Source organism: Rhodococcus rhodochrous (assembly GCF_014854695.1).
Classification (GTDB): domain Bacteria; phylum Actinomycetota; class Actinomycetes; order Mycobacteriales; family Mycobacteriaceae; genus Rhodococcus.
Map to the genome: position 1 here is coordinate 1372455 of NZ_CP027557.1, position 56966 is coordinate 1429420.

Consider the following 56966-nt stretch of genomic DNA (forward strand, 5'->3'; position numbering starts at 1 on the left):
CGGCGTCCTCGCTCACCGCGGCCAGCGACTGACGCAGCTGCTCCTCGTTGTCGCGCAGGGCTGCCAGCTGCGCCTCGGCACGGGCTGCGCGTTCGCCGTCGCGGGAGGCCCGCAACAGCCAGCCGAGCACCACCCCCAGACCGAGCGCGACGAGCAGGCCGAGTGCCGTGAGTGCTGTCATGTGGCGGATGATGCCTCATCGATACGACATCCACCCGACACCCGGGGATGTCGGTCCCCTCCTCTACCGTCTGTCCCATGCGGATCCTGCACACCTCCGACTGGCACATCGGCCGCACCTTCCACGGGGTCGACCTGCTCGCCGACCAGGCGCGTGCGCTGCGGACCATCGCCGATCTGGTGGCCGAACGCGGGATCGACGTGGTGGTCGTGCCGGGCGACGTGTACGACCGGTCGATCCCGAGTTCCGACGCGGTGGCCGTGTGCAACGCCGGTCTCGAGGCCATCCGTGAGGCAGGGGCGATCATCGTCGCCACCTCCGGCAACCACGACTCGCCGGTCCGTCTCGGCGCCGGTGCCGCCTTCGCCGCGCACGGTGGTCTGCACCTGATCACCCGCGTGTCGCAGATCGACAGCCCCGTCGTCCTGCACGACGAGCACGGCCCGGTCTGCTTCTACGGCATCCCGTATCTCGAGCCCGAGATCACCCGCGCCGAGCTCGGCGTCCCCGAGGCCCGCTCGCACCAGCAGATCCTCGACGCGGCGATGGAACGCGTGCGCGCCGATGCCGCGGGTCGCGACGGCCGCACCGTCGTCCTGGCCCACGCCTTCGTCGTCGGTGGCGAGCCCAGCGACTCCGAGCGGTCCATCTCCGTCGGCGGAGTCGAAACGGTGGCCGCGTCGTCGTTCGACGGTGCCGACTACGTCGCGCTGGGTCACCTGCACTCCCCGCAGACGGTGAGCGAGACGGTCCGGTACTCGGGATCGCCGTTGCCGTACTCCTTCGGCGAGCGCTCGCACCGCAAGGCGGTCTTCGTCGTCGACCTCGACGCCGCGGGTGCGGCGTCCGTCGAGCGCGTCGATCTCCCGGTGATCCGCGAATTGACCCGTCTCGAAGGCGAACTCGACGACCTGCTCGCCGATCCGGCCCATGCCGCCGTCGAGGAGCACTACGTCTCCGCGGTGCTGACCGACGCGACCCGCCCGCTCGACGCCATGCGTCGCCTGCAGGAGCGGTTCCCGTACGCCGTGCACGTCGAATGGCAGCGACCGGCCGGGTCCACGGAGGGCAGTTATCGCGACAAGGTGCGCGGTCGCAGCGATCGCGATGTCGCCGCGTCGTTCCTCACCGACGTGCGTTCCGAACCGTCCGAGCGCGAGCGCGGCTGGATCGACGAAGCGTTGAGGGAGGTCGACCGTCGTCGCGGTATCGGCGACGAGACCGACACACAGTGGCGGACGGACGTGCCCGCATGAGACTGCACCACCTCGAGATCACGGCCTTCGGTCCGTTCGCCGACACCGTCGAGATCGACTTCGACGAGCTCGGCGCCGACGGGCTGTTCCTGCTGCACGGCCAGACGGGCGCGGGCAAGACGTCGATCCTCGACGCGGTCGCGTTCGCGCTCTACGGCACCGTCCCCGGGGCTCGCTCCGAAGGGCGCCGGTTGCTGTCCGACCACGCGCGGGTGGGTGCCGTGCCGACGGTCCGGCTCGAGGCGACCATCGCGGGGCGCCGCCTGTCCATCGAACGCAGCCCCGAGTTCGAACGCCCGAAGAAGCGCGGCACCGGCACGATCAAACAGAATGCCAAGGCGAATCTCACGTGGCTCGACGGGTCGGGGGAGAACCTGTCGCGCGCCCAGGAGATCGGCGACGTCGTCAAGTCGCTGCTCGGGATGAGCGCCGAACAGTTCTTCCAGGTGGTACTCCTTCCACAGGGCGACTTCGCCCGGTTCCTGCGCGCGAACAGCGAAGAGCGCGGCAGGCTGCTCGAGCGTCTGTTCGACACCACCCGTTTCGGCGACCTCGAGCAGTGGTTCCGCGACCGCCGCGGTGCCGGAACGAAACTGCTTGCCGAGCAACAGAAGAAGGTCGAAGTCCTCGCGGCGAAGGTGGCTGCGTCCGCCGGGATCGAAGCGGGCGCCGATGCCGACCCGGTGGAGTGGGCGGGCCGCCTGCTCGCCGAGGCCGCGGAGAACCGCGACGACGCCGCCGCGGCCCTGTCGCGCGTCCGCGCCGTCGACGAGTCCAACCGGCGCAGGCTCGACGAGACCGTCGCTCTCGCCGACCGACTCCGCCGTCGCCGCGACGCCCTGAACGTCCTCGCCGAACTCGAGCAGACGCAGTCGCAGCGCGTCGCCCTGACGGCAGAACGTGACGCCGCGCATCGCGCGGTGAGCGTCGCGGTCGTCGATCGGGAGGCCGACCGTCTCGCACGCGAGGCCGATGCCGCCGCAGCGCGCGCCGAGACAGCCGCCGCGCCGCTTCGGAGCGACGACGAAGGACGCGATCTCCTCGACGCTGTCGGGCCGACGCCGTCCACCACCGACCGCGAGGTCATCCGTCCTCGATGCGAGGAATGGTCCTCGGAGGCAGCGCGTCTCGACGTGCTGCTCGATCGCCGACGTCGTCTCGCCGAGCTCGAGGCAGACCGCGAGAAGTTCGTCGGGCGCCACCGCGCTCTCACCGACGAGCGTCAGCAGGTGATCGACGAACGTGCCGCGCTGCCCGAGCGGTCGACCGCCGCCGCCGATGCGGTCGCCGAGGCCGAGCGCGCAGCCGCGATGCTCCCGGGCCTGTCCACCGCGCGCGACCGTGCCGCCGACGCACTTGACGCCGCCACCGAACTCGCTTCGCGCCGAACCGAACTCGAACGACTCGAAACCCGGGTGCTGCAACTGCACTCCGAATTCAACGACGCGCGCGACGCGCACCTCGACATCCGGCAGCGCCGGATCGACGGGATGGCCGCCGAACTCGCGGCACGTCTCACCGACGGCGAACCGTGCGCGGTCTGCGGGTCCACCGAGCATCCCGAGCCTGCCCGCCCGACGCCCGACACCGCGACGAAGGCCGACGAGGAACGCGCCCACGCCGCCGAGCAACGCGCCGCCGCCGCGCTGAGCGAAGCACGCGAGGCCGTCACCGAACTCTCCGGGATCGTGGCCGTCCTCCGGCAGCGTTGCGGCGATGCCGAACTCGCGGAGCTCACCACCGCCCACGCCGAGGCGGTCCGCGCCCACGACGAGGCCGCCACCGTCGCCGGTCGGCTCGACCACCTGCGCGCGGCGGTCGAGGATCTGCGCAAGCTCGACACGGTGCTGGCCGAACAGGAGAAGCGGCTCGACGCCGAACTGTCCGAGCTCGCCCGCGAGGACGCGGTCCGCGCAGCCGAGATCACGGAGATCCGCGAGCGCATCGTCGAGGCCGTCGGCGACCTCGACCTGCTCGCCCCGCGACGGAAGACGGTCGCGGCACTGTCCGCCGCGGCCACTGCACTGCTCGATGCTCGTACCGCAGCCCTCCAGGCGCGCACGGCCGCCGATGAACGCGCCGCCGACGCCCGCACCACAGCCGCCGAGGCAGGCTTCACCGACCTCGACAGTGCCCGCGCGGCCGTCCGGACGCCCGAGCGACTCGCCGAGATCGACCGCGTCCTGCGCGCCGCCGACGACGAACGCGCGGTGGCCACCTCCACGCTGAACGACCCGGCGATCGCGGCGCTCACCGGCGACGAGGTCGCCGACGTGACGGTCGCGCGCGCGGTGGTGGACGACGGTGCCGCCGCGGTCGAGGCGGCCCTGAGTGAGGCCCCTGAGGCCGAGCGCCGGCACCTCGACATCGAGAACTACACCCGCCGACTCGAGCGTGCCTGCGCCGAACTGGCCCCGCTGCTCGACGAACACGCCGAACTCGCCGCGCTCGCCGACGTCGTCGCGGGGATGGGGTCGAACGCCAAGAAGATGTCGTTGCGCTCGTACGTGCTCGCGGCGCGACTCGAGGAGGTTGCCGACGCCGCCTCCGAACGCCTGCGCAGAATGTCCGGCGGTCGCTACGAGTTCGTGCACTCCGACGCGGCCGAGAGCCGGGGTCGTCGTGGCGGTCTCGGTCTCGACATCCACGACGAGTACACCGGGGCTGTGCGATCGACGAAGACGCTGTCGGGCGGCGAGTCCTTCCAGGCGTCCCTCGCGCTCGCCCTCGGCCTCGCCGACGTCGTCGCCGCAGAGGCCGGTGGGCTCGTACTCGACACGATGTTCATCGACGAAGGGTTCGGTTCACTCGACGCCGACTCCCTCGAAGCCGTCATGGGTGTGCTCGACGAACTGCGCGCGGGAGGCCGTGTGGTGGGCGTGGTCAGTCACGTCGACGAGATGCGGCAGCGGATCCCGAGCAGGCTGCACGTCATCCGTGGCCGCTCGGGATCCACCGTCCGCGTCGCGAGCTGACCGCCCCTCAGTCCTCGGAGGCGGCGGGTGCCGGAGAGGCCGGCTTCGGATCGGGCACGGAGGTGTCGCCCGGAGCCGGGAGTGCCTTCGTCTCGTCGTCGTCGCCATCACTGGCGCGTTCGTCGATCTGTTCGCCGATGTAGCGGATGACCACCGCGGCCACCGCCGCGACCGGCACCGCCAGGAACGCACCGATGATCCCGAACAGTGACGATCCGGCCGTCACCGCGAGCAGCACCACGGCTGCGTGCAGGTTCATCGACCGCGACTGCAGCACCGGCTGCAGCACGTTCCCCTCGATCTGCTGCACCGCGATGATGAGGACCAGCACGATGATCGCGGTCGTGAAACCGTTGGCGACGAGTGCGACCAGCACCGCCAGCGCACCGGCGACGAACGCACCGACGATGGGAATGAATCCGCCGATGAAGGTCAGGATCGCCAGCACAGGTGCGAGCGGGACTCCGAGGATCAGCAGGCCGATACCGATGAACAGGGCGTCGATGAAGCTCACCAAGGCCTGCGTGCGGATGAACCCGCCCAGCGTGTCCCACATGCGGCCGAGTACCGCTTCGAGGTGACGTCCGGCGCGGCCACCGCTCACACGGTGTAGCCACGGCACGAAGCGCGGGCCGTCCTTGATGAAGAAGAAGGTCAGCACGAGGACCAGAGCGAGCGTGACGAGCAGCGAGCCCGCCGTGCTCACACCGGAGAAGACACCGCCCGCGATGGTGGCGGCACTGCCCTGCACCCGCTCGACCACCGCGTGGACGGCGTTGTCGAGTTGTTCGTCGCGCAGGTTGATCGGGGGTCCCTTCACCCATTCCTGCACGGTGTTGATGCCTTCGGTGGCCTTGTTGGCCAGGTCCGGCATCTGGGAGACCACCGACGGGACGATGCCGGCGATGATGCCGCCGACGATCGCGAAGAACATCACGAGGGTCAGGCCGGCCGCAGCAGCCGGAGGAACGCCGCGTTTGGTCATGAAGCGGGTGGGCGGCCACAGGATCGTGGAGACGACGATCGCGAGGGCGACCGGCAGCACGATCACCCACATCTTCTCGATGATCCAGCCGATCACCACCGCACCGGCGGCGATGACGACCAGGCAGGCCGACCACTTGGCGAGCCAGATTCCGCCCGTGCCCAGCAGGCTTCCGCGGTCGGGCTTCGCCGACGGCTTCCCACTGCTGTTTCCGCTGGGCGCGGTCTTCGATTCGGTCAACGACGGTCCTTCCGACATGTATCGAGCTCGATACCGATCGACAGTCGCCAATCTACGGTCACCGAGCGCCGCGCGTGGTCCGGACGACACGCCGGAAACGGCGCTGAAGGGTCCCCGGCCGTGGCATCCTCGAAACGTGACGAACCGAACGAGCCCGACCCGACGCCTGCGTGTACCTGCGGCGGCCGTGGCGGTCGCAGCCACTTTCGCGCTCACCGCGTGCAGCTCCGACGACACTTCCAGCAACGAGGACGTGCGGTCGTCGGCGGATGTCGCCGTTACGAGCGTTCAAGAGCAGGCCGAGGGTGCCATCTCGTCGGTGCAGAGCATCGCGTCCAGCGCGGCCGAGCGGGCGGGCGACGTCTTCGACGAGGCGAAGCTCGACGTCTTCGTCGCGGCCTTCCGTACCGGTTATCCGCAGCTGTCGGCCGACCGGGAGACACAGGACATCGAGTCCATCGTCACCGAGACCTGTCCGCTCATCGACGAGGGTGCGTCCGACCAGGAAGTGAACGCGAAGGTCCAGGAGGTCGCGACCAACGGATCGACCGTGCCCGACGAGGACCAGGCCGCGCGCATCGCGCAACTGGTGCGGGTGGCGTGCGGGTGAAATGAGCGGCGGGCGGCCGCGTAGAATACCGATTCCGTGAGCCTTACCCTCGGAATCGTCGGTCTTCCCAACGTCGGCAAGTCGACGCTGTTCAATGCGCTGACCAAGAACGATGTGCTGGCAGCGAACTATCCGTTCGCCACCATCGAGCCCAATGTCGGCGTCGTCGAACTGCCCGATCCGCGGCTGAACCGGCTCGCCGAGATCTTCGGTTCCGAGCGCATCCTTCCGGCCACGGTGTCGTTCGTCGACATCGCCGGCATCGTCAAGGGCGCCTCCGCCGGTGAGGGCATGGGCAACAAGTTCCTCGCCAACATCCGCGAGGCCGACGCCATCTGCCAGGTCGTGCGAGTGTTCGACGATCCCGACGTGGTCCACGTCGAGGGCAAGGTCGACCCGATGGCCGACATCGAGGTCATCGCGACCGAGCTGATCCTCGCCGACCTGGAGACGATCGAGCGGGCACTGCCGCGGCTCGAGAAGGAGTCCCGGAAGAACAAGGAACTCGTCGCTCAGCTGGAGGAGACGAAGAAGGCGCAGGCGATCCTCGAGGACGGCCGCACCATCTTCTCCGCCCAGGCCGAGGTGAAGGGCGAGCTGCTGCGCGACCTGCACCTGCTCACCGCCAAGCCGTTCCTGTACGTCTTCAACGCCGACGAGGCCGTCCTCACCAACGAGGAGCGCAAGGAGGAGCTGCGCAAGGCCGTCGCACCGGCAGACGCCGTCTTCCTCGACGCCAAGGTCGAGTCCGAGCTCCTCGAGCTCGACGAGGACGAGGCGATGGAGCTGCTCGAGTCCATCGGCCAGACCGAGGCCGGTCTGAAGCAGCTCGCACGCGCCGGTTTCCACACCCTCGGTCTGCAGACCTACCTGACGGCGGGTCCGAAGGAATCGCGTGCCTGGACCATCCGCAAGGGTGACACCGCTCCCAAGGCGGCCGGCGTGATCCACACCGACTTCGAGCGCGGCTTCATCAAGGCCGAGATCGTCTCCTTCGTCGACCTCGACGCGGCCGGTTCGATGGCCGAGGCGAAGGCCAAGGGCAAGGTCCGCATGGAGGGCAAGGACTACGTCATGGCCGACGGCGACGTGGTGGAGTTCCGCTTCAACGTCTGACGAACGCCATCGAGGCGTTCCTCCGTAGTCATCCGCATTTCGGTGTTCTCGACCCCGTATATCGAGGTCGGGAACACCGAAATCGATATGCCGACGGAATCAACCGTGCCGGGCGACGTCCTCGCAGAGAATGCTCGGCCACTGCGCGAGATCGGCCGGGGTGTACGCGATCTCCAGCTTCGCGTGGGGGAGCAGACCCACCAGGGCTTCCGCCGTGGACACCGGGTGCGCGGGATCGTCGATCCACGCCAGCACCGTCACCGGAACGTCGATGCCGGACACGGCCTCCGGATCGGGCAGGTCGCTCAGCGCGGCGCCCCGGAACAGCGACGGCAGCAGGTCCTCGGTGACGTCGGGGGCGGTCTCCGGCGCGTCGACGGTGGCCGGTGGACGTGGTGCATTCAGATCGCGCATGAGGAACGCCGCCAGTCCCTGCTGCTCGATGAGATCGGCGGCGGCCCGGTACTCGGCGGCCTTCGCGGCGCGGGTGGCCCAGGCGGTCGCCGGCACCAACAGCGTGAGGCTGCTGAACCGCTCCGGATCCTTCACCGCCGCGTGCAACAGGGTCCCGGTGCCCATCGACGGCCCGACCCCGTGCACCCGCTCTCCGGGAAAGTAGTGATCGAGCAGCCGCAGCAGGTCGTCGGCGAGCACCGGCCAGCGGTAGTCCTCCGGCACCGCACGCCCCGTCGAGTGGCCGTGCCCCCGCGCGTCGTAGCGCAACAGTCGAGTGCCGCTGAGACCGCGGCCCAGGTCGAGGTCCATGAGACGGTCGCGGTGGCGGCTCGAGGTCAGGCCGTGGAGCTGGACGATCGGGTGCCCACCCTCGTCGCTCAGCTCCACGTCGAGTTCGGCCCCCGGCACACTGAAGGTCGGCACGTCGTCTCCCGATGTCGGAAAGCAGTTGCTGGAGAAGGCGCCTAGGATACCCGGCATGCGGCTGACAAATGTGGCGCACCTGCGCCTGCCGTTCGGCCGACTGCTCGGTTACGACGTCACCGTCGCGGGGCTCGGCCGGGCGCTTCCCGTGTCGTTCGACCAGCGGCGGCACGTCGGCGCAGGCGATCGTCCCGGCTCCTGGATGGCTCTGTCCTTCCGTCTGTTCGAGCCGGTCTCGCTCGACGACCTCGCGGCCGCGTGGCTGGCGGTGATCGCGCGGCACGGCACCCTGCGCTCGGTGTTCACCCACGGCGACGACGGTGAGCCGCGCCTGCACGAGGCCGAGATCCGCCCGGGCGGCTGGGTCGAACATCCGATCGGTCCCGGTCAGGCCGTCAACGACGCCCTCCGGGACGTCCTCGACAGCGCATGTTCGCCCTACAATCGGCCGTCGCACCGACTATGCGTGCTCGAGACCGCCACGGAACCGACCGTCGTGGTCGCCGCCGATCACTCGCACGTCGACATGTGGTCGATGCTGGTGATGGCCCGCGACCTGCTCGCTGCCCTCGCCGCCGTGCGCGCGGGACGGGAACCGTCCCTGTCGCCGACACCGGCCTTCGCGGAACACACCCGGGCACTGCAGGACCGTCCGGCCGCACCCGCCGAAGTCCACGAGCGCTGGGCCGAGGTGCTCGCCGCCAGCGGTGACGTGATGCCGCGCTTCCCGCTCTCCCTCGGAGTGGCGAGTCTCCAACGCGAACGCGTGGAGGTGCGCGACGTGCTCGACGTCGACGACAGCGCCGCCTTCTCCTCCCAGGCCAAGGACGACAGGGTGTCCACCCTCGCGCTGGTGGTCGCGGCCATGACCGAGGTGACCCTCGAACTGGCCGGAGTCCCGTTGCGGGCGGTGTTCCCGGTGCACAGCCGGTACGACGCCACCTGGCACGACTCCGTCGGCTGGTTCATCACCAATTCGGTGCTCGAATCGTCCGTCCCCGAACCTCGCGCGGCCGCGGACGCCGTCAAGGAGGCGGTCCGGCTCGGATCCTGGCCCCTCGAGGACATCCTGCGCCCGTGGGGCGGTATGCCGGAGGTCCCGGGCATGTTCGCGATCTCCTGGCTGGACCTGCGCAGGCTTCCCGTCCGGGTCGACGCCACCGGCCTCGAGGCGCAGTACGTCGGCGCGACCATCCGCACCGACGGGGTGATGCTGTGGTTCATCCTCGACGACTCGGGTCTGCACCTGCGGTGCCGCTATCCCGATACCGTCGAGGCTCGGCGGCACGTCGGTGGCTGGCTGGACCTGCTCATCGCCCGGTTGCAGGCCCGCGCCCGCGAATCGGTCGGCGGGCAGATCCGGTTGGGCGACAGTAGCTATCGGGTTCAACGTGCCGGTCGATCCGACGTACCGGCGATCGTCGCATTGCTCTCCGACGACGAGCAGACCCCCTGCGAGGGTGCGGAACTCGCCCGATACGAAGAGGCCTACGACGCCGTCGCCCGCGACCCCTCGCACTACCTCGCGGTGGTGCGCGACGAGGTCGGCCGGATCGTCGGCACGATGCAGTTGACGATCGTGCCGGGTCTGTTCCGTGGCGGTGCCACCCGCCTGCTCGTCGAAGGAATCCGGGTCGCCTCGTCCGAACGTTCCCGCGGCATCGGCACAGCCATGCTCGAGTGGGCCCACGATCACGGCCGGAACCGGGGTGCCACGCTCGCGCAGATCGCCGTGGACGCGTCCGACGAGCGGGCTCGGATGTTCGGGGCGCGGCTCGGCTACGGCTGCACCCAGGTTGGACTCGAACGGGCGCTCTGACGTCGGCCGACTCGATGGCCGAGGACTACGTCGTAGCCGACGGCGACGCGGTGGATCTCCGCTTCGTCGTGTAGCGCGTCCTGTGCCGATCCGGATCCGTTCCGGTGGACGTGGGTGCGCCGCGTGCGACGAGGTGACGGACGACGTACTCCGCGTCCGCGCCGGCCCCGCCGACGAGCATCGACCGGAACGACGACTGGAAGCACAGACCGGTGAAGTACAAGCCGGGCACCGAGGGAACCACGCCGTGTTCCTCGCGCGGCCAGCCATCCGTGTCGAGCACCGGTAGGTCGATCCAGTCGTAGTACTGGCGGAATCCGGTGCACCACACAATATTCGTCACGTCGAGAATCCGGCCGTCGGACAGTGCGGGGCGGAGTTCGGCCACGCCGGTCACCCGCTCGGTGATCCGGGTGACGCCGCGCGCGGCCAGCTCCCGTCGGCGGATTCGCAGCAGCGGCGCGCCGTGACGCCGTTCGTCCTCGCGAGCACGTCGTCCCATCGGGGTACGCACGGACAGCACATGTCCCCACACGAACCACAGGACCGGGAACAACACGCGCATCGCGGGACTGTCCACACGCACCGGCAACTGCCCGGTGTCGCGTCCGCACAGAATCGTCGGATGGGACGCCGCCAGCTCGTAGGCGATCTCACTGCCGGAATGAGAGGCCCCCACCACGAGTACCGGACCGTCACGCAACTGCGACGGATCGTGATATTCACTCGAATGCAACTGCACGATTTCGGGATCCAGTTCGGAAGCGAAGTCGGGGACGCGTGGGGTTCGACCGAACGTGCCCGTGGCCACGATGACGTTGTTCGCCTCGATCCGCGTGTCGCCGCAGTCGAGGGCGAACCGGTCACCGTCGTGGGAGAGTCGGCGCACCCGGGTGTTACCGAGTACGGGCAGATCGAATCGGGAGGCGTAGGACTCGAGGTAGTCGGCGAGCTCGTCCTTGGTGGGGGAGCGGTGCGGGTCGCCCGGGAACGACATGCCGGGCAGTCCGTCGTAGCCGGCGGGACTGTACAGGCGTAACGAGTCCCAATGGCAGCGCCAGTTGTCGCCGATGCGTCTGTACGTGTCGACGATGAGGAACGGACGGTCACGGCGGGCCAGATGGTAACCGGCGGACAGGCCTGCCTGACCTGCGCCGACGACGACGGTGTCGATCTGTTGGGGTGCGCTGTGGACGGTCATGACGACTCCCCGAGGTGAGGGAACTACACCGACGACGTTAGGCACTGCCGCCCCTCGGCCGCGTCGGGAGGAGTGTGCAATCGAAGGTGGCAGCGTATGGGCAGTTCTACCCAGTCAGAGCAGGCGATGCTCGTACGCGTAGGCCGTCGCCGCCGCTCGTGAGGACACCTCGAGCTTGGTGAATATGTTGCTCAGGTGCCGAGCCACCGTCTTCTCGCTGATGACGAACTCGTGGGCGATGGCTCGATTCGTCTTGCCCGTGGCAACGGCGCGCAGCACCTGGACCTCCCGGGGCGTCAGCCCGTTCGGTGCGTCGGCGAGTTCGGGACCGCGGAGCTCACGCAGATCCGGCAACGCGTGCAGATCGTGGAAAACCGATGCTGCCGAGTCGAATTCGAGCCGGGCGTCATCGTCGTCGCCGAGTGCGGCGCAGCATCGACCCTGCAGCACTCGTACCCGGGCACGTTCGTAGGGTGCACCGAGGTCACGCCAGCGCCTGCCGGATCGCCGCAGCCGTTCGAGGGCGCCGCAGGGGTCACCTTCGGCGAGCAGGACCGAGCCCTGCGCGTGGTCGGCCATCGCTGCCAGTGCAGGGGCGTCCTGCGTCCGGGTCAGCGCCTCGAGTTCGTCGGTGCTGCGCCGGGCCGCGGCCACATCTCCGGTGGCGAGCGCGATCTCCGTGTGGGCGGCGAGCATCCGCGGCCGGTCGAGATTCGAGGCTTCGCCGAGACCCCGGAGGATTCCGGCGACCGCTGCGGTGGTGTCGCCCTGCCTCAGACGCAGCAGAGCAAGACCCGGCTGCACCTCCTGCCCGTACATGCCCGCTGACCTGTAGGCGGCTTCCGCCTCGGCGAACTCACCGCGTAGACGATGCAGTTCGCCCTGCTCGTACAGGGCCATTCCCATCGCGGGTTGACCGGGCGGATCCGACAGCCGCTGCAGTGCGAGGCGGGCGAGGTCCATCGCCTGCGACCAGTCGCCCTCGAGTTGCAGCATCTGGGCGCGATGGACCAGGCACTGTCCCCGGAAGGGCACGAGTCCGGACTGATCGTCGCACCAGCGGCCGAGGGCCTGAGTCCACTCCTTCGCCCGTTGCAGATGATATGTGCCGTAACAGGTCTCGATGACAGCGCAGTACACCAGTCCGGAGACGACGGGCGAGACCTCGCCCAATCCGACAGCGACGAGTACCTCGTCGAGTGTCCGCAGCCCGCCGTCGACGTCGCCGAGCAGGACTCGGCACTGTCCGATGCCCAGCGAACCGAGAGCGAGAAGGTCGGCGTCGTGACAGGCCCGTCCGATGCGCTGAGCTGCGGTGAAGATCGGCAGTGCCTCGGTCGGCCGGTTCGCGTACATCTGCTGTACTGCTCCGGGGATCATCAGGAAGCCGCTGGTCGCGCAGTCCGGTCGGTCCGGGACACCCGACTGTCGGGCTCGCTCCAGCCAACCTCCGGCCCGTGCTACTTCACCGCGTCCCATCAACAGGAAGCACAACCAGAAGGCGCTGATACCCGCGCTCTCGGTTTCGCCGGCTTCGAGATGTGCGGCGAAGGCGCGCTCGTACAGTGCGACGCTGGCGTCGTCGTGACCAGCGAGGTACGCGGCTCGGGCGAACAGATCGAGGTCGTCCGCGGACAGGACGGCGAGTGTGTCGGCGCTGCGGAATCCGTCCAGGGCACGCGGCCACTCGCGCGCGCGGTACGCTGCCCGCGCGTGGTCCAGGACCGCCGACCTGCCCATGTTCGCTCCCGCGATCGAGCGCCGCCGACACCGGCTGATTGCGATCCTACGCCCGCGGATACGCAGGGTCGTCGGTGTGCGCGCGGCTCACGACGGTCGCATGCCCGCCAGAACGATCGACACCAATCGTGGAACGAGATCCGGGGTCACCGCACGGATCGCGTCGGGTAAGGGACGGGTGATCAGGCCGATCGCCAGGACCAGTTCCAGCGCGTCGAGGTCGGGGCGCACGATGCCGGCGGATCGCACCGCGTCGAGCAGCTCCTCGACCCCGGCGAGCGTCTGCGCCTGGGCGTCGCGCACCGATTCGGAGATCTCGTCGGTCACGAATTCGGCGAGGGTGGCCGAGAGTGCACCCAGGTCGAGTTCGACCAGCCGTTGCACGTAGCCCACCCAGGCGTCCTCGGGTGAGCAGCCGACGCGCTCCAGGGCCTCGGTGCCCGCTGCGCGCATGTCGGCGAGGATCGTCAGCGCGACCTCGTCGGCCAGCGCGGCCCGGGACTCGAAGTTCCGGTAGAGGGTAGCGATGCCGACTCCGGCGGCCTCCGCGACCGCCTCGAGCGCGACGTCGCTGCCGTGGACGGCGAACAGCCGGCGCGCCTCCTGGACGATCAGCTGACGACGCTTCGCGGCATCGGCACGCATCGGTTGCCTTCCTTCCGGAGTGGGCTGTGAGGAACTTCGCTTGACATGTCCATCCTAACCGGAGGATTATTCTCCGATAGAAGTGGAGGAAAATCATCCACTTAGCGATGGTTCGGACAAGGAAGACGCGATGGCAGACGCCGCTACGACGACAGTTCCCGACGCGGGTGACTCCACCGCGCGCAAGCCGCATCCCGCGCTGACGGTGCTGGGAATGACGTGCGGGCTCGGGGTGATCCTCGTGCTCATGCTCTTGGTCTTCATCATGCCGTCACTGAAGAGCGGACCGCACGACCTGCAGGTCGGCATCGTCGGAACCTCTGCAGCGGCAGAAGAATTCGAGACGTCGCTCGCGACGGCCGCCCCCGACGCCTACACCTCGCAGCGATTCGCCTCCGAGCAGGAACTGCGCGACGCCATCCACGACCGCGACGTCATCGGAGGGTTCGTCGTCGACGAGTCGGGCGTCCGCACGCTGGTCGCCGGCGCGGGCTCGACCGCCATCTCCGGTTCGCTCGCCGGAACCTCGCAGGCGGTCGGCGGAGCACTCGGGGCCGACGTGACCGTCGAGGACGTCGTTCCGTTGCCGGAATCCGACCCCACCGGTATCGGCATCGGTGGTCTCGCCTTCCCGCTCGTCTTCGGTGGCATCGTCCCGGTCGTCGCATTCCGGAAGATCCTGCCGCGCAGCGACGGCTGGTACCTGACCGGCCTGCTCGTCTTCGCTGCCGTCGGTGGCATCGTCGTCGCGTCCATCCTCACCTTCGCGTTCGGAAGCATCGAATCGACCTTCTGGCCGGTCGCGGGATCCATGGCCCTCGGTATCGCCGCCCTTGCACTCCCGTTGGCCGGACTCCAGAAGGCCTTCGGCGCCAAAGGGTTCACCATCGGTGCGATGGCCATGATGTTCCTCGGCAATCCGCTGGCCGGTATCGCGACGACGTCGGCATGGCTGCCGTCCGGACTCGGTACCTTCGGTCAGATCCTTCCCCCGGGTGCTGCCGGAACCCTCGTGCGCTCCGCGGCATACTTCGACGGTGCCGGCGGATTCGTCGCGCTGTCGACCCTCGCCACGTGGATCGTCGTGGGACTCGTGCTCTACGCGGTGGGCATGCGACATGCGGTGGGTGAGGAAGCGACAGAGCGTCCTTCGGCGCAGGTCACGGCCTAGCGGACTACTTCGAGCGGTCCTTCCTCGGGCGTCGGCGGCTCGAACCGCTCGAAGTACTCCGTCGCCGTCCGCTCGGTCAGCGGCCAATCGTCCGCCCACCTCCCGTGCCGGTCGCCGACCCGGCTCAGGATGGTCTCGAGCTCCGTCGCGATGTACACGGTCTCCGGCACGATGCCCTGCGGTGCGAGCAGTGCGCGGAACTCGTCACGTTGTCGCCGGAACCAGAATCCGAAGTCGAGCACGACATCGTTCCCGGCTGCCACATGGCGCAGCAAGCGCGCCTTCAGGTCTGCTGATACCTCGGCCACCACGTCGGCGGAGGGCATGGTCGTGATCCCGCGATCCCAGAACTCCACCTCGTACGACAGACGCGTCCAACCCTCGCGCTCCAGGCGCTTGGCATAGGTGGTCTTACCGGCACCGGCCGGGCCGCACATCATCACGACGCGAGACACTCGGGTCCTGTTCGCTGCCATCGGGCCGACGGTACGCACCGCCACCGACATCGAGACCGATAACGCTCATCGCTGATCCGAATCGATCGGGCCTGATCCGCACCCCTGGGCGCCAGGGCACCGCGTCACGTGGAGGCCTTCTCGATCTTCGGTGAGAGTCTGCCGATCACGGCGCTGCCGATGATGCCGACGACGATCATGCCGATCCCGACCGCGTCCGGTATCGAGTCGGTGACCCACCCGAAGATCCCCGCGACCAGCACGAACGTCGGCAACCAGTCGATCAGCTTCAGGAGCGACGGGGCGGGTTCGGACTCGCCCTGCGACGCCGCGAACTTCGCACCGGCGTAGTCCGGATAGAACTCGGTGAAGGAGACCGCGAAGAAGATCGCCGCGAGCTGGAGCACCCAACCGGTCCAGAAGTTGCCCGGGTCGCGCATCACGGCGTCGCCGATGAATCCGACGATGGCGGAGAAGGTGAACGCACCGGCCCAGACCGCGGAGATCACGTAATTGATCTTCATGAACAGGGGAGACGTCCAGTATTCCTGGGGCGTGTCCTCTTTCGCGTAGGGGAGTGTGAACGGTCTGCGCGCGATCAGGGTGGCGACGACGAACACCGCGAGCGCGATGTTGGTGAGTTCACCCGCCCAGATCTCCATCCAGTCGATGACACCGTCCGACGCGATGAGGCCCACCGCCGCCAGGACGGCGAAGAACGCCGCACCGAACGTGTCGAGGGCGTGTATCTTGATGCCGCGTCGCGCGCCCACCCACATCGTCAGCAGGACGAGGCCGAGAGCGAAACACACCGCTTCCTCGAACCGTCCCGGGGCCGACAGGACGGACATGAGGATCCACGGTGCGATGCCCGACAGTGGCGACCGGAGGTAACCGTCGACGACCTTGGTCATGCCTACCAGCGTATTTCGTGAAGCCGGGCATGTCGGAGTTTTCGGAGGATCGAGCAGGATCCGTTCGGGCGCCCTCAGTCCTGCGTGGTCGGTGCTTCGGCCAGGCTGCGCCGGGTGGAAAAGTGACGCTCGATCCCTGACAAGGGGTCGACGAATTCGAGTTCGCGCGCGAGCAATTGGAGGGGGAGCGAATGGTCGTCCGGTGTCTCGGGCAGCAGCACGGGATACCAGTGGTCGCCGAGGATCCCGATACCGAGCGCCGCCAGATGTACTCGCAGCTGATGCATCCGACCCGTGTGCGGGCGCAGCAGGGTGTGCAGGACGGCCCGTCCGGACCTGCTCATCCCGGATCCGAGCACCTCGATCAGCGTCTCCGAGTTGGGTTCGCGGGTGTCGTCGACGACGACGCGCAACTCACCGCGCCGCGCCTCTATGTGGTTGCGGTACAGCACGGGGACCGGACGTCCGGCGATCTCCGGCGCTCCCGGATCCCATTCCGCCGGCAGTGCGGACACCGCCTCGTACACCTTGGTGACCCGACGCTTCTCGAACAGGGACTGGTAGGCGCCGCGCGTCTCCGGCCGGGCCGAGAACATCACGAGCCCGGCGGTCGCCCGGTCGAGCCGGTGGATCGGTGTCAGGTCCGGGTTGTCGAGGCGGGTCCGCAGTCGGACCAGTGCCGATTCGCGCAGGTAGCGCCCACCCGGGGTGGTGGGCAGGAAATGCGGTTTGTCGACCACGACGAGGTCGTCGTCGATATGCAGGATCTCCTCGTGGAACGGCACCGGTTCCTCGACGGGCAGATCGCGGTAGTACCAGACGAACCGGTGCGCTCCGAGTTCGGTGCCGCGACCGATGGGTTCTCCGTCGATCCCCACGATCTCGCCGGCGTCGAAGCGACGGTAGAGATCGTCGGCGTCGAGATGGTCGAAACGCGCGACGACGTACTCGGCGACCGTCGACCACGGACCGGAGGTCGGAACACGCAGTCGCGTGGGCCCGACCCCGTTCCTGACGGGCAACGGTGAGGGCATCGGCACGGGCACCATCCTCCCATCGGCCGCGACGTGAGCTGCACCTCGGGTGATCGGCGACGGCGCGATCAGGACTTGTCGAGATCCACGGGCACACCGTTCTGACACCATGTCCGCATGACTGCACCGGCCCGGCTCGGCATCCCGACCGGCACGCTCGCGCTGCTGGCCGCCCTGTACTTCGCGCAGGGTCTGCCGTACGGGTTCTTCACGCAGGCGCTTCCGGTGGTGCTCCGCGAGTCCGGCTTCTCGTTGATCGCGATCAGCGCGACGGGTGTGCTCTTCGCGCCGTGGGCGCTGAAGTTCCTGTGGGCGCCGTACGTCGACCACTACGGGACGCGGCGGCAGTGGCTGCTCTCGCTCCAGCTCGCGGCGTCGGCGGTGTCGTTGATCCTGGCGTGCCTCGACCTGTCGTCGACGCTGCGGTGGCTGCTCGTCGGCATCGCGGTGGTCAACGCCCTCTCGGCCACGCAGGACGTCGCGACCGACGGTCTGGCCGTGCAACTGCTCGGACCGAAACAACGCGGGTTGGGGAACGGCATCCAGGTCGGCGCGTACCGCATCGGGATGATCGTCGGCGGGGGAGCACTGCTGTGGGTCTTCTCCCTCGCGGGTTGGCGCAGCCTGTTTCTCGCGATGGCGTTCCTGCTGGTGCTGACGACGATCCCGGTGTGGCGACTGCCGCGCACAAAGCGACCGGCCACGCCGGATCGGGAACCGAGAGGCGCGACCCGCATGACGGTCGCGTGGTGGGCGCGGCTGCGCCGCCCCGGCATGCTCGCGTTCATCCTGCTCATCGGCGGCTTCAAGTTCGGCGACTCGATGGGTTCGGCGATGGTGGGACCGTTCATGTCCGACTCCGGACTCACCCTCGGGCAGATCGCGCTGGTCAAGGGAGTGCTGTCCTCGGCAGGCGCCCTCGGCGGCGCCGCACTCGGTGGGTGGCTGTGCTTCCGTCGCGGTCGCCGGCAGGCCCTGCTGATCGGCGGCGTCACCCAGACGGCGAGCCTCGCGCTGTACGTCGTCGCGTCGCTCGGCTACGGCGGGTTCGGGCTCATCGTCTCCGCGAGCCTGGCCGAACATGTCCTCGGTGGTGCCGCGACGGTCGCGGTGTTCACGCTCATGATGGACGCCGCGGACAGGGACCACGCCGGCAGCGACTACACCCTGCTCGCGTGCGCGATCGTCGTCGTGCAGGGCATCGCGGGATTCACCGCCGGTGTGGTCGGAGACGTCTTCGGCTATCCCGCGCTGTTCGGCACCAGCCTGGTGTTGTCGGGAATCGGATGCGCCGTCCTGCTGCTCGCCCTCGATCGGGGCATCGGACCGAGCGGGGTGCACGGGGTGTGGCGGAGCGGCGCGGGGCAGGCGGTCTCGCGACCCCGGTAATCACCGGTACTGCTGATCACCGCGACCAGTACTGCAGCATCGGCTCCTCGGCGAGCACCGTCGACCCCTCGGAGATGACGAGAGCACTCGACGAGATGCTGTACTGCACACCGGCGTTCGTGGCGGTGAAACCGTCGCCCGAGGGCACGGGATCGTCGATCTCGATCGCTGCCCCGTCGTTCGTACGGACGCCCTTGTAGTAGTACCGCCCGGCGCCGGTCTCGCACACCACGACGAGCGAGTCGGCTGTCTGCCCGATGGCGACGGCGGGATTCGTGTGGTTGCACCGTGCCTCGGGGATGCCGACGAAACCCTGGGGGTCGGTGTCCTCGGAGGCGGACACGGGCGGTAGCGGACGTGCGGGTCCGGGCGCGGGTGCGGGATTGCCGGTCGCCGTGAGTTCGAGGTCCTCGATCCGCAGGGCCACGTCGCCCGGAAGCACGGTGACGTAGCTGTTGCCCTGCACGATGCTGTTTGCCGTGATGCACTCGAAGTCGCCGGTCAGGCACGACAGCCGCTCCCAGTAACCCCCGAGCGAATCCGTCGGGCGTAGCGCGTATTCACCGGGAGCGATGTCCACCCCGACCTTCAGGGTGCCGTTGGTCGGGAAGCCGCTCGGGGCGGACCGGCTCGCCTGTGTTCGCGGGGCGGGCGGATCCGTCTCCGTCGGCGGGGCCGCGGACGGCGACACGGTGACCGTCACGGTCGACGGGGACGGACTCGCGGCGACAGCGCCCTCCGATCCCGGATCGGACGAGCGGGTCAGGACGACGACCAGAGCGGCGACCGCGGCGACGACGGCGACGAGCAGGGCACCGCCCACCAGCCACGGCCACTTCGGTCGTCGCGGCGGGGTCGGGATAGGCCAGGGTGGCGGGGGAGCGCCGTAGCCGTAGCCGTATCCGTCCGGCGGAGGCTGCATGGACATACGGGTCCCTTCGCTGTCGCGGTGGTGTGCCTCCTGATATCGCTGCCGATGTCTCCCGCTGTTACGTCACGCGGGTCGGGGCTAACCGGTGCGCTGCAGGTCGGTGCAGGAAAGGGTCAGTTCGGCGAGATCGTCCAGGGAGACGGGCAGCACCCGTGCGAGGGCGGCGATCGTCGCGAAGGCCGGCGTCGCCAGTCGTCCGGTCTCGATCTTCCGAAGGGTCTCCGGTGAGATGTCGGCGGCCCGGGCCACCTCGGTGAGCGTCCTGCTGCCTCGGGCTTCGCGCAGCCGCCCGCCCAGGCGTTTGCCGGCGGCCAGCTGTTCCGGGGTCAGGGGGAGTCGCACCATGACCCGCAGTCTAACCGCGTCGGTATGAAAATACCGACCGTCGCGTTAGGGTGGTATTTAAATACCGTCTTGTGATCCTGAGGAGTACACCCGTGTTGGAACTGAAGACCCCCGGTGAGATCGCGGCAATGGACGTGACCGGCACGTTCATCGCCGAGTTGCTCGACGACCTGACGGGCCGCGCCCGACCCGGCGTGAACCTGCTCGACCTCGAACAACGCGCACGGGACATGATCGAGGAACGCGGCGCGGTCTCGTGCTACTGGGACTACGCACCGTCGTTCGGAAGTGGACCGTTCCGCAATGTCATCTGCCTGTCCGTCAACGACGCAGTGCTGCACGGGCTCCCGCACGACTACGTGCTCCGGGACGGCGACCTGCTCAGCATGGACATCGCCGTCTCGATCGACGGCTGGGTCGCTGATTCGGCGCGCAGCATCATCGTCGGCGCGGAGCGTCCCGAGGACCGACGTCTCGTCGAGGCGACCGAGGTGGCGCTGGCCGCGGGTATCGCCGCCGCGCTCCCCGGCAACCGCCTGGGCGACATCTCCGCGGCGATCGGTGCCGTCGCGGCCGAGTACGGCTATCCCGTCAACACCGAATTCGGTGGTCATGGTCTCGGTCGCACCATGCACGAGGATCCGCATGTGGCGAACGCCGGACGCAAGGGTCGCGGGCTCGTGCTGCGTCCTGGCCTCACGCTCGCCCTCGAACCGTGGTTCGCGGCGGGGACGGACAAGATCGTCTACGACCCCGACGGCTGGACCATCCGCTCCGCCGACGGTTCGCGCACCGCGCACAGCGAACACACGATCGCGATCACCGAGGGTGAACCGCTGGTGCTGACGAAGCGAGAGCGTGTCACCGAATAGGGGTGTCACCGAACAGTTCCGGACAACAGGAACATTCGGAGTAGACGCGCGGGTTTCCGTTCGGTCCGTTATGGTCGGTGCACCGACGGGCGAAAGGCGATGCCGATGCCGCTGTACGAGTTCCGATGCGCCGACTGCGGGCCGTTCGACGTCTCCCTTCCGATGAGCGAGGTCTCCTCGTCGACGCCGTGCCCGCAGTGCGCTCGGCAGGCTCGTCGTTCGCTCACCGCGCCCCGTCTCGGCCGGGGCGGTTCGTCGGCGATGCGCCTGCACGACGCCACGGCACGGACCGCGTCCGAACCCGACGTCGTCTCGGGCGCCCTGCCGGGTGCGCCGAGACGTCCGTCGCGGCCGGTCACCACCGATCCCCGGCACCGATCGTTACCCCGACCCTGATCCGTCACCGCTGCAGGAGGTCCCGTGCCCGACGTCGTGTTCCCCCTCGATTCGACCCGCCGGTTCACCGATCAGGAGAAGATCGGCCACAACCGCTGGCATCCGGACATCCCGCCCGTCGCGACGCTGAAACCGGGGGACTCCTTCCGCGTGCACTGCCGCGAATGGTTCGACGGCGAGATCCACAACGACGACTCCGCCGACGACATCCGCAATGCCCCGCTGCACATCGTGCACGCGTTGTCGGGACCGTTCGCGGTGGAGGGTGCCAAGCCCGGCGACCTGCTGATCGTCGACATCCTCGACCTCGGTCCGATCCCGCAGGAGGACTCGGGTCCGCTCGCCGGGCAGGGTTGGGGGTACACCGGCATCTTTGCGAAGACGAATGGCGGAGGATTCCTCACGGATCAGTTCCCCGACGCCTACAAGGCGGTCTGGGATTTCTCCGGGCAGAAGGCGACGAGCCGCCACGTGCCCCACGTGTCGTTCACCGGCATCGTGCACCCCGGCCTGATGGGGACGGCGCCGTCGCACGAACTGCTGTCGACGTGGAACACCCGGGAAGCGGCGCTGATCGCGACGGATCCCGACCGTGAGCCGGCACTGGCGCTGCCACCCGAGCCGAACGGAGCGATTCTCGGCAGCCTGTCGGGCGCCGATTTCGACCGGGCCGCGGCCGAAGCGGCACGCACCGCTCCACCGCGGGAGAACGGCGGCAACCAGGACATCAAGAACCTCACGAAGGGAAGCCGGATCTTCTATCCGGTCTTCGTCGACGGTGCGAATCTGTCGGTCGGCGACCTGCACTTCTCGCAGGGTGACGGCGAGATCACCTTCTGCGGTGCCATCGAGATGGGCGGGTTCATCGACCTGCGCGTCGACCTGATCCCCGGTGGCATGGAGACCTACGGGGTGAGCGAGAACGCCATCTTCATGCCGGGCAACACCGACCCGCAGTACTCCGAGTGGCTCGCGTTTTCCGGCACGTCCGTGACGCTCGACGGCGAACAGCGGTATCTGGATTCGCAATTGGCGTACCAGCGAGCGTGTCTGCACGCCATCGACTACCTGACGAAATTCGGCTACAGCCCCGAGCAGGCGTATCTCCTACTCGGGGCCGCGCCCATCGAGGGGCGCTTGTCGGGTGTCGTGGACATACCGAATTCGTGTGCCACGGTGTATCTTCCGACGGCGATCTTCGACTTCCCGGTCGCGCCCACCGCATCCGGTCCGGTGACGATCGATCCGGGTATCGGCGCGCCGCGTTCGTCGGCGTGAGGGCCGCGAAAATCGTTTGTCCGGTGTGAGCGGTGCGCGTACCGTCCTCGGGTCGGTATATACGCGAACGAAAGGTGGTCCCGGCCATGGACCCGCTCACCGAACGGGACATTCGAACATCCTTCGTCAATTGCTCCAAGGGTGATGCGAAGCGGCTTCCGGTGCCGCGCGATCTCGACGACCGGCCGTGGGACGAACTCGACTTCCTCGGCTGGACCGATCCGTCGTTCCCCGGACGCGGCTACATCGTCGTCCCCCGCGACGGCGAACTCGTGGGTGTCGCCATGCGGTTCGAACAGCAGGGCTCGGGCAAGACGCAGATGTGCACGATCTGCCTCACCACCCACACCCGGGGTGGCATCGCGCTGATGACGGCGAACAAGGTCGGCGATGCGGGTCGAGCGGGCAACGCGGTCGGAACGTACATGTGCATCGACCTGCAGTGCTCGCTGTATGCGCGCGGCAAGAAGAAGCCCGCACTGGGCAGCCGGTACCGCGAGGATCTCGAGCCGGAGGAGAAGGCCGAACGCGTCCGCGAGAATCTCGGGGCGTTCGTCGATCGCCTGTACGCCTGACGGGCGAACCCGGTCCTTTCAGTGCGATGCGGGGTTGCGCAGGTGCGCACGCTCCCCGTTCTGATCGAGGATCGTGAGGATCTCCACCGGTCCGTCGTGCGCGCTGATGGCGTGTGGCGTCATCGTCGAGAACTCGGCGGCGTTGCCCTCCTGGATGAGGATCGTCCGCTCGCCGAGTTGGAGCCGGGCAGTGCCGGTCAGGACGGTGAACCATTCGTGCCCCGGGTGCACGGGGAGTGTGTCGGCCGGCACCGGCTCCTGCTTCGTGATCCGCATCTTGGCGATGGTGACGCCGCCCAGTGATCGTTCCCGCGACAACAGCCAGGTCGTGTACCCCGGGGTGTCGCAGGGCTGAGGTCTGATCACCACGTCCTGGTCCTCGCCGGATTCGACGAGCTGGTCGATCGTGGTGTCGAGTGCCCGCGCGATGGGGACGAGCTGGTCGAGTGCGATCCTGCGACGGCCCGTCTCGATGCGGCTCAGGTTCGACGGGCTGATGTGGCACCGGGCTGCGAGAGCGTCGAGGGTCCACCCCCGCGCGAGCCGCAGGCTGCGGATGCGCTGGCGGATGAGTTGGTCCAGATCGGACGTTTCTTGCTCCATAGGCAAGAGTGTATGCCGAAACTGGATGACGCGTCCTAACGTGGAGTCATGCACCACCACGCCCACCACGCACCGCACGACCACGCTCACGACGAGTCGATGGCCGAGGTGCTCGACCTCGACGCCGCGATGAACCGGCCCTACTTCGAGTCGTTGCTCGACCGGGTCGCCGGACAGCTCGAGCGCGAACCGCGCACCGTCGTCGACATCGGCGCCGGCACAGGAACGGGCACCCTCGCCCTGGCGCGCCGCTTCCCCCACGCGCAGCTCGTCGCTCTCGACCGGTCCGCCGGGATGCTCGAGCGAATCCGGAAGACCGCCGAGCACAACGGGTTCGGTGATCGGATCCGGACCGTCGAGGTCGACCTCGATGCAGGACTTCCGGCCGTCGGCGCGATCGACCTCGCCTGGGCGGCACTGTCCCTACACCACATCGAGGATCCGGATGCGACGCTCCGGCAACTCGCCGAGGCGATGGCACCCGGGGGGACGGTGGTCGTCACCGAGATGGAGTCGCAACCACGATTCCTGCCCGACGACATCGGTATCGGTACGCCGGGACTCGAAGCGAGATGCCACGAGGCCGCGGCGTCCCGAGGGTGGAACAGGTGGCCCGACTGGAGCGACACTCTGCGTCGCGCAGGCTTCGAGATGGTCGAGATGCGCCGCGACGAACTCGGTGCCGACGTCGACGACACCGCACGTCGATACGCCCACGCGGTGCTGAACCGGATGCGGACCGGCCTCGGCAACGCCGTGTCCGACGAGGATCTCGACACGCTCGATCGACTCGTCGGCGACGGTCCCGATTCGGTGCTGCACCGGGCAGATCTGGTGGTGCGTGGGTCTCGAACCGTGTGGATCGCACAGGCAATCAAGGAGGAGAACCGATGAACACCCAGGAGAACCCCACACAGGACGGTTACGACGTCGTCGTGATCGGCGGCGGCTCGGCCGGACTGAGTGCCGCCACCGCGCTGGCACGCTCGCGCCGCTCGGTGCTCGTCGTCGACGCCGGTGAACCGCGCAACGCCCCAGCGGTGGCCGCGCACAACGTGATCGGACACGAAGGCATCGCGCCGACCGAACTTCTGGCTCTCGGCCGGAAGGAGGCCGCCGGATACGGCGCCGAGATCCTGTCCGCACGAGCAGAATCCGCTCGTCGCAGCGACACGGGATTCGAGATCGGTCTCTCCGGCGGCACCACTGTGCAGGCACGTCGGCTCATCCTCGCGACGGGACTGGTCGACGAGCTGCCCGACCTGCCCGGAGTCCGCGAACTGTGGGGCAAGAGTGTCCTGCACTGCCCGTACTGCCACGGCTGGGAGGTTCGGGACCGGCGCATCGGCGTGATCTCCTCGGGGCCGATGAGCGTGCACCAGACCCTGTTGTTCCGTCAGCTCAGCGACGACGTCACCTTCTTCACCCACTCGGCGCCCGCCCTGGAAGCCGAGGCCCGCGACCAGCTCGAGGCACGCGACGTGCGGATCGTCGACGGCGCCGTCGCGGAACTGCGAGCGGACGGCGAGGAGGTCCGTGCCGTGGTGCTCGAGGACGGCACCGAGATCGAGGTCGACGCCGTGGTGGTCGCACCGCGTTTCGTCGCCCGCGCCGATCTGTACGAGCAGCTCGGCGGAGCGGTCACCGACCATCCCGTGGGCACCCTCATCGAGACCGATCCGACGGGGAAGACCGCTCTGCCCGGCGTGTGGGCGGCGGGCAACTCCGCCGACCTCTCCGCGGTGGTCGTGGTCGCTGCAGGCGCCGGCGTGATGACCGGGGCGGCGGTGAACGCCGACCTGATCGCGGAGGAGACGGCTGCGGCGGTGGAGGAACGAGCCGCCCGCGGACTCACTTTCGCCGAATAGCCTTGTCAGGCATACGAGAACGGCCGGGCGAGCACACGCTCGCCCGGCCGATTCGCGACCTACGTCAGAACGGGTAGGGCGCGATGTCGGGACGTACCGTGACCCACTGGGTCTCGGTGAACGCCTCGATGTTCGCGGCCGGACCGCCGAAGCGGGAACCGGTACCGGATGCTCCGACCCCGCCGAAGGGAGCGTTGGCCTCGTCGGCGACGGTCATCTCGTTGATGTGGATCTTGCCCGAGTGGATCCGGTCGGCGATCTTCATCGCCTGTCCCACATCGCCGACGATGCTCACCGACAGGCCGTACTCGGACGCATTGGCCAGCTCGACGGCCTCGTCGGCGTCGGAGAACTTCAGCACCGGAGCGACGGGACCGAAGATCTCCTGGCCCCAGGCGGGCATCTCGGTGGTCAGATCGGTCAGGACGGTGGGCCGGTAGAACAACCCCTCGTGCGTGCCGCCGGCGGCGAGAGTGCCGCCTGCGGCCACGGTCTCCTGCACGATCGTGTCGATGTTCGCCAGCTGACGCTCGTCGATGATCGGGCCCAGGTGCACCGGGCCGCCCGCGGGATCGCCGACGACGAGCGCATCCGCCTTCGCGACGAGGGCGCGCACGTAGTCGTCGTAGACGGACTCGTGCACCAGGTGCCGGCCGGTGGTCATGCAGATCTGGCCCTGGTGGAAGAACGATCCCATCGCGCCGACACCGGCAGCGAGATCGACGTCGGCGCCGGGGAGCACGATCATCGCGTTGTTGCCGCCGAGTTCGAGGTGGGTGCGCTTGAGATGCTCCGCGCCGGCCTTGCCGACGTGGCGTCCGGCGGCGGTGGATCCGGTGAACGACACCACCCGCACCTCGGGAGCATCGACGGTCGCGGCGCCGACGTCACCACCACCGGGCAGCACCTGCAGCACACCGGCGGGCAGTCCGGCCTCCTCGAAGATCCGGGCCACGACGACACCACCGATGACGGTGGTACGCGGATCCGGCTTGAGCAGCACCGCATTGCCGAGGGCGAGGGCCGGGGCGACCGAGCGCATCGCGAGCAGCAACGGGAAGTTGAACGGCGCGATCACCGAGACGACGCCGGCGGGCAGTCGGCGCGCGATGGACCAGTGACCGTTGTCCGACGGCAGGTACTCACCGTGCGGATGGGTGGGCAGCGCCGACGCCTCGAAGCACTCGGTGGCGGAACCGAACACCTCCATGGCGGCCTTGTCCGGGATTGATCCGGCCTCGCGGAGACCCCAGCCGATGAGTTCGTCGGCGTGTTCGCGGAACTTCTCACCGGCGCGACGGAGGATCTCCGCACGCTCGGACGGCGCGGTGGCGGCCCAGGACTTCTGCGCGGCGGCGGCAGCGCGGGCGGCGGCGTAGACGTCCTCGGGGTCGGCCAGGCCGATCTCGGCGATCTGTTCCCCGGTCGAGGGGTTGGTGACCTTCGTGGTGCCACCGTTGCCGGGGCGCCAGCCGTCGAGATGGATCTTTCCCGTCCACAGGGCTTCGTCGAGCAAGGCCATAGGGTTCTCCTCAGCGTGGTCGTCGCCGTCCCGCGCGCGTGGGACACGATGTGTTCCACGAGTGTGGGAGCGATGACGGCTCGCAGGATCGACTCTTCTCATTCAACGAGAAAGCCTGCGACAGTTCTGGCGGACGAGCGCGCCACGCGGACGGGGTCCGCGTGGCGCGTCGTGTGTCGAGGGGAGAGCCGTCAGCCGGCAGCGACGAGCCGACGCTCTTCGGGGGTGGGTTCGGACGACAGGATCGCCGACTCGAGCAGCTCTTCCGCCTGCTCGTCCGACAGCGACATGCCGAGGGAGAGTTCGGCGAGGACGGAACTGTGTGCAGTCTTCAGCATGCCCTTCTCGCCCGCCGACAGGCCCTTCAGATGTTCGCGACGAGTCAGGTCGCGAACCACGGCGGCGGTGACGTGGAGGTCACCGACGTTCAGCTTCTCCCGGTTGCTCTTGAATCGTCGCGACCACGTCTGTTCTTCGTGTTCGGTGGGAGCGTGCAGGATCGCGAACAGTTCTGCGAGTTCGCTCGGGTCGTAGACGTTGCGCAGTCCGATCTCCTCGGCCTTCCCCACCGGCACGGCGACCATGAGGTCGGAGCGATGAATCTTCAGTTGCAGATACGGTACGGGCGACTGCTTGATCGTCCGGGTGATGATCGCGGACACCGTGGCGGGTCCGTGATGGGGATGGACGACGATCTGTCCGGTCGAGAACTGCATACGACTTCTCTCTGTCGGTGGGTGTCACACCCGGTCGTCCGATTCGTAAGGGCACGAACGCAACCGCACGACCGTCGCATCACTGCAGCGCTCCGGGAACGAGGACTGATGCGGACGCGGGAAGGCTCATTCCATTCGGATGATCGAGCCGGAACCCGCGAGGTGACATGTCCCATCATCGCAGGTGGCCCGCGCACACGTCCGCTGTGGGGTAGGTCACACGGGCTCGACGGTGGTCGACGCTCCGCGGTCGAGCCACACGTGGGGGAAACATTTGACATGATCGGCGGGCCGGACGCGCCGGTGCGAACGCAGAGCAGGAGTGACAATTGGCCGAGGACGTCACCGAGAGCAGGCCTCGTCGCCCGATCGGACCCCGGGTCGTGCTCGTTCTGGCATTCGTCGTGGTGGTCACGGCCGCCGCATTCGTCCTCACCCCCGTGCCGGGGTCACTGGTGGTGCGCAAGGTGTTCGAACGCGACGCGCGGGAGCAGACCGAGAAGCTCGCGGTGGACGCTCCGGAGACGGACTTCGTCGCCGACCTCCACTACCGGGAGGACGACCCGGACGCCTACCTCGACGTGTACACACCGCCAGGGACCACCGAGGCGCTGCCGACGATCGTGTGGACGCACGGCGGCGCATGGTTGTCGGGTAATCGCACCAACTACGCGGGTTACTACAGGCGTCTCGCGGCCGCCGGATTCACTGTGGTGTCGGTCGGCTACTCGCTCGCACCGGGCCATCGCTATCCGACCCCGGTGCGGCAACTCGTCGATGCACAGCGCTACCTGCTCGAGCACGCCGACGAACTGCACATCGACACCGAGCGGATCGTGCTCGCCGGTGACTCGGCCGGGGCGCAACTGTCCGCGCAGATCGCCGCGGCGGTCACCGACCCCGACTACGCCGCGCTCCTCGGTGTCGACCCGGCGTTCACACCGGAGAACGTGCGCGGTGTCGTGCTCAACTGCGGCATCTACGACGTGTCCGCGATCGGTGGGAGCGGCGGGCTGATCGGATGGGGCGTCGAGCAGGCGATGTGGGCCTACACCGGCGCCCGGGAATTCGCCACTTCGGATGCGGCGGGCCAGATGTCGGTGTTGAACTCGGTCACCGAGAACTTCCCGGCCACCTACATTTCCGGTGGCAACGCCGATCCGCTCACCGCCACCCAGTCCGAGAGGCTCGCGCAGCGACTCACCGGACTGGGTGTGCAGGTGGATGCGTTGTTCTATCCGGACGATCACACACCGGAACTGGCACACGAGTACCAGTTCGATCTGTCCACGCCGGATGCGCGTGCCGCGCTCGAGCGGACGATCGATTTCGTCCGCAAGGTCACGACGTAGCGCGCGCGGGGATCTCGGCGACGACACGTTCGGCGAGCGGCCGCGAGGAGGCCGGGTTCTGGCCCGTGTACAGGACGCGGTCGACCACCACGTGCGGCTCCCAGGCGTCCGCGGACGAGAAGACCGCGCCCGCCTCCTGGAGACGGTCCTGCAGCAACCAGGGTGCCTTGTCGGCCAGTCCCGCCTGGACCTCCTCGACGTTCGTGAACGCCGTCAGGCTGTAACCCTCGAACAGCCAGCGGCCGCCGGACTCGTGGGCGGGGAGCAGGGCCGCCGGGGCGTGGCACACCATCGCGACCACCTTGTCGGCCTCGACGAAGTGCCGCACGAGTTCACCGAACCGCTCGTCGACGGCGAGATCCTCCATCGGGCCGTGACCACCGGGCACGAACAGCAGGTCGAAGTCCTCGGCCCGCTGGTCCTCGAGCACCGCCGCACCGGAGAGCACCGGCTGCAACTTCTCGAGCGTCGACTTCAACTCGGCCACGCGGTCCTCACCGCCTGCGGCGTCGGGTTCGAGGCTGGCCTGGTCCACGACGGGCGTGCGGCCGCCCGGAGTGGCAACGGTGATGTCGTAACCGGCCTCGTCGAAGACGGTGTACGGCTCGACGAGTTCCTCCGCCCAGAAGCCCGTGGGATGGCGGGTGCCGTCCTGCAACGTCCAATGATCGGCGGAGCTGACGACGAACAGGATGCGGGTCATGGTGTGTCCTTTCGAATGAACGTAGACGTCGCGTACCCGCTGCGAGCGGGACCGACACGGGGGGTGACGACGATCGCCGGGCCCACGAGGGACCCGGCGATCGTGTGATGTGACTGTGGGTACGGCGGATCAGACGCCGACCACCTCCTGCGCGATGGCGGCCAGACGGGTCTGGGCCGCGGAGATCACGCCGTGTCGTGCCTTGTGCGCTTCCTCGTAGGCGACGATCGCCCGGATGTCCGCAGGTTCGGTCAGTTCCTTGACCGCCGCCACGGCCTTCGGGACGGTGAGATCGTCGTAGTTCCGGATCGGCAGCTCCTCCTCGGTGAGGACACCCGAGGCGCTGCGTGCCCTGTGCAGAGCGTCGGCGGTGCCGTCGGCACCTTCTCGACGGCTCACGCGTTCGGCCGTCTCGAGAGCCGCATCGCGCGAGGCACCGATAGTCTTGGCTGCGACGTCACCGGCGTGCGCGCCGCGCGAGAGCAGCGACTCGATGCGGGGACGCGTCGAGCGGGCGACGTCGATCGCTCGATCGATGCTGCGCGCCGACCAGGTGACCGGCGTGTTGACCAGACGCACCGCTGCGCCGGCCGCGGCCTGCAGGGGAGTGCGACGCAGAGCGGCAGGACCGCCGAGCGCCTCCTCCGCGATGACGGTGGTGAGCCACTCGACCGTCGCCGTGTGAGCTGTGATCAGACGGTCCGCCAGCGACACGATCGACTTGTGTCCGCCCGCGGTGGCCAGTGCCTTCACATAGCGGGCACGGTCGAGGAGCTGATGTTCGAGGGCGAGGTCGGACAGCAGTGCTTCGTCGAACGGCTGCGCCTGCTCGGTGAGGGTCTTCACCATGATGGCGGCGCGGCCGATGAACGGCCCGACCACATCGGGAAGTCCGCCCAGATCGCGGATCGCCTCTTCGATCGCCACCGCACGGATGCGGCAGTTCTCGGCGTTCTCGGTCAGCTCCTTGCGTACCGCTTCGGTTCGGGCCTGCGCGACACGCGTTTCGGCGACCTGGGTCTCTGCATGGGTCAGTTCGTGGAGAGTGCGCAACTGGGTGAGCAACGCGGGAGTTCGATTCTCGGTCATCGTGCGTTCGCCTCCTTCGCACTGGAAGAGTCGGTGATCTACCGACGAATTCACATCCATCGAGAAAATGACGTGACAACTGTCGGCTACCCGACCCCCGGAACTGCTAACGTCTATGTGATCCATAACACACCCCCTGGTCGGGTTCGTTGCTGCAGTGACCACTCGGCGCACGCGAGTCACACGGGTCTCGGTTTGAGCCCGTTACTCGCGGGGAAACTTCGGAGCACACCTTGACGTGAGAGATCGAGGCCGGGACGAGACGCGGTCCGCCTGACTCTTCAGGTGATCGGCGACCGTGAGACGGCCGCAAGCAGCACAAAGGAAAGCGGGGACGACACGATGACCACGGCAGCACCCGTCATGCCCACGGACGTGATCACCGCTCCGGCGACGGTTGCTCCGTCGCAGTCGGCCGAGACTCCGGTGCGGACGATCGACGCGCGGTCCGTCGAGGCTCCGCCGTCGGCCGACGTGGCGTCGAGGGAGGTGGACCCTCCGGTGGCGGAGGAGATGCCGGCTCTGCTCGAGCACCCGATCGCAGGTTTGTTGATGTTCGTCGTTCTCGCCGTCTGCGGATTCGCAGCCGCCGCGGTGGTCGCAGGATCCGTGGCGGCCGGGCTCGCTCTGGCGGGTGTCGTCGGAGGAGCGGCGGCGACTCTCGTCGCTGTTCTCTGACGTGGCAGAACGACACCGGTAGGCCCGTTTCGTCCAGATCGGAACGGGAGGATATCGTCTCCGGTCATGTCCAAGGAATTCGTTTTCACGTCCACGCTCGACCACAGCGTCGAACGCGTCCACGGCGCTTTGACCAGCGAGGACTTCTGGAACAGCCGACTGGCTGCGAGCCAGACCGGCGTGGGGCAGCTCGAGGTCGGCTCCGGTCCCGGAACCTTCCGCGCGAAGGTCTCCGACCAGATCGACACCTCTGCTCTGCCCGCGGTCGTCCGGGGCGTGGTGCGAGGACCTCTGATCATCGAGCGCACCGACGAGTGGGGCGGACTCGAGGGCGGTACGGCGCAGGGAACGCTCGCCGGCAGCACGTCGGGACTGCCGATCACGATCGCGGCCCGTTCGGAACTGCGGGGCAACGCGGCCGGCGGTACCGAGATCGAGGTGCGTGGCGAGGCCACCGTCAAGGTCCCCGTCGTCGGCGGGCAGATCGAGGGTCTGATCGTCCAGCTCGTCGAGAACATCGTCCAGAACGATCGGACCGACATCGACAAGTGGCTCACCGAGAACTGACTCGCGGGGTCGCCCGATCGATCGGCTCCCGGTCGACGGGTCATCTGTTCCGATGCCGCCGTTCCTCTTCCGAGGTGCGGCGGCATCGTCGTTCCGGACGGATCGGTCGGCGACACACCGGGGCGGGTCGTTGAAGAGGGGTGTGACCCGGGCCACCATCGGATCATGTCGATGCCGTGGGACGAGGACGGCGGCTACGCGTGGGAACGCCGCGAGGCCGGATACACCTGGGAGCAGATCGGCAGCGAACTCGGTTGCCCTGCCCATGTCGCACAGAATCTGGGGGAGCGTTACCACGCGGATATCACCGCCGAGATGACGAGGAACCAGTTGTCGCTGTTCGACATCTCGACGGAGACCTGAATCCCGGCTGCCGGTGTTCGCCGTGTGTTCATCGGATGTGCACCCGTACGGACCTCGTGCGAAGAGGCATCGTCGCCTCCGGAGGGGACCGTAGGTGTCATGGAGGCACTCGTGCGCGACTCCCTGTTCGGTTTCCTGCAGGAGAGCGGACTCGCCGGCTCGGGCGGTGAAGCGGCGGCGCTGCTCATGGAAGGTCTCGTCCGCGTCGATCATCGCCAGGTCCGCAGTCCCCGCACCCCACTTCGTGCCGGGGACGTCGTCTCGATCGCGGGTACGCGATCGATGGCGGTCTTCGGCGTCTCTCCCGGTGGGGTTCGTCCCGTCCTGTAGCTCGTCCGTCGCACGGAGCACCCGCGACCTGCGACGCAGTCGCCTGTCCGGGCGGTGTGATAAGCCGTACCGGACGAGAACGAGCGACGACGAGGGAGAACGACGCGTGCTGATACTGCACCGTGCGGAGCGCACCGGCATCCTGGCGGATGCGCTGGCCGAGGTGCTCGCGAAACCCCTCGACGATCCGTTCGCGCGGGAGGTCGTCGCGGTGCCCGCCCGAGGTGTCGAAAGATGGCTCACCCAGCGGTTGTCGGGCCGGCTCGGTTCGTCCGCCGGCGACGGGGTGGCCGCCAACATCGACTTCCCGTCCCCGTCGCGCCTCGTCGACGAAGCACTCGCCGCAGCCTCCGGCATCACCGCCGACGACGATCCGTGGCATCCCTCCCGCATGCTGTGGTCACTGCTCGGGGTGATCGACGAGTGCGTCGGCGAACCGTGGTGCGCCACCCTCGCGCGTCACCTCGGTCACGGCGCCGACGACCACCGGGCCGGGCGCCGGTACGCCACCGCAGCGCATCTCGCCGGCCTGCTCCGCAGTTACGGACTCCAGCGCCCCGGAATGATCGCCCAGTGGGCGGCAGGGCACGACACCGACGGCACGGGTGCGCCCCTCGACGACCATCTGCGATGGCAGGCCGAGCTGTGGCGACGCCTGCGCGCCCGCATCGGGGTCGACAGCCCGTCGCAGCGACTCGGCGAACTGTGCGGCCGGCTGCGGGACGACCCCGATGTCGTCGATCTGCCCGAACGACTCTCCATCTTCGGTCCCACCCGCCTCGACACCGTCCTCGTCGACGTGCTGTCCGCGCTCGGGTACCACCGCGACGTGCACATCTGGCTTCCGCATCCGAGCCCGGTGATGTGGGACGGACTGACCCGGCGTCCGGCGTCGATGCGTCGCGCCGACGACCACAGCGCTCTCGGGGTGCAGCACCCGTTGCTCGCCGCTCTCGGCCGCGACGTGCGCGAACTCCAGAGCCGGCTCTCCGGCCTCGACTGCACCGACGTCCCACACACCTCACCCCGGCCGCCGGCGACGCTCCTCGGCCGGTTGCAGGCCGATCTCCGCGACGATCGCGCCCCCGAACCCGGATCGGCAGAGCCCGACGGGACCGTGATGATCCACGCCTGCCACGGACCCACCCGGCAGGTCGAGGTGCTTCGCGAGTGCCTGCTGCACCTGTTCCGCGACGACCCCACTCTCGAGCCACGCGACGTCATCGTCATGTGCCCCGATGTCGAGACGTACGCGTCGCTCGTCCACGCCGCCTTCGGGGCCGGGGTCGGCGAGCATCCCGGCCACACGCTGCGGGTCCGTCTCGCCGATCGCGGCCTGCGCCGCACCGATCCGATCCTCGCGGTGGTGTCCGAACTACTCGCGCTCGCCGACGGCCGGGTCACCGCCAGCGAGGTCCTCGATCTCGCCGCCTCCGCCCCGGTGCGCCGCAAGTTCGCATTCGACGACGACGAACTCGAACGCCTTCAGGAGTGGACCACCGAGACCGGTGCCCGCTGGGGTCTCGGCCCGTGGCAGCGCAAGAGTTTCGGTCTCGGCGACTTCATGCAGAACACCTTCGGGGCGGCACTCGACCGCATCCTGCTCGGTGTCGCCGCCGACGGAGCGGACGGGGAGTGGTTGTCGCTGTCGCTGCCCCTCGACGACGTCGACAGCAACGACATCGACCTCGCCGGGCGGTTCGCCGAGTTCATCGATCGGCTGACGGTGGTGCTGCTCCGGCTGCGCGGCCCGCACCCGGCGGGGCGGTGGTCGGACGAACTCGGTTACGGCATCGATCTGCTCACCGACGTTCCCACTGCCGACGCATGGCAGCTCACCCGCGCGCGGCGCGAGATCGGCGACGCCGTCGAGCACGCCGGCGACACGCAGTTGTCCCTGAGCGACGTCCGGTCCATGCTCTCCTCCCGGCTCGCCGGGCGTCCGTCGCGCTCGAACTTCCGGACCGGCGAACTGACCGTGTGCACGATGGTGCCGATGCGCTCGGTGCCCCATCGCGTGGTGGTGCTCCTCGGTCTCGACGACGACGTCTTCCCCCGCACGGCCCACATCGACGGTGACGACGTTCTGACCCAGAATCCTTGTGTGGGAGAGCGTGATCCGCGCAGTGAGGACCGGCAGCTGCTCCTCGACGCACTGATGGCCGCGGAGGAGCGTGTGTTGTTGTTCCACACCGGCGCCGACGCCGTCACCGGAGCACTGCGCCCACCGGCAATTCCGCTCACCGAGGTGCGCGACGTGGTGGCGACGATGACGGGCATCCACGTCGACGACGAGCGCATCGTGCGGCGACATCCCCTGCAGCCCTTCGACCCGCGGAACTTCCGGGCCGACGACCCGTTCGGGTTCGGTGTCACCGCACTCGCGGGAGCCCGTGCAGGACAAGGAGGTTCGGTGGCGCGCGACCGGTCGGGTGCACTTCTCGTCGACGACCTTCCGGCCCCCGCACGCACCGATGTCGATCTCGACGAGCTCGTCGCCTTCCTGACACATCCGACGCAGGGATTCCTCCGGCAGCGGCTCGGTCTGCGGATCCCCGACACCGACGAGGGCATCGCCGACGCATTGGACGTCGAACTCGACGGTCTCGCCCAGTGGCAACTGGGCGACCGCATGCTCGAAGCGCGGTTGGCGGGCATGTCCGCGGGTGCCTTCCAGGACGCGGAGTGGCGTCGCGGCACGCTCCCGCCGTTCGCGCTCGGCCGCAGGACCCTCGACGCGGTGAGCGACAATGTCGAGCGCCTCGTGCACGCCTGCGCCGGTGTGCACACCGGGCAGGCCCGCACCGTCGATATCCGCGTCGATCTCGGCGACGGTCGTCGGCTCACCGGCACCGTCGGAGGTGTGCACGGCGAGGTACTGGCCCGCAGCACGTATTCCAAGCTGTCGCCGAAACACCGGCTGGAAGCATGGATCCGGTTGCTCGCCGTCGTCGCCTCGGGGCATCCCGGGCAGTGGCGTGCGGTGACCACCGGGCGCAGCCGTTCGCGCTCGTACCCGGCCTGGCGCTCGACCCTGCTGGCTCCCGCCGATCCCGTCGCGCTGCTCGCCGCACTCGTCGATCTGCGCGATCGCGGACTGTGCCGGCCGCTGCCGCTCGTGACGGGCGCGTCGGCCGAGTACGCCGATCGCCGACACCGCGGCGATTCCGTGGAGATGGCACTGTCGGCCGCCGGGAAGGCGTTCGGTGGCGCGTTCGGCGACGGCAAGGACCGTCACGTGCAGTACCTGTACGGGCCCGACGTGACGCTCGGGCAGCTCACCGCCGACGCACCGGACGGCGTCGAGGCCGGCTGGTTCGACGACCCCACCCGTTTCGGTGTGCTCGCCCGACGGCTGTGGGAACCCCTGCTCGCCTCCGAGAACCAGGGACGCCCGTGAGAGAAGGACGCAGCGTGCCCGATACCGCCATCACCGATCCGCGCGCCGTAGGCGGTCCGCCGCCCGCAGGCTTCGATCTGCTCGGTCCGCTCCCGAGCGGCACCACCGTTCTCGAGGCCAGCGCGGGGACAGGGAAGACGTACGCGATCGTCGGGCTCGCCACCCGGTTCGTCGCCGAAGGGCACGCCCGCCTGTCCGACCTGCTGCTCGTCACCTTCAGCCGGGCCGCGACGCAGGAACTACGCGAGCGCACCCGCAACCGGTTCGCGCAGGTCGCCACCGCCCTCGCCGATCCGGACAGTGCGCGGACGAGCACCGACATGCTCGTCCGTCATCTCGCGAGCGAGGACGTCGACGCGCGGCGGTCCCGCCTGCGACAGGCGTTGTCCGACTTCGACTCCGGCACCATCTCGACCACGCACGGCTTCTGCCGCCGCATGCTCGACGAACTCGGGATCGCCGGTGAACGCGAACCCGACGTCACGGTCGTCGAGGACGTCGACGACCTGCGGGTGGAGGTCGTCGACGATCTCTACCTGCGGCGCTACGGCAGAGGACAGACCCCCATCACCTACGCCGAGGCGGCCGTCGCCGCGAAGGAGGCGATCTTCGACCCGCAGGCCGAACTCGCACCGAACGACGCCGACGGCACCGCGGCCGGCGAGCGTGTGGAGTTCGCACGTGCGGTCCGCGAAGAGGTCGAACGACGCAAGCGCCGCCTCGGCCTGCGCGACTTCGACGACCAGTTGTCCCTGCTGCACGCCGTGCTCGGCGATCCGGAGCACGGCGACGCCGCCTGCCGGCGGATGCGTGCGCGCTTCTCCGTCGTCCTCGTCGACGAGTTCCAGGACACCGACCCCAAGCAGTGGGAGATCCTGCGCCGGGCGTTCCACGGGCACAGCACGCTCGTGCTCGTCGGCGACCCGAAGCAGGCCATCTACGCCTTCCGCGGCGCGGAGGTGCTCAGCTATCTCGACGCCGTCTCCGAATCCGACACCTACTGCGAGCTGACCACCAACTGGCGCAGCGACGGCGATCTCGTCCGGGCGCTCGAACACGTCCATCTCGGTGCGGCCCTCGGTGATCCCCGCATCGTGGTGAACCCGGTGAAGGCGGCAGCCGCCGATTCCCGGCTCTCGGGCATCGCGCCCCTGCGGGTGCGTCACCTGCCCCGTGCCGGTGCCGGTCCGCTCAACGACTGGGGTTTCCCGCAGAACCTCGACGGCCTGCGCGGGCGGGTCGCCCGCGACGTGGCGGCCGACATCGTGCGCCTGCTCGACGACGAGAACGTCACCCTCGACCTCGGTTCCGGTCCCGAGCGCGTGCAGCCCGGGCACATCGCGGTCCTCGTGCGCAAACACAAGCAGGTGACACTCGTCCACGACGCGCTGACGAAGGCGAACGTGCCGTGCGTGGTCGCCGGGGGCACGAGTGTGTTCGCCACCCCGTCCGCGCAGCACTGGCTGTGGGTGCTCTACGCGCTCGATCAGCCCCATCGCGCCGATCGCGTCCGGCTCGCCGCGCTCACCCCGCTGCTCGGCCGCACGATGACCGACATCGATTCGGAGGGCGAAGCGCTGGTCGTGGAGGTCGGCGGACTGCTCCGCGAACTGAACGACGTCTACGCCCGCACCGGCTTCGCCGCCGTCTTCGAACGACTCGCGTCCTTCGGTTCGGTCGAGGCCCGCCTCCTCGACGAGCCGTCCGGGGAACGCACACTCACCGACATCCGGCACGTCGCCCAGCTGCTCGAGGACGTCGCCTCGGCACAGTCGCTGGGGCCGGCCGCACTCACCCGCTGGCTGGAGGACCGCATCAACGACCCCGACCGCGGTGGGGCCGACCGGATCCGGCGCCTCGACAGCGACGCCGCGGCGGTTCAGATCCTCACCGTGCACGGCAGCAAGGGGCTCGAGTTCCCCGTCGTCCACGTCCCGTACGGGTGGGATGCCGCGAAAAACCCCGAGCCCGACAAGCTGCTGCTGCACGAGAACGGCCGGCGCATCCTCGATGTGGGTGGCAAGAGCGGTCCCGGCTACGTCGCGCGGCGCCGTCAGCACGAACTCGAGGAGGCGGGGGAGGAACTGCGCCTGCTGTACGTGGCGGTGACGCGCGCGCAGTGTGCGCTCACCCTCTGGTGGGCGCCGTCCACCCCCACCTCGCGGTCGCCGCTGCACCGGTTGCTGTTCGCCCGTGATGCCGGTTCGGCCGAGATCGCGGCGGAAGGCCGGATCGGTCACGACGAGGCCATGGCCGAGGAATTCGACCGGTGGGCCGCGCGCGCCGACGGGGTCATCGCCGCCGAAGCGGTGGGGTCGCATCCGATTCCGGTGCGACGCTGGACCCGCCCCCGCGTGGAGACCGGACCTCTCGCCGCAGCCCGCTTCGATCGGGTCGTCGACGAGAACTGGCGCAGGACCTCCTATTCGGCGCTCACCGCCTCGGTGCACGATGCGCCCGTGGTGAGCGGTGAGGTGGAGGAACCGGTGACGACCGACGAACCGGCCGAGCCTCCGCTGAGCGCAACGGAACCGGCGCGCGAAGGCATTCCGTCACCGATGAACGGACTGCCCGGCGGCACGATCTTCGGCACGCTGGTGCACGCCGTCCTCGAGGTCGTCGACACCTCCGCCCCCGATCTCGAGGCCGAACTGCTCGACTGCTGCCGCGAGACGGTGCGCCGCCAGATGTCGCCGATCGACCCCGCCCAGCTCGCGGCGGCGTTGCTCCCGGTGATGCGCACCCCGCTCGGGCCGCTCGACCGGACCCTCGCCGACTTCGCTCCCTCCGACCGGCTCTCCGAACTCGACTTCGAGTTGCCGCTCACCGGAGGCGACAGTCCGGTGCCCGTCACCGTCACCCTCGACGCGGTCGGCGGGTTGCTGCGCCGGCACCTGCCCGCCGACGATCCGATGGCGGCCTACGCCGATCTGGTACGCACCCTCGAACCGGTGCCGCTGCGGGGTTACCTCAACGGCAGTATCGACGCCGTGCTGCGCACCGAGGGTCCGCGATTCATCGTCGTCGACTACAAGACCAACCGGCTCGCGCCCGTCGACGAACTGACCACCGCCCACTACACCCGCGAGTCGATGGCGGCGGAGATGCTCCGCGCCCACTATCCGATGCAGGCGCTGCTCTATTCTGTTGCCCTGCACCGTTATCTGCGGTGGCGGATGCGCGACTACGACCCGCACGCCCACCTCGGTGGTGTGCAATACCTGTTCGTCCGCGGCATGGCCGGACCGGACAGTCCACCCGGCAGCGGCGTGTTCGACTGGCATCCGCCGGCCGCTCTCGTCACCGACCTGTCCGACCTTCTCGCCGGAAAGGCCGTGATCTCGTGATCGAGTCCATGACCGACGTTCGGATCGCCCAGCGCGGAAAGGGCGCTCTGCGGCAGTTCAACGAGGTGGGCGCACTCTCTGCCGCCGACGTGCACGTCGCCCTGCGACTCGCGGCACTCGGCGGCGAGGACGACCCGCACGTTCATCTCGCCACCGCGCTGGCCGTACGTGCCGTGCGATCCGGGTCGGTGTGCCTCGACCTCACGCGTTTCCGCGAGGTCACCGTCGAGGAGGACGCGGACGGCCAGCCCGTCGTCGACCCCGCGAGCCTGCCGTGGCCGCGCGACGAGGACGTGCTCGCGGCGCTGCGTCGCAGTCCCCTCGTGGTCGGCGGCGACCGCGGACCTCTGCGTCCGTTGCGCCTCGTCGACACCGCGGAAGGTCCGCTGCTGTATCTCGACCGGTATTTCCGGCAGGAGCAGACGATCCGCCGGGTGCTCGCCGAACGCACGGCGACCTTCCCCGACCTCGACGAGGAGCGCATCGCGGCGACGCTCGACGAGCTGTTCCACCATCCCGACGACCCCTCCCGACCCGCGCCGGCACCCGACCGTCAGCGCGTCGCCGCGGCGCTCGCCGCCACCCGACCGACCACCGTGATCGCGGGCGGGCCGGGCACCGGCAAGACCCACACGGTCGCGCGGATCCTCGCGCTGCTCACCCGTCTGTACGGGCACGAGCTGCGCATCGGCCTGGCCGCTCCCACCGGCAAGGCCGCCGCGCGCCTGCAGGAGTCGGTGCGCGAGCAGGAGACCGAGCTGGGTCTGCCGCCGAATCTCACCGCCATGACCGTGCACCGGATGCTCGGCTGGCAGCGCGGCCGCACCCGCTTCCGCTACCACGCGGGCAACCACCTGCCATACGACGTGATCGTCGTCGACGAGACGTCGATGGTGTCGCTGACGATGATGTGCCGTCTGCTCGAGGCGGTGCGGCCCGACACCCGGCTCGTCCTCGTGGGCGATCCCGACCAGCTCGCCTCCGTCGACGCCGGTGCGGTGCTCGCCGATCTGGTGGGGCGTCCTGTCAGCGGCACCCTCGATCCGGTCTTCGAACGGGTCGTCACCCGCGATCTGGCGGCCGCCGACGACCCGGCCGAGGCGGCCTTCACTCCGGCCCAACGCGCCCGGCTCGGTGGCGGTGTCGTGCGCCTGAGCCGCGGCCGCCGCTTCGGTGGCGCGATCGCCGATCTGGCCGTGGCCGTCCGCAAGGGGAACGGCGACGAGGTGCTCGACATCCTGCGCAGGGGCGACCCGGAGGTCTCGTTTGTGGCCCCGTCCGACCTCGACGCCCTGCGCGACGACATCGTCCGCTCCGCCGCCGAGGTCACCAAGGCCGCCGAGACGGGAGACGTCGAGACGGCGCTCAAGCGCTTCGAGGAACATCGGTTGCTGTGCGCGCACCGCGACGGCCCGGCCGGCGTGCAGTGGTGGGCGCGGCAGGCCGCCGAATGGATCGGGGAGGCCGCGGGGCAGCGCCTCGACCTCGAAAGTTGGTATCCCGGCCGGCCGCTGCTCGTCACCGCGAACGACCACGACATGCAGATCTACAACGGCGACACCGGCGTGGTCGTGCGGCGCGGCGACGAACTCGTCGCGGCGTTCGCACGCGGCGAGGCGCCCTTCGAACTGCGCCCGAGCCAGCTGCCGGCGGTGAGCACCGTCTACGCGATGACGATCCACCGCAGCCAGGGCAGTCAGTACGGAACCGTCTCGGTGGTGCTGCCCGACTCAGGATCGGCGCTGCTCACCCGCGAACTGCTGTACACCGCGATCACGCGTGCGCGGTCGCACGTGCGGATCATCGGGACCGAGGACGCGGTACGCGCCGGCGTGGCACGGCAGGTGCTCCGAGCGAGCGGGCTCCGGCGGGAGATTCGCGTGTAGCCGGTCGTCGACCTCCGGGCTCGACCGGATGAGGACGAGTCCGGTTGTTCTATCGTCGCGAGACCGTCTCCGCCGGCGAACGGGACGTGGCATGCTCGAATCGGCGCGCACGACAGACGACGAACGAACCGAGCGATGGACTGGTTGGACGCGGACGGGTACACGATCGGGCGGCTGCTGGTCACCCGTGGACTCGCGGTGCTGTATGCCGTGGCCTTCCTCGCGGCCCTGTTGCAGTTCCGGGCGCTGATCGGCGAACGCGGCATCCTTCCCGCCCCGCGGTTCCTGTCTCTCACGTCGTTCCGGCAGTCGCCGAGCCTGTTCCACTGGAGATACTCCGACGGTCTGTTCACCGCGGTTGCCGCGGTGGGTCTCGTGCTGGCGGTGGTGACGGTCATCGGTGTCACCGAGCAGTTGCCGCTCGTGGTCTGCATGCTCGTGTGGTTCGTGATGTGGTTGCTGTACCTGTCGATCGTCAACGTGGGTCAGGTCTGGTACTCGTTCGGGTGGGAGTCCCTGCTGCTCGAGGCCGGCGTGCTCGCGATCTTCCTGGGCAACGCCGATACCGCGCCGCCGCTGCTCGTGCTGATCCTGCTGCGCTGGTTGCTGTTCCGGCTCGAGTTCGGTGCCGGACTGATCAAGATGCGCGGCGACCGGTGCTGGCGCGACCTGACGTGCCTCTACTACCACCATGAGACCCAGCCGATGCCCGGCCCGCTCAGCCGGTACTTCCACCTGATCCCGCGGCCACTGCACAAGGTGGAGGTGGCGGGTAATCACTTCACCCAGCTCGTGGTGCCGTTCGGGTTGTTCCTGCCGCAGCCGGTCGCCGGGATCGCCGCACTGATCATGATCGTCACACAGTTGTGGCTGGTGACGAGCGGCAACTTCGCGTGGCTGAACTGGATCACCATCGTCATCGCGCTCTCGGTGGTGCCCGACAGTTTCTACGGGTTGCTGATCGACTCCGCCACGACCTACGGTCCGACACCCATCGCGTTCACCGTCGCCGTGCTGGCGCTGGCCGTGCTGGTCGCGGTGCTCAGCTACTGGCCGGTGGCGAACATGATGTCGCATCGGCAGGCGATGAACGCTTCGTTCAACAAATGGCACTTCGTGAACACCTACGGCGCGTTCGGCACCGTCACACGTACCCGACGAGAAGTGATCGTCGAGGGCACCACCGATGCGGTCGTGACACCGGCGACGGAGTGGCGCGAGTACGAGTTCAAGGGCAAACCGGGCGACGTGTATCGCAGGCCGCGTCAGTACGCGCCGTACCACCTGCGTCTGGACTGGTTGATGTGGTTCGCGGGGATCTCCCGCGACTACGCCGCGGGGTGGTTCCCGCGGTTCGCGGGAAAACTGCTGGAGAACGATCCGGCCACCGTGAAACTGCTCCGGCACAACCCGTTCCCGGACGAACCGCCCCGTCTGGTGCGGGCCCGCCTGTTCCGCTACCGCTTCGCCACGCACGCCGAACGACGCGCGACGGGCCAGTGGTGGATGCGGGACGAGATCGGCGATTTCATGATGCCGATGGCGCGCGACGACCTGCCCTGACCACCCTCCTTGATCACCGCTGTCACCACACCTCGCCACCGGTCTCCGACACGGTGAATCCGTGGGTGTCCGTCTCGCACGTGATTCCCGTCTTCTCGTCGACGGTGCACGTGAACGGATCGACGGTGAGAGTGCTGCCGTGGGGCAGCGTCTTCGGGGCACCTCCGAAATCCGTGAATGCGATGTCGCCGATACTCACCCACTCTCCGGGGCCGTCGCCTTCGAGCATCAGGGCGTTCGCGGGCACCAGCACGTCGGGCGCGCCGCTGCCGGGGACCCGGGGTGCACTCGCCGGCATCGTGCCCTGGCAGCCCGTCAGGGGAGCGGTGTGGACGAGGATGGCGCATCCGAACTGCCCGCCCGGCGACGCGAAGTAGTACACGCCCTCGCTGGTCGCGGCGTAATCGTCGGGGTCGACCGGCGTCGGTGCGGCCGAGGTGGTCGTGGTCGTGGTCGGCGCCGACGAGGTGGCGGTGGTACTCGCCGCCTCGGTGGGTGCTTCGGATGCGGTGGCCTCACCCTCCACGCTCCGCGAACACCCTGCCGCGACGAGTGCCGCACACGCGACGACGACGAAGCTGACGAGGCGTGCGCGGCGACTGATCATGCGGGGCAGCATAGCGAGCGCCGGGATCGACGCAAGTTCCACTCCGGTCGACTCAGAGCCGGCGCGTCACCCGCGCGGGTACGCCCGTCGCCACGACGTTCGGCGGTAGGTCGCGTGTGACCACCGCACCGGCTCCCACGACGGTGTTCTCGCCGATCGTGACGCCCGGTCCGACGATGGCGCCACCGCCGAGCCACACGTTGTCGCCGATCGTGATCGGTTGCGCCGATTCCCACTTCGCGCGGCGGAGATCGGGATCGAGCGGATGAGTGGGGGTGAGGAGTTGTACGTTCGGGCCGATCTGCACGTCCGAGCCGATCGTGATCGGCGCGACGTCGAGCATGATGGCGCCGAAGTTGACGAATGTTCCGTTCCCCACGGTGATCCGGTACCCGTAGTCCACCTGCAGTGGCGGCCGGATCTCCACGTCGTCACCGATCGAGTCGAACAACTCCTCGAGTAGCGCGCGACGCACATCCGGATCCGCTGCGCTCGACGCGTTGTACTTCTCGGTCAGCAGCGCTGCCCGGAGCGCGTCGGCGGCGAGTTCGGGATCGTCGGCGATGTAGAGTTCGCCGGCCAGCATCCGCTCCTTCTGCTCGCCCACCGAGGATCCTTCCGTCTCGCCCACTGCGGATCCTCCCGTCGCCGGGTCAGTCGCCCACTCGCTCTCCGGTGTCGACGTGGAACAGGTGCACCGTACCTTCGCGCTTGCGCAGGTGCACGGTGTCGGCGAGGCGTGCGGGGGTGCGGACCAAGGCCCGCGCGACCACCTGATCGCCGGTGCCGGGCACCCGCGTGTACAGGTACGACTCGCTGCCGAGTTCCTCGACGAGTTCGACGACGGCTTCGACGCCCTCGTCGGCGATCTCGAAGTCCTCCGGCCGGATCCCGGCGGTGACCTCCTCGATGCCTGCGGAGTGCAGTCGCGCGATGCGGTCGCGTTCGACGGGGATGACGGTGCTGCCCACGACCACTCCGTCGTCGACGACCTTCGCGCGGAGCAGGTTCATCGACGGTGAGCCGATGAAACCGGCGACGAACGCGTTGGCGGGGCGGTCGTAGAGTTCGGTGGGGCTGGAGAACTGCTGCAGTACACCGTTCTTCAGGACGGCGACGCGATCGCCCATCGTCATCGCCTCGACCTGGTCGTGGGTGACGTAGACGGTGGTGGTGCCGAGACGGCGTTGCAGCGCCGCGATCTCGGTGCGGGTCTGCACGCGCAGCTTCGCATCGAGGTTCGACAACGGCTCGTCCATGCAGAACACCTGCGGCTCACGCACGATCGCGCGTCCCATCGCCACGCGCTGGCGCTGACCACCCGACAGCTTGGCCGGCTTGCGGTCGAGGAACTGGGTCAGGTCCAGGATCTTCGCCGCCTCCTCGACCTTGCGGCGACGCTCCTCGGCGCTCACGCCGCGCATCTTGAGGGCGAAGCCCATGTTCTCGGCGACCGTCTTGTTCGGGTACAGCGCGTAGTTCTGGAAGACCATCGCGATGTCGCGGTCCTTCGACGGAACACCGGTCATGTCCTTGCCGCCGATGGAGATCGATCCCTCGTCGATGTCCTCGAGCCCGGCGAGCATGCGCAGCGCGGTGCTCTTGCCGGATCCGGACGGTCCGACGAGGACCACGAACTCGCCGTCCTCGATGTCGAGGTTCAGCGAATCGACCGCGAAGGTGTCGGAGTTCTCGTAGATGCACGAGGCGTTGCGGTAGGTGATGTCGGCCATGATGGAAGTCCTTGCTGGTAAGGGGAATCGGGTCTACTTGATGGCGCCGAACGACAGGCCGCGCACGAGCTTGTTCTGGGCGAGCCAGCCCGCGAGCACGACGGGCAGCGCCGCCATCGTCGCGGCGGCGGACAGCCGGGCCCAGTACAGGCCCTCACCGGTGATGAAACCGACGAGGAAGACGGGGATCGTCTGCGCCTGGACGGCGGTCAGGTTGACGGCGAAGAAGAACTCGTTCCACGAGAAGATCACGCAGATCAGGGCGGTCGCGGCGATGCCGGGGGAGACGAGCGGCAGGATCAGCTCGCGCACCGCCGTCCACAAGCTCGCGCCGTCCATGCTCGCCGCCTCGAGCAGCTCGCCCGGTACTTCGAGGAAGAACGACCGCATCATCCATACCGCGATCGGCAGGTTCATCGCCGTGTAGAGGATGATCAGCGCCCAGATGTTGTCGAGCAGGCCGACGTTCGCGACGATCACGTACAGCGGGATGATCGCGGCGACGATGGGCAGCATTTTCGTGCTGATGAAGAAGAACAGCACGTCCTTGGTCTTCTTCACCGGCCGCAGCGACAGCGCGAAGGCCGCCGGCACGCCGAGCAGCAGGACCAGCACCGTCGAGACGATGGTCGCGAAGGCCGAGTTGAGCAGGGCCGTGCCCACCCCGGTCTCGAACACCGCCCGGAACTGGTCGAGGGTGGGGGTGAAGAAGAACTTCGGTGGGTCGGAGTAGGCGTCGGCCTCCTGCTTGAAGGCGGTGAGCACCATCCAGAAGACCGGGAAGAAGAATCCGATGGCGGCGATCCACGCGACCACGCCCCAGGGATTGAACTTGCGGTTCTTGCGTTTCCGGGCCGTGCGCATGACACGGCCGGTCGGTGCCGTGGTGTCCGAAGCCTGCGGCTCCGTGGCCGTGGTGCTCATGCCGCTTCCTCCTTGCCGGTGAACGATGTGAAGATCAGGCGCAGTGCGAAGGTGGCGATGACGATCGTGCCGATGACGACCACGACACCCATTGCCGCGGCCTGGCCGATGTCGAAGCCGAGGAACGCGCGCTGGTAGATGTAGAACGGCAGGTTGGAGCTGGCCGTGCCGGGTCCGCCCTGGGTCATCATGTAGATCGCGTCGAACGTGTTCACCAGGTAGATCGCGCCGAGAACGGTGCCGAGTTCGATGAACCGGCGCAGGTGCGGCAGCGTCAGTTCGCGGAACAATGCGAACGCTCCGGCGCCGTCGACGCGGCCGGCCTCGAGGATGTCGCGGGGCATCGACTGCAGGCCGGCGAGGATGAGCAGCATCATGAACGGCGTCCACTGCCACACCAGGGCGACCATCACGGCCGGAAGCGGGAACCGGCTCACCCAGTCGACCTGCTCGACCCCGAACGGGGAGAGGACGAAGTTGACGATGCCGAAGACGGGATCGAACATCGACGTCTTCCAGATCAGCGCACTGGCGACCGGGGTGACGAGGAACGGCGTGATGAGCAGGGTCCGTGCGATACCGCGTCCGAGGAACGCCCGGTCGAGCAGGAGCGCGAGGAGCAGTCCGAGTACCACGGAGATCAGGACCGTACCGACGATGAGGATCACCGTGTTCAGGGCGACCTGCCAGAACTGGCTGTCCTGGAAGACGTCGACGTAGTTCTGGAGCCCGACGAACCGGCGGGAGCCGGGGCTGACGAGGTTCCACGACTGGGTCGAGTAGTAGAGCGTGAACACGAACGGGACCTGCGTGACCACGATCGTGAAGATCAGGGCCGGGAGCAAGGGTCCACGGCGGCGCCATCCCTCGGCCCGCGAGATCTGCTCCTCCTTCGCTTCCCGTACGGCGCGGATGCGCTCGTCGGTGTCCGGCGCGGGACGCTGCGCTGCAGGTGCGGTCATTGGTCCTTCTCCCGGTAGGTCGCGCCGACGGCCTCGGCGTACTTCTGTGCCTGGTCGAGGGCTTCCTCGACGCTCTGCCGTCCGGCGATGGCGGCGCTGATCTGCTGGCTGACCCGGGTGCCGAGATCCTGGAACTCGGGGATTGCCACGAACTGGATGCCCGTGTACGGGACGGGGTCGACCGTGGGGTTCTGCTGGTCGGCTCCTTCGATGGATTCGAGGGTGATCGGGCCGTAGGCCGCGGCGGCCTCGGCGTATTCGGGGATCTCGTAGGTCGACAGTCGGCTGCCCGGCGGCACCCGCTCCCAGCCGAGCTGCTCGCCGACGGTGCGCAGGTACTGCTGGTCGGTCATCCACGAGATGAACTTCCACGCGTCCTCGGTGTGCTCGCTGCTCGCGGGGATGCCGAGCGACCACGTGTAGAGCCAGCCCGAGGGATCTTTCTCCTGGACGGGGGCGGCCGCGTAGCCGATCTTGCCGACGACGTTGCTCGACGCGGGATCCTCGAGGGTCGAGACGGCGGAGGTGGAGTCGTACCACATGGCGACCCGGCCCTGCGCGAGTTGCGTTGCACACTCGCTGAATCCGCTCGTCGCGGCGCCGGGCTGACCGTACTCGCGGACGAGGTCGACGTAGAACTGCACCGCCTCGCGCACCTCGGGGCTGTTCAGCTGCGCATTCCAGTTCTCGTCGAACCACCGTCCACCGAAGGTGTTGATGACGGTGTCGAGCGGCGCGAGCAACTCACCCCAGCCGGGCTTGCCGCGCAGGCAGATGCCGTTGATGTCGGGACCGTCGAGTTGCGCTGCGGCGTCGGCGACCTCGGTCCAGGTCGGCGGATCGGACAGCGTGATACCGGCCTGCTCGAACAGGTCCTTGCGATACATCAGGAACGACGATTCACCGTAGAAGGGCACCGAGTACATGTCGCCCTCGTACGAGAGTGCTTCGCGCAGCGAGGGAATGATGTCGTCGGCGTCGTAGCCGTCGGTCTGCTCGATGTACGGCGACAGGTTCGTGAGCCAGCCGTACTCCGCCCACTGGGGAGTCTCGTAGTTGCTGATCATCACGACGTCGAACTCGCCGCCGCCCATCGCCGTGGACGCGGTGATCTTGGCGCGGGCCTGGTTCTCGGAGAGGGTGACGAACTTCAGGTCGATCTCCGGATTCTCGGCCTCGAACTGCGACGCGAGTTGCTGTGCGTCCTGCATCTGGGAGTTCGACACCATCGCGATGGTGACGGTGCGGCCGGACGTACCGATCGATCCTGCACCGGCACAACCGGTCAGTGCGACGCTCAGAGCCACGGCTCCTGCCGCGGCCGCGCGGATGGATCTTCTTGCTGTAGGCACGATGGTCTACCTCATTTCGGTGGTGCCTCGTCCTTCGGGGTGCCGTTCTCGAGGGCGTGGTCGGGATGGTCGAGCAGGTACTGGGCGCACGCGATGTCGCAGACGAGCATGTTCGCGAGACCGCCGCGGAGAGCACCGAGTACAGCGCGGTGCTTGGACTGTCCGCCGGTGACGAGAATCGTGGCGGGACAGTCGCGGACGTCGTCGAGAGGTACCGACATGGTGCGGGTTTCGAGTTCGCCGTGCACGGCGGTGCCGTCGGCGCGGAAGAACCGGCCGCCGATCTCACCGACCGCGCCGAGGCCGTCGAGTTCGTGGAGCATCGTGGTGTCGAGGAAACTGCCCTCGAACAGGGTGGTCGAGGTCGACACCGCGCCCACACCGAAGATCATCACCTCGGCGCGGCGCCCCACCTCGAGTGTGCGGGAGATCAACGAGTCGGCGCGCATCGACGCGACCGTCGACGGGTCGGCGTAGAGCGGTGTGGGAAGCCGGAGCGGTTGCGCCCGAAGTTGTTCGGCGCAGCGGCCGAGGACGAACTCGGTGCCGGTCTGGTAGGCGCTCGTGGAGATGGATCCGTCGAGCTGGACGATCGTCTCACAACTGGCGACACCCGACGGGAGGGCCTGCGCCACGGCGACGGTCTCGGGGCCCCACGTGAATCCGAGGGTGTCGGAGGGGCGGAGTCGGCGGGTGAGCAGACCGGCGGCGGCGCGCCCGAGGGCGGCGAAGCTCGCGGAGTCCTCGATCGGACCGGCGTCGTCGACCCGGCGACCCACCACGACGGCCTCGACGAGCTCGTAGCGCTCTTCGAGTGCCCGTTCGGTCTCGGCGTGCAGGTCGTCGCGCCAGGTGGGCGGCACGCTGACCTCGATGCGCACCAGACCCTGAGCGCGAGCGCGTGCGACGAGCCGGCCGGCGGTGGGGCGGGAGACGCCGAGGCGCTGCGCCACCTCCGCCTGCGTGAGGCCGTCGAGGTAGTAGAGCGTCGCGGCCCGTACGGCGAGACGGAGATCCTCGGTGGATACCGGGCTTTCCGTATCCGGGATGTTGGTGGGGCCGGGGGCGGTCACGAGCTCTCCTTGGTGCGAGCAGTCTTCGTCACGCTCCGTGAGCATCTGCTCAGGGGTGCGTGCATCTGCTCAGTACGTTAGCATCGGAGTGTGACCCACACAACAGTTCCCCCGACGCTCCCGGACACGATGCGTGCCGCCGTGCTTCTCGAACCGGGCCGCATCGAGATGCAGGAACGGCCTCTACCTGCACCGGAGCCCGGCGACGTCCTCGTCCGGGTGACCACCGTGGGAGTGTGCGGCTCGGACGCGCACTACTACCGCGAAGGGCGGATCGGCGAGTTCGTCGTGACCGATCCGATCGTGCTCGGCCACGAGGCGTCCGGAGTCGTGGTCGCGGTCGGGGACGGTGTTCCGCAGAGCCGGATCGGCGAGCGGGTCTCGATCGAGCCGCAGCGTCCCGACCCGCTCACCGAGGAGACGCGCCGCGGCGACTACAACCTGTGCCCGCACATGCGCTTCTACGCCACGCCGCCGGTCGACGGCGCGCTGTGCGAGTACGTCACCATCGGGGCGGCCTTCGCGCATCCCGTTCCGGACACCGTGTCCGACGATGCCGCCGCTCTGTGCGAGCCGCTGTCGGTCGGTATCGCGGCCGTCCGCAAGGCCCGCGTCACCGCCGGCTCCCGCGTCCTCGTCACCGGCGCCGGTCCCGTCGGCATCGTCGTCGCGCAGGTCGCGCGCGCGTTCGGTGCGGTCGAGGTCGTCGTCACCGACCTCGACGAACGGCGACGCGAGACCGCACTGTCGTTCGGGGCGAGCGCTGCGCTCGACCCCCGCGTCGACGACCCGTCGGCCCTGCGCGTCGACGCCTACATCGACGCGTCCGGCGCCCCCGCCGCCGTCGATTCGGGTATCCGCGCGGTCCGTCCCGGCGGCACCGTCGTCCTCGTCGGATCCGGCGCCGAGACGATGACCCTGCCGGTGCAGCTCGTCCAGAACCGCGAACTGATCCTGACCGGCGTGTTCCGCTACGCGAACACGTGGCCGACCGCGCTCGCACTCGTCGAATCGGGCCGGGTCGATCTCGACTCGATGGTCACCGCCCGGTTCCCCCTCGACAAGACCGCCGACGCGCTCGAATCCGATCGGACACCCGGAAACATCAAGGCCGTCGTGGACGTGACCGATCCGGCGGGAAAGGACTGAAGATCCATGCACGTGAACGAGCAGACGCTCCCCGAGCTGGGCGTGCCCGTCCCGAGCTACCGGCGCGACGACGTCTCCGTCGGCATCATGCACTTCGGTGTGGGCGGATTCCACCGCGCGCACCAGGCGATGTACGTCGACCGGCTCCTCGAACAGGGGAAGGCGAAGGAATGGGGTATCTGCGGCGTCGGGGTGCTCCCCGGTGATCGCCGCATGCAGGAGGCACTCGCCGCGCAGGACCACCTGTACACGCTGGTGCTCACCCATCCCGACGGCACGTGGGAGCCGCGGGTGATCGGCTCGATCGTCGACTATCGTTACGCCCCCGACGATCCCGAGGCGGTCATCGAGCTCCTCGCGGCCCCGGCCACCCGGATCATCTCGCTGACCGTCACCGAGGGCGGTTACAACATCCGTCACGACACCGGCGAGTTCGACGTCGACGATCCGGCCGTGCAACACGATCTGCGGTCCGGTGAACCCCCGGCCACCGTCTTCGGTCTCGTCACCGAGGCTCTCGCCCGGCGTCGGGAGCGGGGACTGCGCGCCCCGACGGTGATGTCGTGCGACAACATCGAGGGCAACGGAAGCGTCGCGCGCCGCGTCTTCACCGAATACGCGCGCCTTCTGAATCCGGATCTCGCGGAGTGGATCTCCGAGCACGTCCGCTTCCCGAACTCGATGGTCGACCGGATCACCCCGGTGACCACCGACGAGGTGGTCTCGGCGTTGTCCGAACGCTTCGACGTGCAGGACCGCTGGCCGGTCGCCGCCGAGCCCTTCACCTCGTGGGTCCTCGAGGAGGCCTTCGCCGACGGGCGCCCGCCCTTCGAGGATGCGGGAGTGCAGATCGTCGACGACGTCGCTCCCTACGAGCTGATGAAGTTGCGTCTGCTCAACGCGGGTCACCAGGGGCTCTGCTATTTCGCGTATCTCATGGGATACCGGCTCGTCCACGAGGCCGCGCAAGATCCGCTCCTCGCCGGATTCGTCCGTGCCTACATGGACACCGAAGCGACACCGACCCTGAAACCGGTGCCGGGCATCGATCTCGACGAGTACAAGACCACCCTCATCGAGAGGTTCGCGAACCCCGAGATCCGGGACACGATCGCCCGCTTGTGCGCCGAGTCGTCCGATCGCATCCCGAAGTGGCTGGTGCCGGTGATCCGGGAGAACCTGGCCACCGGTGGTCACGTGCAGTTGTCCGCGGCGATCGTCGCCTCGTGGGCGCGCTACGCCGAAGGCGTCGACGAGCAGGGGCAACCGATCGAGGTGGTCGACCGACTCGCCGACACGCTCGTCCCGATCGCGCGACGACAACTCACGCATCCCACCGCCTTCATCGAGAACACCGAGGTCTTCGGTGATCTCGCGCAGAACCACCGCTTCGTCGACGCCTACACCTGGGCGCTCAACGCCCTGCACAACGACGGCGCCCGCGCCACCCTGAAGGAACTTCCGGGAGAGCCGGAATGAACGGCCACGCGCTCGTCGTCGGAGAAGCCCTCGTCGACATCGTCCACCGCGGCGGTGCCGAACCCGTCGAGCATGTGGGCGGGAGCCCGCTCAACGTCGCACTGGGTCTGGGGCGGCTCGACCGGCCCGTGCAGTTCACGACACGCGTCGGCACCGACGCTCGCGGACGGCGGATCGTCGACCATCTCGCCGCCTCCGGCGTGTCGTTGACACCGGGCAGCGCGGCAGCCGAGCGCACAGCGACCGCGCAGGCGGAGATCGACGAGAAGGGTTCCGCGAAGTACGAATTCGATATCGTCTGGGATCCGGTCGAGCCACCACCGTCGGTGGACGCCGTGCTCGTGCACACCGGATCCATCGCGACGGTGCTCGAACCCGGCTGTGATCTCGTCGCCGAACTCGTCGCGCAGCAGGCGGGAACGTCCACGGTGAGCTTCGACCCGAACGTCCGCCCTGCGCTGATCGACGACCCCGCACGCGGGCGGGAACGGATCGAACGCCTCGTCTCGCTCGCCGATGTGGTCAAGGCCAGCGACGAGGACCTGACGTGGTTCGCGCCCGACCGCGATCCCCTCGACACCGCACGGGACTGGCTCTCGCGAGGGCCGGCGATCGTCGCGGTGACCCGCGGAGAACACGGTGCGGTGGCGCTGTGTGCGGCCGGAACCGTCGAGGTGCCCGCCGTGCGGGTCGAGGTGGTCGACACGGTCGGCGCCGGCGACGCCTTCACCGCCGGTCTGCTCGACGGATTGTGGACCTGCGGGCTCCTCGGCGCCGATAATCGGGAACGGCTGCGCGGCATCGGGATCGACGACCTGCGCGATGTGCTCGCCACCGCCGCGTGGACCTCTGGTCTGACCGTCGCGCGCGCCGGCGCCGACCTGCCCACGCTGGCCGACCGTACCGCGGCCCGGGAGGCGGCACGATGACGCTCGTCGCCGGGATCGATTCGTCCACCCAGTCGTGCAAGGTCGTCGTGTGCGACGCCGACACCGGAGCCGTCGTGCGCGAAGGTCGTGCTCCGCATCCACCCGGCACCGCAGTGGACCCGCTGGAGTGGCGCGCCGCCTTCGATCGGGCGTGTTCCGAAGCGGGCGGACTCGACGACGTCGCGGCGATCTCGGTGGGAGCGCAGCAGCACGGCATGGTGTGCCTCGACGATCGCGGCGACGTGGTCCGCGACGCGCTGCTGTGGAACGACACGAGATCCGCAGCGGCAGCAGCCGATCTCGTCGACGAGGCCGGTGGCTCGGCCGCGTGGGCCGAGGCCGTGGGGGTGGTCCCGCTCGCGGCGATCACCGTCGCGAAGGCCCGCTGGCTCGCCGACCACGAACCCGGCAACGCCGACCGCACCGCGGCGCTGTGCCTGCCGCACGACTGGCTGACGTGGACGATGCGCACCGACCGCGACCTCGATCGGCTCGCCACCGATCGCAGCGACGCGAGCGGCACCGGCTACTTCGACGCATCCACCGACACCTACCGTCGGGACCTGCTCGAACTGGCCCTGCGCCGGCCGAGCCCGATCCTTCCGCGGGTCGCCGGGCCGGCCGAGAGCATCGGTGAGACGGTCGCCGGCGCCCTGCTCGGTCCGGGGGCCGGCGACAATGCGGCGAGCGCGCTGGCCCTCGACGTCCGCGAAGGCGATGTGGTCGTCTCGATCGGCACGTCGGGCGTGGTGTGCGCCGTATCCACGACACCGCCCCGCGACGCGAACGGTTACGTCGCGGGATTCGCCGACGCGACCGGCCGGCACCTGCCGCTGGTGTGCACGCTCAACGGGGCCCGGGTACTGGACGCCACCGCGACGATGCTCGGCGTCGACCACACCGAACTCACGCGGCTCGCACTCTCGGCGCCGGCCGGCAGCGGCGGACTCGTGCTGGTCCCGTATCTGGAAGGGGAACGCACCCCGAACCGTCCCGGCGCGACGGGCGCCCTGCACGGGCTGCGGCTCGGAACGGCGACGCCCGCCCATCTCGCCCGCGCGGCGTTCGAGGGCCTGCTGTGCTCGCTGGCCGACGGCATCGACCACATCCGGGCGCAGGGCACCGAGGTCCGACGGGTGCTGCTCGTCGGCGGTGGAGCGCGCTCGCAGGCGGTGTGCGAGCTGGCGCCGGCGGTGCTGGGCATGCCCGTCGACGTTCCCGAACCAGGGGAGTACGTGGCGCGGGGCGCGGCCCGGCAGGCGGCGTGGGTGCTGCGCGGAGGCGACGAGCCTCCCACCTGGGAACCCGAACCGAGCCGCCACTACGAGGCCGACCCGGCCCCGCACGTGCGGGAGCGTTACGCGGAGGTGCGGGACCTGACCGACCGCTGAAGCGCAGTGCTCAGGGAAGGTCCTCGATGCGCAGGCCCAGGTGGGCGGCGAACTGCCCTGCCAGGGCTACGGCCTGGTGGGCGTCGATCGTCGCGCCCTTCATCCCGCCCATGTTGCGGATCGTGTCGATGCGCAGGCCACGCAGATCGACCTGGTCGAGGGTCGCGCGGTCGACGTCGAGAACGCCGACGGAGCAGTCCTCGAAGGCGACGCGGGTGAAGGTGCCCCCGCCCAGGTCCAGTTCGTCGACGATGCAGCCGCGGAAGAGCACGTCGCGTCCCGCGGCGGCCCGCAGATTGACCAGGCCGAGTTTCGAATCCGCGATCGTGACACTGCGCAGATCCGCGTCGAAGAGGTCCAGCGCACCGATCCGGCTGTCCCGGATGTGCACGCGGTGCAGGCTGCTGCGCGGCGCGAACAGATTCGGTGCCTGCATGCGCTCGACCAGGGTGTCGCGCAGGCGTGCGCTCGTGAGGTCGCTGTCGGCGACGATCGGTGTGACGAGCGAACATTCGGACAGGACGATCCCCGTCAGATCACGGCCCGTCAGGTCCGTGTCGGTGTAGCGCACGCTCTCGAAGATCCCGTGCGCGAGCAGCTCGTCGCCGTCCGCGTCGGTGAGGACACCGAGGTCCGGAGCGTCGATCCTCGGCGGGTGGGTGGTGGAACGAGCAGCCATGGTTCTCGGGGCCTCCGGATCGGTCGGGTGTCTGCCGTTCAGCTTCCCAACCCGTCGGGTTCGGGGGAACGTGGGGGACAAGCCCGTCCCCGAGTGCGATGTGCTACTCGGTTATGCGGGTCGACGCTGCTGGGCTGCCCGCGCTCGGTGCCTGCGCACAGCGGCGCGGTTCGCGCAGCGCACGGAGCAGTACTGCTGGCGACCGTTGCGGGTGATGTCGACGACCACGGCCGAGCACGGGTTGGTCGGGATGTCCGCTGCGGCACACCGGTGGAGGCGGTGCATTCCACGCGTGGTGAGGTGCAGTGCCGTGCCGACGCTGATCACCGCGCGCAGTACGTCGGGAAGCGGTTGGACCTCGTCGCGGTAGTGCAGGTGCCATCCCTCGCCGTCGTGATCGGTCAGCCGGGGATAGGCCGCTGCGGTAGCCATCTGCGCGTTGAGCAGGCGCGCACGTTCCCTGGGGTCGGACGCGTCGACGATGGCGAGCCAGTCGTCGATGACCTCGCGGGTGCGTGGATGGTCGTCGGGCGCGGTCGGGAAGTCCATGGTCATCCCCACCTCGCGCGTACGGGCCACGATGCCGTCCCGATCGTCGGGCCAGTCGCCGGCCAGTGACGCCGCGAGAAGGACCGCATACTCGCCGTAAGGGTTGAGATGCATAAGGCCATTACATCATGGTGGTGGACATGACCGCTATCGAAGCTCGGAACCCACAGGAATGCCCCGTCCGGACTCCCGCTCACGAACACGCGTGGAGCGTGGAGTCGAGTCACGCCACGTCGATCGGACAGGTGCTGTACGTGCGGTGCGTCGGGTGCGGGGCCCGACGCGTCGATCTCGGCGGGGCGCCGTTCGTTCCGCCGACTGCGCTGAGTACCGAAGTGTCCCAGAATGATTGAGTCACCGATCGAGTATCGGACGTGTGCAGATCCCCCTCAGAAATCGCCCTCTGCGACCTGGAAACACACGAGTCCCATCCGACGCCACATGCGCACCACCTGATCGCGATCGTCGAGCACCGCGATGATGCGATAGCGGTGCCGGATGTGACGGTCGAACAACTCGGCCTTGACGATCGAATCCTTCCGATTGTCGCCTGCCGGACGCATGTACAGCTCGTCGTAGGGGATGTCGTGCCTGACGAGCCACTCCTCGGTTTCCGGCCGGCACACGCCGTCGCGTCCCGAGAGCAGCACGATCGCCGCCCTGTCGGGTGCGGCGGCGAACGCTCGCACCGCGGCCTCGACCGCCGGGGAGACGGTGTCCTCGCCCACCCTGTGCCAGTGGAAGGGACTCCGGTCGCTCGTGTGCGCGAGCGTCCCGTCGATGTCGACCAGCCAGGCCGCCGGTAGCGTCGGATCCTCGACATATCGCGCCGGTGGTGCGGGCGCGGTGCTCGGCGGCCGGTGCCGTTGCCGCCCCGATTTCCTGCGATCGCGCGTCTTCTTCGTCACGGACGATGTATACCCACTCCGGCGACTACGTGTGCATACGCCCGGTCCGCGAGAGGGACGAAGGTCGTGCCGCCGGACCCGCGGGTCCCGGAGACGACCGGCGAGGCGGCATCGCGGATCCGTCGGCTCGGCGCCACGGCCACACGACCGAATGCGAAATATTCTGCCGGACAACACGTGCCATGATTCCCGGGTGCATCAATGCCGACGGGGGATCCAGCAGTCCGGACACCCGGG

Annotated in this window: 53 protein-coding genes (2 of these 53 cut by a window edge); 26 read left to right on the forward strand and 27 right to left on the reverse strand. The window is 68.8% G+C overall.

Features of this window, described 5'->3' with window-relative positions; all coding sequences use genetic code 11:
* A protein-coding gene (locus C6Y44_RS06445; RefSeq protein WP_120281776.1) for a DNA recombination protein RmuC crosses the window boundary here: on the reverse strand, positions 1-181 show its start. 983 nt of this gene lie to the left of the window's left edge; 181 of the gene's 1164 nt are visible here — the first part of the coding sequence; its start codon is at positions 179-181; its stop codon lies off the left edge, out of view.
* Between the two features lie 77 nt (positions 182-258).
* Between C6Y44_RS06445 and C6Y44_RS06450 the strand changes: the two genes are divergently transcribed.
* Positions 259-1437 carry an exonuclease SbcCD subunit D gene (locus C6Y44_RS06450; protein WP_159418962.1) on the forward strand — a complete coding sequence of 393 codons (1179 nt, stop codon included), beginning with the start codon at positions 259-261 and terminating at the stop codon, positions 1435-1437.
* Positions 1434-4412 carry an AAA family ATPase gene (locus C6Y44_RS06455; protein ID WP_192378730.1) on the forward strand — a complete coding sequence of 993 codons (2979 nt, stop codon included), beginning with the start codon at positions 1434-1436 and terminating at the stop codon, positions 4410-4412. The genes C6Y44_RS06450 and C6Y44_RS06455 overlap by 4 nt, the downstream gene beginning before the upstream one ends.
* 7 nt (positions 4413-4419) lie before the next feature.
* Here the strand turns inward: C6Y44_RS06455 and C6Y44_RS06460 are convergent, their stop codons facing one another.
* Complete coding sequence (locus C6Y44_RS06460; RefSeq protein ID WP_225623736.1) at positions 4420-5637, reverse strand: AI-2E family transporter; 1218 nt, start codon at positions 5635-5637, stop codon at positions 4420-4422.
* 136 nt (positions 5638-5773) lie between these two features.
* Here C6Y44_RS06460 and C6Y44_RS06465 point away from each other — a divergent pair, with 136 nt between their 5' ends.
* Together C6Y44_RS06465 and ychF are read left to right on the forward strand one after the other, a co-directional pair.
* Positions 5774-6247, forward strand: coding sequence for a hypothetical protein (locus tag C6Y44_RS06465; RefSeq protein ID WP_404817786.1), 474 nt, complete (start codon positions 5774-5776; stop codon positions 6245-6247).
* Between the two features lie 36 nt (positions 6248-6283).
* Complete coding sequence (gene ychF, locus C6Y44_RS06470) at positions 6284-7363, forward strand: redox-regulated ATPase YchF (protein ID WP_159418960.1); 1080 nt, start codon at positions 6284-6286, stop codon at positions 7361-7363.
* A 99-nt stretch (positions 7364-7462) separates the two neighbouring features.
* On the opposite strand, the gene C6Y44_RS06475 is transcribed toward ychF, so the two are convergent.
* Complete coding sequence (locus tag C6Y44_RS06475) at positions 7463-8242, reverse strand: alpha/beta fold hydrolase (RefSeq protein WP_159418959.1); 780 nt, start codon at positions 8240-8242, stop codon at positions 7463-7465.
* A gap of 55 nt (positions 8243-8297) precedes the next feature.
* Between C6Y44_RS06475 and C6Y44_RS06480 the strand changes: the two genes are divergently transcribed.
* Entirely contained in the window at positions 8298-10061 is a 1764-nt protein-coding gene (locus tag C6Y44_RS06480; RefSeq protein WP_159418958.1) for a GNAT family N-acetyltransferase, read from the forward strand.
* 25 nt (positions 10062-10086) lie between these two features.
* Here C6Y44_RS06480 and C6Y44_RS06485 read toward each other — a convergent pair whose 3' ends face one another.
* The 3 genes from C6Y44_RS06485 to C6Y44_RS06495 form a co-directional block, all read right to left on the reverse strand.
* Positions 10087-11262, reverse strand: coding sequence for a flavin-containing monooxygenase (locus C6Y44_RS06485; RefSeq protein WP_159418957.1), 1176 nt, complete (start codon positions 11260-11262; stop codon positions 10087-10089).
* A 114-nt stretch (positions 11263-11376) separates the two neighbouring features.
* Positions 11377-13002: a LuxR family transcriptional regulator gene (locus tag C6Y44_RS06490; protein ID WP_159418956.1), complete on the reverse strand. Its 1626-nt coding sequence runs from the start codon at positions 13000-13002 to the stop codon at positions 11377-11379.
* Positions 13003-13089: 87 nt separating this feature from the next.
* Complete coding sequence (locus C6Y44_RS06495) at positions 13090-13647, reverse strand: TetR/AcrR family transcriptional regulator (RefSeq protein WP_159418955.1); 558 nt, start codon at positions 13645-13647, stop codon at positions 13090-13092.
* A 130-nt stretch (positions 13648-13777) separates the two neighbouring features.
* Here C6Y44_RS06495 and C6Y44_RS06500 point away from each other — a divergent pair, with 130 nt between their 5' ends.
* Complete coding sequence (locus C6Y44_RS06500) at positions 13778-14818, forward strand: ABC transporter permease (RefSeq protein WP_159418954.1); 1041 nt, start codon at positions 13778-13780, stop codon at positions 14816-14818.
* Here the strand turns inward: C6Y44_RS06500 and C6Y44_RS06505 are convergent.
* The 3 genes from C6Y44_RS06505 to C6Y44_RS06515 form a co-directional block, all read right to left on the reverse strand.
* Positions 14815-15294 carry an AAA family ATPase gene (locus C6Y44_RS06505; RefSeq protein ID WP_225623737.1) on the reverse strand — a complete coding sequence of 160 codons (480 nt, stop codon included), beginning with the start codon at positions 15292-15294 and terminating at the stop codon, positions 14815-14817. The two genes, C6Y44_RS06500 and C6Y44_RS06505, sit on opposite strands and share 4 nt — an antisense overlap.
* A 104-nt stretch (positions 15295-15398) precedes the next feature.
* Positions 15399-16187, reverse strand: a complete 789-nt coding sequence (locus tag C6Y44_RS06510; RefSeq protein ID WP_159418953.1) for an MFS transporter — start codon at positions 16185-16187, stop codon at positions 15399-15401.
* 74 nt (positions 16188-16261) lie between these two features.
* Positions 16262-17236 (reverse strand): pseudouridine synthase, encoded by a 975-nt coding sequence (locus tag C6Y44_RS06515; protein ID WP_159418952.1) that lies wholly within the window; start codon positions 17234-17236, stop codon positions 16262-16264.
* A gap of 102 nt (positions 17237-17338) precedes the next feature.
* Here C6Y44_RS06515 and C6Y44_RS06520 point away from each other — a divergent pair, with 102 nt between their 5' ends.
* Positions 17339-18610: an MFS transporter gene (locus C6Y44_RS06520; protein WP_159418951.1), complete on the forward strand. Its 1272-nt coding sequence runs from the start codon at positions 17339-17341 to the stop codon at positions 18608-18610.
* Between the two features lie 16 nt (positions 18611-18626).
* Here C6Y44_RS06520 and C6Y44_RS06525 read toward each other — a convergent pair whose 3' ends face one another.
* Positions 18627-19538 (reverse strand): hypothetical protein, encoded by a 912-nt coding sequence (locus C6Y44_RS06525; RefSeq protein ID WP_159418950.1) that lies wholly within the window; start codon positions 19536-19538, stop codon positions 18627-18629.
* 81 nt (positions 19539-19619) lie between these two features.
* Positions 19620-19886 (reverse strand): helix-turn-helix domain-containing protein, encoded by a 267-nt coding sequence (locus C6Y44_RS06530; protein ID WP_060651790.1) that lies wholly within the window; start codon positions 19884-19886, stop codon positions 19620-19622.
* A 92-nt stretch (positions 19887-19978) separates the two neighbouring features.
* On the opposite strand from C6Y44_RS06530, the gene map reads away from it, so the two are divergent.
* The 4 genes from map (at position 19979) to C6Y44_RS06550 (ending at position 23007) form a co-directional block, all read left to right on the forward strand.
* Positions 19979-20758, forward strand: coding sequence for a type I methionyl aminopeptidase (gene map / locus C6Y44_RS06535; RefSeq protein WP_159418949.1), 780 nt, complete (start codon positions 19979-19981; stop codon positions 20756-20758).
* A gap of 105 nt (positions 20759-20863) precedes the next feature.
* Positions 20864-21154: an FmdB family zinc ribbon protein gene (locus C6Y44_RS06540; RefSeq protein WP_174247076.1), complete on the forward strand. Its 291-nt coding sequence runs from the start codon at positions 20864-20866 to the stop codon at positions 21152-21154.
* A 24-nt stretch (positions 21155-21178) separates the two neighbouring features.
* Entirely contained in the window at positions 21179-22432 is a 1254-nt protein-coding gene (gene fmdA / locus C6Y44_RS06545; RefSeq protein ID WP_192378731.1) for a formamidase, read from the forward strand.
* Between the two features lie 86 nt (positions 22433-22518).
* Positions 22519-23007: an FBP domain-containing protein gene (locus C6Y44_RS06550; protein WP_006550660.1), complete on the forward strand. Its 489-nt coding sequence runs from the start codon at positions 22519-22521 to the stop codon at positions 23005-23007.
* An 18-nt stretch (positions 23008-23025) separates the two neighbouring features.
* On the opposite strand, the gene C6Y44_RS06555 is transcribed toward C6Y44_RS06550, so the two are convergent.
* On the reverse strand, positions 23026-23610 hold the full coding sequence (locus tag C6Y44_RS06555; RefSeq protein ID WP_159418946.1) for a helix-turn-helix domain-containing protein: 585 nt from the start codon (positions 23608-23610) through the stop codon (positions 23026-23028).
* A gap of 48 nt (positions 23611-23658) precedes the next feature.
* Here C6Y44_RS06555 and C6Y44_RS06560 point away from each other — a divergent pair, with 48 nt between their 5' ends.
* Together C6Y44_RS06560 and C6Y44_RS06565 are read left to right on the forward strand one after the other, a co-directional pair.
* Positions 23659-24504: a class I SAM-dependent methyltransferase gene (locus tag C6Y44_RS06560; RefSeq protein ID WP_159418945.1), complete on the forward strand. Its 846-nt coding sequence runs from the start codon at positions 23659-23661 to the stop codon at positions 24502-24504.
* Positions 24501-25478: an NAD(P)/FAD-dependent oxidoreductase gene (locus C6Y44_RS06565; protein ID WP_159418944.1), complete on the forward strand. Its 978-nt coding sequence runs from the start codon at positions 24501-24503 to the stop codon at positions 25476-25478. The genes C6Y44_RS06560 and C6Y44_RS06565 overlap by 4 nt, the downstream gene beginning before the upstream one ends.
* Positions 25479-25542: 64 nt before the next feature.
* On the opposite strand, the gene C6Y44_RS06570 is transcribed toward C6Y44_RS06565, so the two are convergent.
* Together C6Y44_RS06570 and C6Y44_RS06575 are read right to left on the reverse strand one after the other, a co-directional pair.
* Complete coding sequence (locus C6Y44_RS06570) at positions 25543-27000, reverse strand: benzaldehyde dehydrogenase (RefSeq protein WP_159418943.1); 1458 nt, start codon at positions 26998-27000, stop codon at positions 25543-25545.
* A gap of 191 nt (positions 27001-27191) precedes the next feature.
* Complete coding sequence (locus C6Y44_RS06575) at positions 27192-27716, reverse strand: CarD family transcriptional regulator (protein ID WP_120281798.1); 525 nt, start codon at positions 27714-27716, stop codon at positions 27192-27194.
* A gap of 329 nt (positions 27717-28045) precedes the next feature.
* On the opposite strand from C6Y44_RS06575, the gene C6Y44_RS06580 reads away from it, so the two are divergent.
* Positions 28046-29068 (forward strand): alpha/beta hydrolase, encoded by a 1023-nt coding sequence (locus C6Y44_RS06580; protein ID WP_159418942.1) that lies wholly within the window; start codon positions 28046-28048, stop codon positions 29066-29068.
* On the opposite strand, the gene C6Y44_RS06585 is transcribed toward C6Y44_RS06580, so the two are convergent.
* Both C6Y44_RS06585 and C6Y44_RS06590 read right to left on the reverse strand, forming a co-directional pair.
* Positions 29058-29771 (reverse strand): type 1 glutamine amidotransferase domain-containing protein, encoded by a 714-nt coding sequence (locus tag C6Y44_RS06585; RefSeq protein ID WP_159418941.1) that lies wholly within the window; start codon positions 29769-29771, stop codon positions 29058-29060. The two genes, C6Y44_RS06580 and C6Y44_RS06585, sit on opposite strands and share 11 nt — an antisense overlap.
* 129 nt (positions 29772-29900) lie before the next feature.
* On the reverse strand, positions 29901-30860 hold the full coding sequence (locus tag C6Y44_RS06590; protein WP_174247075.1) for a ferritin-like domain-containing protein: 960 nt from the start codon (positions 30858-30860) through the stop codon (positions 29901-29903).
* Positions 30861-31202: 342 nt separating this feature from the next.
* Between C6Y44_RS06590 and C6Y44_RS06595 the strand changes: the two genes are divergently transcribed.
* The 8 genes from C6Y44_RS06595 (at position 31203) to C6Y44_RS06630 (ending at position 42994) form a co-directional block, all read left to right on the forward strand.
* On the forward strand, positions 31203-31538 hold the full coding sequence (locus tag C6Y44_RS06595; RefSeq protein ID WP_159418939.1) for a hypothetical protein: 336 nt from the start codon (positions 31203-31205) through the stop codon (positions 31536-31538).
* A gap of 66 nt (positions 31539-31604) precedes the next feature.
* Positions 31605-32105 (forward strand): DUF2505 domain-containing protein, encoded by a 501-nt coding sequence (locus C6Y44_RS06600; protein ID WP_088896629.1) that lies wholly within the window; start codon positions 31605-31607, stop codon positions 32103-32105.
* Between the two features lie 165 nt (positions 32106-32270).
* Positions 32271-32468 carry a hypothetical protein gene (locus C6Y44_RS06605; protein ID WP_026061505.1) on the forward strand — a complete coding sequence of 66 codons (198 nt, stop codon included), beginning with the start codon at positions 32271-32273 and terminating at the stop codon, positions 32466-32468.
* 99 nt (positions 32469-32567) lie between these two features.
* Complete coding sequence (locus C6Y44_RS06610; protein WP_159418938.1) at positions 32568-32798, forward strand: RNA-binding S4 domain-containing protein; 231 nt, start codon at positions 32568-32570, stop codon at positions 32796-32798.
* Positions 32799-32904: 106 nt separating this feature from the next.
* On the forward strand, positions 32905-36198 hold the full coding sequence (recC, locus tag C6Y44_RS06615) for an exodeoxyribonuclease V subunit gamma (RefSeq protein ID WP_159418937.1): 3294 nt from the start codon (positions 32905-32907) through the stop codon (positions 36196-36198).
* Positions 36199-36212: 14 nt separating this feature from the next.
* Complete coding sequence (locus C6Y44_RS06620; RefSeq protein ID WP_159418936.1) at positions 36213-39545, forward strand: UvrD-helicase domain-containing protein; 3333 nt, start codon at positions 36213-36215, stop codon at positions 39543-39545.
* Positions 39546-39553: 8 nt separating this feature from the next.
* Positions 39554-41431, forward strand: coding sequence for an exodeoxyribonuclease V subunit alpha (gene recD, locus C6Y44_RS06625; RefSeq protein ID WP_174247074.1), 1878 nt, complete (start codon positions 39554-39556; stop codon positions 41429-41431).
* A gap of 135 nt (positions 41432-41566) precedes the next feature.
* Positions 41567-42994 carry a lipase maturation factor family protein gene (locus C6Y44_RS06630; RefSeq protein ID WP_159418934.1) on the forward strand — a complete coding sequence of 476 codons (1428 nt, stop codon included), beginning with the start codon at positions 41567-41569 and terminating at the stop codon, positions 42992-42994.
* 22 nt (positions 42995-43016) lie between these two features.
* Here C6Y44_RS06630 and C6Y44_RS06635 read toward each other — a convergent pair whose 3' ends face one another.
* Genes C6Y44_RS06635 through C6Y44_RS06665 form a run of 7 tightly spaced genes read right to left on the reverse strand, consistent with a single transcriptional unit; the run spans position 43017 to position 49645 of the window.
* Positions 43017-43601, reverse strand: coding sequence for a hypothetical protein (locus C6Y44_RS06635; RefSeq protein WP_225623738.1), 585 nt, complete (start codon positions 43599-43601; stop codon positions 43017-43019).
* Between the two features lie 52 nt (positions 43602-43653).
* Positions 43654-44208, reverse strand: coding sequence for a sugar O-acetyltransferase (locus C6Y44_RS06640; protein ID WP_120284041.1), 555 nt, complete (start codon positions 44206-44208; stop codon positions 43654-43656).
* Between the two features lie 46 nt (positions 44209-44254).
* Complete coding sequence (locus C6Y44_RS06645; RefSeq protein WP_120281808.1) at positions 44255-45334, reverse strand: ABC transporter ATP-binding protein; 1080 nt, start codon at positions 45332-45334, stop codon at positions 44255-44257.
* Between the two features lie 33 nt (positions 45335-45367).
* On the reverse strand, positions 45368-46258 hold the full coding sequence (locus C6Y44_RS06650) for a carbohydrate ABC transporter permease (RefSeq protein WP_120281809.1): 891 nt from the start codon (positions 46256-46258) through the stop codon (positions 45368-45370).
* Positions 46255-47220: a carbohydrate ABC transporter permease gene (locus tag C6Y44_RS06655; RefSeq protein ID WP_120281810.1), complete on the reverse strand. Its 966-nt coding sequence runs from the start codon at positions 47218-47220 to the stop codon at positions 46255-46257. The genes C6Y44_RS06650 and C6Y44_RS06655 overlap by 4 nt, the downstream gene beginning before the upstream one ends.
* Positions 47217-48572: an ABC transporter substrate-binding protein gene (locus C6Y44_RS06660; protein WP_268655326.1), complete on the reverse strand. Its 1356-nt coding sequence runs from the start codon at positions 48570-48572 to the stop codon at positions 47217-47219. The genes C6Y44_RS06655 and C6Y44_RS06660 overlap by 4 nt, the downstream gene beginning before the upstream one ends.
* Positions 48573-48583: 11 nt before the next feature.
* On the reverse strand, positions 48584-49645 hold the full coding sequence (locus tag C6Y44_RS06665) for a sugar-binding transcriptional regulator (RefSeq protein WP_120284045.1): 1062 nt from the start codon (positions 49643-49645) through the stop codon (positions 48584-48586).
* Between the two features lie 129 nt (positions 49646-49774).
* On the opposite strand from C6Y44_RS06665, the gene C6Y44_RS06670 reads away from it, so the two are divergent.
* From C6Y44_RS06670 to C6Y44_RS06685, 4 genes are read left to right on the forward strand one after another with little or no spacing between them, the layout of a single operon-like run.
* The gene (locus tag C6Y44_RS06670; protein ID WP_120281811.1) at positions 49775-50794 is read left to right on the forward strand and encodes an NAD(P)-dependent alcohol dehydrogenase; all 1020 of its coding nucleotides are present in this window, start codon (positions 49775-49777) and stop codon (positions 50792-50794) included.
* Between the two features lie 6 nt (positions 50795-50800).
* Complete coding sequence (locus C6Y44_RS06675) at positions 50801-52273, forward strand: mannitol dehydrogenase family protein (RefSeq protein ID WP_159418933.1); 1473 nt, start codon at positions 50801-50803, stop codon at positions 52271-52273.
* Positions 52270-53202, forward strand: a complete 933-nt coding sequence (locus tag C6Y44_RS06680; RefSeq protein WP_120281813.1) for a carbohydrate kinase family protein — start codon at positions 52270-52272, stop codon at positions 53200-53202. Before C6Y44_RS06675 ends, C6Y44_RS06680 begins: the two co-directional genes overlap by 4 nt.
* Positions 53199-54593 (forward strand): xylulokinase, encoded by a 1395-nt coding sequence (locus C6Y44_RS06685; RefSeq protein WP_120281814.1) that lies wholly within the window; start codon positions 53199-53201, stop codon positions 54591-54593. Before C6Y44_RS06680 ends, C6Y44_RS06685 begins: the two co-directional genes overlap by 4 nt.
* Positions 54594-54603: 10 nt before the next feature.
* On the opposite strand, the gene C6Y44_RS06690 is transcribed toward C6Y44_RS06685, so the two are convergent.
* The 4 genes from C6Y44_RS06690 to C6Y44_RS06705 form a co-directional block, all read right to left on the reverse strand.
* Positions 54604-55272, reverse strand: a complete 669-nt coding sequence (locus C6Y44_RS06690) for a pentapeptide repeat-containing protein (RefSeq protein WP_039586358.1) — start codon at positions 55270-55272, stop codon at positions 54604-54606.
* Between the two features lie 111 nt (positions 55273-55383).
* A complete protein-coding gene (locus C6Y44_RS06695; RefSeq protein WP_064852918.1) occupies positions 55384-55935 on the reverse strand; it encodes a CGNR zinc finger domain-containing protein in 552 nt (183 codons plus the stop codon).
* Positions 55936-56210: 275 nt separating this feature from the next.
* Positions 56211-56729, reverse strand: coding sequence for a phosphatase domain-containing protein (locus tag C6Y44_RS06700; protein ID WP_159418932.1), 519 nt, complete (start codon positions 56727-56729; stop codon positions 56211-56213).
* A 25-nt stretch (positions 56730-56754) separates the two neighbouring features.
* Positions 56755-56966, reverse strand: partial view of an FAD-dependent oxidoreductase gene (locus C6Y44_RS06705; protein WP_225623740.1) — the 3' end only. It continues 1231 nt past the right edge of the window; the window shows 212 of its 1443 coding nt (coding positions 1232-1443); its start codon lies off the right edge, out of view — the gene reads right to left on this strand; the stop codon is at positions 56755-56757.

Bases quoted from the DNA above. Each gene is read 5' to 3' on its own strand.
- C6Y44_RS06645 (WP_120281808.1), bottom strand. From the start codon at position 45,334: ATGGCCGACATCACCTACCGCAACGCCTCGTGCATCTACGAGAACTCC.
- recD (WP_174247074.1), top strand. From the start codon at position 39,554: ATGACCGACGTTCGGATCGCCCAGCGCGGAAAGGGCGCTCTGCGGCAG.
- C6Y44_RS06650 (WP_120281809.1), bottom strand. From the start codon at position 46,258: ATGAGCACCACGGCCACGGAGCCGCAGGCTTCGGACACCACGGCACCG.
- C6Y44_RS06600 (WP_088896629.1), top strand. From the start codon at position 31,605: ATGTCCAAGGAATTCGTTTTCACGTCCACGCTCGACCACAGCGTCGAA.
- C6Y44_RS06525 (WP_159418950.1), bottom strand. From the start codon at position 19,538: ATGTCCATGCAGCCTCCGCCGGACGGATACGGCTACGGCTACGGCGCT.
- C6Y44_RS06530 (WP_060651790.1), bottom strand. From the start codon at position 19,886: ATGGTGCGACTCCCCCTGACCCCGGAACAGCTGGCCGCCGGCAAACGC.
- C6Y44_RS06635 (WP_225623738.1), bottom strand. From the start codon at position 43,601: ATGATCAGTCGCCGCGCACGCCTCGTCAGCTTCGTCGTCGTCGCGTGT.
- C6Y44_RS06570 (WP_159418943.1), bottom strand. From the start codon at position 27,000: ATGGCCTTGCTCGACGAAGCCCTGTGGACGGGAAAGATCCATCTCGAC.
- C6Y44_RS06610 (WP_159418938.1), top strand. From the start codon at position 32,568: ATGGAGGCACTCGTGCGCGACTCCCTGTTCGGTTTCCTGCAGGAGAGC.
- C6Y44_RS06585 (WP_159418941.1), bottom strand. From the start codon at position 29,771: ATGACCCGCATCCTGTTCGTCGTCAGCTCCGCCGATCATTGGACGTTG.
- C6Y44_RS06540 (WP_174247076.1), top strand. From the start codon at position 20,864: ATGCCGCTGTACGAGTTCCGATGCGCCGACTGCGGGCCGTTCGACGTC.
- C6Y44_RS06450 (WP_159418962.1), top strand. From the start codon at position 259: ATGCGGATCCTGCACACCTCCGACTGGCACATCGGCCGCACCTTCCAC.
- C6Y44_RS06455 (WP_192378730.1), top strand. From the start codon at position 1,434: ATGAGACTGCACCACCTCGAGATCACGGCCTTCGGTCCGTTCGCCGAC.
- C6Y44_RS06685 (WP_120281814.1), top strand. From the start codon at position 53,199: ATGACGCTCGTCGCCGGGATCGATTCGTCCACCCAGTCGTGCAAGGTC.
- C6Y44_RS06575 (WP_120281798.1), bottom strand. From the start codon at position 27,716: ATGCAGTTCTCGACCGGACAGATCGTCGTCCATCCCCATCACGGACCC.
- C6Y44_RS06495 (WP_159418955.1), bottom strand. From the start codon at position 13,647: ATGCGTGCCGATGCCGCGAAGCGTCGTCAGCTGATCGTCCAGGAGGCG.
- C6Y44_RS06630 (WP_159418934.1), top strand. From the start codon at position 41,567: ATGGACTGGTTGGACGCGGACGGGTACACGATCGGGCGGCTGCTGGTC.
- C6Y44_RS06680 (WP_120281813.1), top strand. From the start codon at position 52,270: ATGAACGGCCACGCGCTCGTCGTCGGAGAAGCCCTCGTCGACATCGTC.
- C6Y44_RS06505 (WP_225623737.1), bottom strand. From the start codon at position 15,294: ATGGCAGCGAACAGGACCCGAGTGTCTCGCGTCGTGATGATGTGCGGC.
- C6Y44_RS06490 (WP_159418956.1), bottom strand. From the start codon at position 13,002: ATGGGCAGGTCGGCGGTCCTGGACCACGCGCGGGCAGCGTACCGCGCG.
- C6Y44_RS06675 (WP_159418933.1), top strand. From the start codon at position 50,801: ATGCACGTGAACGAGCAGACGCTCCCCGAGCTGGGCGTGCCCGTCCCG.
- C6Y44_RS06670 (WP_120281811.1), top strand. From the start codon at position 49,775: ATGCGTGCCGCCGTGCTTCTCGAACCGGGCCGCATCGAGATGCAGGAA.
- C6Y44_RS06515 (WP_159418952.1), bottom strand. From the start codon at position 17,236: ATGGTGCCCGTGCCGATGCCCTCACCGTTGCCCGTCAGGAACGGGGTC.
- C6Y44_RS06560 (WP_159418945.1), top strand. From the start codon at position 23,659: ATGCACCACCACGCCCACCACGCACCGCACGACCACGCTCACGACGAG.
- C6Y44_RS06595 (WP_159418939.1), top strand. From the start codon at position 31,203: ATGACCACGGCAGCACCCGTCATGCCCACGGACGTGATCACCGCTCCG.
- C6Y44_RS06565 (WP_159418944.1), top strand. From the start codon at position 24,501: ATGAACACCCAGGAGAACCCCACACAGGACGGTTACGACGTCGTCGTG.
- C6Y44_RS06550 (WP_006550660.1), top strand. From the start codon at position 22,519: ATGGACCCGCTCACCGAACGGGACATTCGAACATCCTTCGTCAATTGC.
- C6Y44_RS06695 (WP_064852918.1), bottom strand. From the start codon at position 55,935: ATGCATCTCAACCCTTACGGCGAGTATGCGGTCCTTCTCGCGGCGTCA.
- C6Y44_RS06485 (WP_159418957.1), bottom strand. From the start codon at position 11,262: ATGACCGTCCACAGCGCACCCCAACAGATCGACACCGTCGTCGTCGGC.
- C6Y44_RS06555 (WP_159418946.1), bottom strand. From the start codon at position 23,610: ATGGAGCAAGAAACGTCCGATCTGGACCAACTCATCCGCCAGCGCATC.
- C6Y44_RS06605 (WP_026061505.1), top strand. From the start codon at position 32,271: ATGTCGATGCCGTGGGACGAGGACGGCGGCTACGCGTGGGAACGCCGC.
- C6Y44_RS06500 (WP_159418954.1), top strand. From the start codon at position 13,778: ATGGCAGACGCCGCTACGACGACAGTTCCCGACGCGGGTGACTCCACC.
- C6Y44_RS06690 (WP_039586358.1), bottom strand. From the start codon at position 55,272: ATGGCTGCTCGTTCCACCACCCACCCGCCGAGGATCGACGCTCCGGAC.
- C6Y44_RS06520 (WP_159418951.1), top strand. From the start codon at position 17,339: ATGACTGCACCGGCCCGGCTCGGCATCCCGACCGGCACGCTCGCGCTG.
- C6Y44_RS06480 (WP_159418958.1), top strand. From the start codon at position 8,298: ATGCGGCTGACAAATGTGGCGCACCTGCGCCTGCCGTTCGGCCGACTG.
- C6Y44_RS06590 (WP_174247075.1), bottom strand. From the start codon at position 30,860: ATGACCGAGAATCGAACTCCCGCGTTGCTCACCCAGTTGCGCACTCTC.
- C6Y44_RS06510 (WP_159418953.1), bottom strand. From the start codon at position 16,187: ATGACCAAGGTCGTCGACGGTTACCTCCGGTCGCCACTGTCGGGCATC.
- C6Y44_RS06655 (WP_120281810.1), bottom strand. From the start codon at position 47,220: ATGACCGCACCTGCAGCGCAGCGTCCCGCGCCGGACACCGACGAGCGC.